Source organism: Ruegeria sp. BF10, from assembly GCF_056538725.1.
This window is the reverse complement of the sequence record NZ_JBQFTR010000001.1, coordinates 220,388-277,008: the sequence shown is the minus strand read 5'-3', so window position 1 is coordinate 277,008 and position 56,621 is coordinate 220,388. Positions and strand designations below refer to the sequence as shown.

At 56.6% G+C, this 56,621-nt stretch carries 58 protein-coding genes and 1 tRNA gene (2 of these 59 running past the window's edge); 22 read left to right on the top strand and 37 right to left on the bottom strand.

Features of this window, described 5'->3' with window-relative positions; genetic code table 11:
- Positions 1–852, bottom strand: the 5' end (the start) of a protein-coding gene (locus ACR0DJ_RS01465; RefSeq protein WP_480683639.1) for an efflux RND transporter permease subunit. The gene continues 2,277 nt to the left of window position 1, outside the view; the window shows 852 of its 3,129 coding nt (coding positions 1–852); its start codon is at positions 850–852; its stop codon lies beyond the left edge, outside the window.
- 3 nt (positions 853–855) lie between these two features.
- Positions 856–2,004, bottom strand: coding sequence for an efflux RND transporter periplasmic adaptor subunit (locus ACR0DJ_RS01460; protein ID WP_480683638.1), 1,149 nt, complete (start codon positions 2,002–2,004; stop codon positions 856–858).
- Between the two features lie 101 nt (positions 2,005–2,105).
- Here ACR0DJ_RS01460 and ACR0DJ_RS01455 point away from each other — a divergent pair, with 101 nt between their 5' ends.
- Complete coding sequence (locus ACR0DJ_RS01455; protein ID WP_170345989.1) at positions 2,106–2,723, top strand: TetR/AcrR family transcriptional regulator; 618 nt, start codon at positions 2,106–2,108, stop codon at positions 2,721–2,723.
- 672 nt (positions 2,724–3,395) lie between these two features.
- Here the strand turns inward: ACR0DJ_RS01455 and ACR0DJ_RS01450 are convergent.
- Both ACR0DJ_RS01450 and ACR0DJ_RS01445 read right to left on the bottom strand, forming a co-directional pair.
- Positions 3,396–4,094, bottom strand: coding sequence for an MOSC domain-containing protein (locus ACR0DJ_RS01450; protein ID WP_480683637.1), 699 nt, complete (start codon positions 4,092–4,094; stop codon positions 3,396–3,398).
- Positions 4,091–4,636: a MarR family winged helix-turn-helix transcriptional regulator gene (locus ACR0DJ_RS01445; RefSeq protein WP_480683636.1), complete on the bottom strand. Its 546-nt coding sequence runs from the start codon at positions 4,634–4,636 to the stop codon at positions 4,091–4,093. The genes ACR0DJ_RS01450 and ACR0DJ_RS01445 overlap by 4 nt, the downstream gene beginning before the upstream one ends.
- Positions 4,637–4,722: 86 nt before the next feature.
- On the opposite strand from ACR0DJ_RS01445, the gene ACR0DJ_RS01440 reads away from it, so the two are divergent.
- On the top strand, positions 4,723–5,472 hold the full coding sequence (locus tag ACR0DJ_RS01440) for a hypothetical protein (RefSeq protein WP_480683635.1): 750 nt from the start codon (positions 4,723–4,725) through the stop codon (positions 5,470–5,472).
- A 58-nt stretch (positions 5,473–5,530) separates the two neighbouring features.
- Positions 5,531–6,043: a redoxin domain-containing protein gene (locus ACR0DJ_RS01435; RefSeq protein WP_480683634.1), complete on the top strand. Its 513-nt coding sequence runs from the start codon at positions 5,531–5,533 to the stop codon at positions 6,041–6,043.
- 271 nt (positions 6,044–6,314) lie between these two features.
- On the opposite strand, the gene ACR0DJ_RS01430 is transcribed toward ACR0DJ_RS01435, so the two are convergent.
- From ACR0DJ_RS01430 to ACR0DJ_RS01420, 3 genes are all read right to left on the bottom strand, one after another.
- Positions 6,315–6,722: a universal stress protein gene (locus ACR0DJ_RS01430; protein ID WP_425078527.1), complete on the bottom strand. Its 408-nt coding sequence runs from the start codon at positions 6,720–6,722 to the stop codon at positions 6,315–6,317.
- A 60-nt stretch (positions 6,723–6,782) separates the two neighbouring features.
- Complete coding sequence (locus ACR0DJ_RS01425) at positions 6,783–7,232, bottom strand: phasin family protein (RefSeq protein WP_480683633.1); 450 nt, start codon at positions 7,230–7,232, stop codon at positions 6,783–6,785.
- Between the two features lie 131 nt (positions 7,233–7,363).
- The gene (locus ACR0DJ_RS01420) at positions 7,364–7,834 is read right to left on the bottom strand and encodes a c-type cytochrome (RefSeq protein ID WP_082643718.1); all 471 of its coding nucleotides are present in this window, start codon (positions 7,832–7,834) and stop codon (positions 7,364–7,366) included.
- 263 nt (positions 7,835–8,097) lie between these two features.
- Here ACR0DJ_RS01420 and ACR0DJ_RS01415 point away from each other — a divergent pair, with 263 nt between their 5' ends.
- Both ACR0DJ_RS01415 and ACR0DJ_RS01410 read left to right on the top strand, forming a co-directional pair.
- Positions 8,098–9,318: an APC family permease gene (locus ACR0DJ_RS01415; RefSeq protein ID WP_170411519.1), complete on the top strand. Its 1,221-nt coding sequence runs from the start codon at positions 8,098–8,100 to the stop codon at positions 9,316–9,318.
- 48 nt (positions 9,319–9,366) lie between these two features.
- Positions 9,367–10,983 carry an MFS transporter gene (locus ACR0DJ_RS01410; protein ID WP_480683632.1) on the top strand — a complete coding sequence of 539 codons (1,617 nt, stop codon included), beginning with the start codon at positions 9,367–9,369 and terminating at the stop codon, positions 10,981–10,983.
- A gap of 9 nt (positions 10,984–10,992) precedes the next feature.
- On the opposite strand, the gene ACR0DJ_RS01405 is transcribed toward ACR0DJ_RS01410, so the two are convergent.
- From ACR0DJ_RS01405 to ACR0DJ_RS01370, 8 genes are all read right to left on the bottom strand, one after another.
- A complete protein-coding gene (locus ACR0DJ_RS01405; protein ID WP_480683631.1) occupies positions 10,993–12,378 on the bottom strand; it encodes a trypsin-like peptidase domain-containing protein in 1,386 nt (461 codons plus the stop codon).
- A 339-nt stretch (positions 12,379–12,717) separates the two neighbouring features.
- Positions 12,718–13,218 (bottom strand): Hsp20/alpha crystallin family protein, encoded by a 501-nt coding sequence (locus tag ACR0DJ_RS01400; RefSeq protein WP_480683630.1) that lies wholly within the window; start codon positions 13,216–13,218, stop codon positions 12,718–12,720.
- Positions 13,219–13,414: 196 nt separating this feature from the next.
- Positions 13,415–14,533: an ABC transporter permease gene (locus tag ACR0DJ_RS01395; RefSeq protein ID WP_480683629.1), complete on the bottom strand. Its 1,119-nt coding sequence runs from the start codon at positions 14,531–14,533 to the stop codon at positions 13,415–13,417.
- Entirely contained in the window at positions 14,534–17,230 is a 2,697-nt protein-coding gene (gene rbbA / locus ACR0DJ_RS01390; RefSeq protein ID WP_480683628.1) for a ribosome-associated ATPase/putative transporter RbbA, read from the bottom strand.
- Positions 17,227–18,186, bottom strand: coding sequence for an HlyD family secretion protein (locus tag ACR0DJ_RS01385; protein WP_480683627.1), 960 nt, complete (start codon positions 18,184–18,186; stop codon positions 17,227–17,229). Before ACR0DJ_RS01385 ends, rbbA begins: the two co-directional genes overlap by 4 nt.
- A 383-nt stretch (positions 18,187–18,569) precedes the next feature.
- Positions 18,570–19,109: a SnoaL-like domain-containing protein gene (locus tag ACR0DJ_RS01380; protein ID WP_480683626.1), complete on the bottom strand. Its 540-nt coding sequence runs from the start codon at positions 19,107–19,109 to the stop codon at positions 18,570–18,572.
- Between the two features lie 296 nt (positions 19,110–19,405).
- Positions 19,406–20,191: a formate/nitrite transporter family protein gene (locus ACR0DJ_RS01375; RefSeq protein WP_480683625.1), complete on the bottom strand. Its 786-nt coding sequence runs from the start codon at positions 20,189–20,191 to the stop codon at positions 19,406–19,408.
- A 349-nt stretch (positions 20,192–20,540) separates the two neighbouring features.
- Entirely contained in the window at positions 20,541–20,987 is a 447-nt protein-coding gene (locus ACR0DJ_RS01370; RefSeq protein ID WP_058283451.1) for a universal stress protein, read from the bottom strand.
- 269 nt (positions 20,988–21,256) lie between these two features.
- On the opposite strand from ACR0DJ_RS01370, the gene ACR0DJ_RS01365 reads away from it, so the two are divergent.
- Both ACR0DJ_RS01365 and ACR0DJ_RS01360 read left to right on the top strand, forming a co-directional pair.
- Entirely contained in the window at positions 21,257–21,742 is a 486-nt protein-coding gene (locus ACR0DJ_RS01365) for a hypothetical protein (protein WP_480683624.1), read from the top strand.
- A 133-nt stretch (positions 21,743–21,875) separates the two neighbouring features.
- Positions 21,876–22,400 carry a flavodoxin domain-containing protein gene (locus ACR0DJ_RS01360; protein WP_480683623.1) on the top strand — a complete coding sequence of 175 codons (525 nt, stop codon included), beginning with the start codon at positions 21,876–21,878 and terminating at the stop codon, positions 22,398–22,400.
- A gap of 123 nt (positions 22,401–22,523) precedes the next feature.
- Here ACR0DJ_RS01360 and ACR0DJ_RS01355 read toward each other — a convergent pair whose 3' ends face one another.
- Complete coding sequence (locus ACR0DJ_RS01355) at positions 22,524–22,817, bottom strand: hypothetical protein (protein ID WP_480686219.1); 294 nt, start codon at positions 22,815–22,817, stop codon at positions 22,524–22,526.
- A gap of 157 nt (positions 22,818–22,974) precedes the next feature.
- Between ACR0DJ_RS01355 and ACR0DJ_RS01350 the strand changes: the two genes are divergently transcribed.
- From ACR0DJ_RS01350 to ACR0DJ_RS01340, 3 genes are all read left to right on the top strand, one after another.
- Positions 22,975–24,537 carry an arylsulfatase gene (locus ACR0DJ_RS01350; protein WP_480683622.1) on the top strand — a complete coding sequence of 521 codons (1,563 nt, stop codon included), beginning with the start codon at positions 22,975–22,977 and terminating at the stop codon, positions 24,535–24,537.
- 126 nt (positions 24,538–24,663) lie between these two features.
- Complete coding sequence (locus ACR0DJ_RS01345; RefSeq protein ID WP_109311468.1) at positions 24,664–25,038, top strand: DUF4345 domain-containing protein; 375 nt, start codon at positions 24,664–24,666, stop codon at positions 25,036–25,038.
- 16 nt (positions 25,039–25,054) lie between these two features.
- Positions 25,055–25,912: a DUF302 domain-containing protein gene (locus ACR0DJ_RS01340; RefSeq protein ID WP_480683621.1), complete on the top strand. Its 858-nt coding sequence runs from the start codon at positions 25,055–25,057 to the stop codon at positions 25,910–25,912.
- A 215-nt stretch (positions 25,913–26,127) separates the two neighbouring features.
- On the opposite strand, the gene ACR0DJ_RS01335 is transcribed toward ACR0DJ_RS01340, so the two are convergent.
- The 5 genes from ACR0DJ_RS01335 to ACR0DJ_RS01315 form a co-directional block, all read right to left on the bottom strand.
- Complete coding sequence (locus ACR0DJ_RS01335; protein ID WP_480683620.1) at positions 26,128–26,964, bottom strand: nucleotidyltransferase domain-containing protein; 837 nt, start codon at positions 26,962–26,964, stop codon at positions 26,128–26,130.
- 423 nt (positions 26,965–27,387) lie between these two features.
- A tRNA-Arg gene (locus ACR0DJ_RS01330) sits at positions 27,388–27,464 on the bottom strand.
- A gap of 64 nt (positions 27,465–27,528) precedes the next feature.
- Complete coding sequence (locus tag ACR0DJ_RS01325) at positions 27,529–28,911, bottom strand: ATP-binding protein (RefSeq protein WP_480683619.1); 1,383 nt, start codon at positions 28,909–28,911, stop codon at positions 27,529–27,531.
- 18 nt (positions 28,912–28,929) lie between these two features.
- A complete protein-coding gene (locus ACR0DJ_RS01320) occupies positions 28,930–30,348 on the bottom strand; it encodes a dihydrolipoyl dehydrogenase family protein (RefSeq protein WP_480683618.1) in 1,419 nt (472 codons plus the stop codon).
- 3 nt (positions 30,349–30,351) lie between these two features.
- Positions 30,352–31,110 (bottom strand): TVP38/TMEM64 family protein, encoded by a 759-nt coding sequence (locus tag ACR0DJ_RS01315; RefSeq protein WP_438826506.1) that lies wholly within the window; start codon positions 31,108–31,110, stop codon positions 30,352–30,354.
- 268 nt (positions 31,111–31,378) lie between these two features.
- Here ACR0DJ_RS01315 and rpmH point away from each other — a divergent pair, with 268 nt between their 5' ends.
- The 12 genes from rpmH to ACR0DJ_RS01255 all read left to right on the top strand — a co-directional run bounded on the left by rpmH (position 31,379) and on the right by ACR0DJ_RS01255 (position 41,882).
- A complete protein-coding gene (rpmH, locus tag ACR0DJ_RS01310) occupies positions 31,379–31,513 on the top strand; it encodes a 50S ribosomal protein L34 (protein ID WP_005980833.1) in 135 nt (44 codons plus the stop codon).
- 25 nt (positions 31,514–31,538) lie between these two features.
- Entirely contained in the window at positions 31,539–31,964 is a 426-nt protein-coding gene (gene rnpA / locus ACR0DJ_RS01305; RefSeq protein ID WP_480683617.1) for a ribonuclease P protein component, read from the top strand.
- Positions 31,961–32,206 (top strand): membrane protein insertion efficiency factor YidD, encoded by a 246-nt coding sequence (gene yidD, locus ACR0DJ_RS01300; RefSeq protein ID WP_152456928.1) that lies wholly within the window; start codon positions 31,961–31,963, stop codon positions 32,204–32,206. The genes rnpA and yidD overlap by 4 nt, the downstream gene beginning before the upstream one ends.
- A 64-nt stretch (positions 32,207–32,270) precedes the next feature.
- Positions 32,271–33,890 carry an acyl-CoA dehydrogenase family protein gene (locus ACR0DJ_RS01295; protein ID WP_480683616.1) on the top strand — a complete coding sequence of 540 codons (1,620 nt, stop codon included), beginning with the start codon at positions 32,271–32,273 and terminating at the stop codon, positions 33,888–33,890.
- A gap of 43 nt (positions 33,891–33,933) precedes the next feature.
- On the top strand, positions 33,934–34,827 hold the full coding sequence (gene ttcA / locus ACR0DJ_RS01290) for a tRNA 2-thiocytidine(32) synthetase TtcA (protein ID WP_480683615.1): 894 nt from the start codon (positions 33,934–33,936) through the stop codon (positions 34,825–34,827).
- Positions 34,828–34,888: 61 nt separating this feature from the next.
- Positions 34,889–36,421: a putative bifunctional diguanylate cyclase/phosphodiesterase gene (locus ACR0DJ_RS01285; RefSeq protein WP_425078884.1), complete on the top strand. Its 1,533-nt coding sequence runs from the start codon at positions 34,889–34,891 to the stop codon at positions 36,419–36,421.
- Positions 36,422–36,547: 126 nt separating this feature from the next.
- Positions 36,548–38,371 (top strand): membrane protein insertase YidC, encoded by a 1,824-nt coding sequence (yidC, locus tag ACR0DJ_RS01280; protein ID WP_480683614.1) that lies wholly within the window; start codon positions 36,548–36,550, stop codon positions 38,369–38,371.
- Positions 38,368–39,105, top strand: coding sequence for an MOSC domain-containing protein (locus ACR0DJ_RS01275; RefSeq protein WP_480683613.1), 738 nt, complete (start codon positions 38,368–38,370; stop codon positions 39,103–39,105). The genes yidC and ACR0DJ_RS01275 overlap by 4 nt, the downstream gene beginning before the upstream one ends.
- On the top strand, positions 39,102–39,755 hold the full coding sequence (gene yihA, locus ACR0DJ_RS01270; protein ID WP_170346454.1) for a ribosome biogenesis GTP-binding protein YihA/YsxC: 654 nt from the start codon (positions 39,102–39,104) through the stop codon (positions 39,753–39,755). The genes ACR0DJ_RS01275 and yihA overlap by 4 nt, the downstream gene beginning before the upstream one ends.
- Positions 39,756–39,815: 60 nt before the next feature.
- Complete coding sequence (argB, locus tag ACR0DJ_RS01265; RefSeq protein WP_425078887.1) at positions 39,816–40,679, top strand: acetylglutamate kinase; 864 nt, start codon at positions 39,816–39,818, stop codon at positions 40,677–40,679.
- A gap of 22 nt (positions 40,680–40,701) precedes the next feature.
- The gene (locus ACR0DJ_RS01260; RefSeq protein WP_425078888.1) at positions 40,702–41,388 is read left to right on the top strand and encodes a ferredoxin; all 687 of its coding nucleotides are present in this window, start codon (positions 40,702–40,704) and stop codon (positions 41,386–41,388) included.
- Positions 41,385–41,882 carry a SixA phosphatase family protein gene (locus ACR0DJ_RS01255; RefSeq protein WP_480683612.1) on the top strand — a complete coding sequence of 166 codons (498 nt, stop codon included), beginning with the start codon at positions 41,385–41,387 and terminating at the stop codon, positions 41,880–41,882. The genes ACR0DJ_RS01260 and ACR0DJ_RS01255 overlap by 4 nt, the downstream gene beginning before the upstream one ends.
- 49 nt (positions 41,883–41,931) lie before the next feature.
- Here the strand turns inward: ACR0DJ_RS01255 and ACR0DJ_RS01250 are convergent, their stop codons facing one another.
- The 16 genes from ACR0DJ_RS01250 to secY all read right to left on the bottom strand — a co-directional run.
- Complete coding sequence (locus tag ACR0DJ_RS01250; protein ID WP_170346451.1) at positions 41,932–42,723, bottom strand: amino acid ABC transporter ATP-binding protein; 792 nt, start codon at positions 42,721–42,723, stop codon at positions 41,932–41,934.
- A 12-nt stretch (positions 42,724–42,735) separates the two neighbouring features.
- Complete coding sequence (locus tag ACR0DJ_RS01245; protein ID WP_170346450.1) at positions 42,736–44,034, bottom strand: amino acid ABC transporter permease; 1,299 nt, start codon at positions 44,032–44,034, stop codon at positions 42,736–42,738.
- Positions 44,035–44,037: 3 nt separating this feature from the next.
- A complete protein-coding gene (locus tag ACR0DJ_RS01240; RefSeq protein ID WP_480683611.1) occupies positions 44,038–45,270 on the bottom strand; it encodes an amino acid ABC transporter permease in 1,233 nt (410 codons plus the stop codon).
- A 126-nt stretch (positions 45,271–45,396) separates the two neighbouring features.
- A complete protein-coding gene (locus tag ACR0DJ_RS01235) occupies positions 45,397–46,413 on the bottom strand; it encodes an amino acid ABC transporter substrate-binding protein (protein WP_170346448.1) in 1,017 nt (338 codons plus the stop codon).
- Positions 46,414–46,618: 205 nt separating this feature from the next.
- The gene (locus tag ACR0DJ_RS01230) at positions 46,619–47,326 is read right to left on the bottom strand and encodes an ATP12 family chaperone protein (protein ID WP_480683610.1); all 708 of its coding nucleotides are present in this window, start codon (positions 47,324–47,326) and stop codon (positions 46,619–46,621) included.
- A 3-nt stretch (positions 47,327–47,329) separates the two neighbouring features.
- Positions 47,330–48,001 carry an HAD-IA family hydrolase gene (locus ACR0DJ_RS01225; RefSeq protein WP_480683609.1) on the bottom strand — a complete coding sequence of 224 codons (672 nt, stop codon included), beginning with the start codon at positions 47,999–48,001 and terminating at the stop codon, positions 47,330–47,332.
- Positions 47,998–49,041 (bottom strand): RluA family pseudouridine synthase, encoded by a 1,044-nt coding sequence (locus tag ACR0DJ_RS01220; protein ID WP_480683608.1) that lies wholly within the window; start codon positions 49,039–49,041, stop codon positions 47,998–48,000. The genes ACR0DJ_RS01225 and ACR0DJ_RS01220 overlap by 4 nt, the downstream gene beginning before the upstream one ends.
- 120 nt (positions 49,042–49,161) lie before the next feature.
- A complete protein-coding gene (locus ACR0DJ_RS01215) occupies positions 49,162–49,968 on the bottom strand; it encodes a crotonase/enoyl-CoA hydratase family protein (RefSeq protein WP_425078893.1) in 807 nt (268 codons plus the stop codon).
- Positions 49,969–50,066: 98 nt separating this feature from the next.
- A complete protein-coding gene (locus ACR0DJ_RS01210) occupies positions 50,067–51,377 on the bottom strand; it encodes a replication-associated recombination protein A (RefSeq protein ID WP_480683607.1) in 1,311 nt (436 codons plus the stop codon).
- Between the two features lie 3 nt (positions 51,378–51,380).
- Complete coding sequence (locus ACR0DJ_RS01205; protein WP_480683606.1) at positions 51,381–52,766, bottom strand: trypsin-like peptidase domain-containing protein; 1,386 nt, start codon at positions 52,764–52,766, stop codon at positions 51,381–51,383.
- 159 nt (positions 52,767–52,925) lie between these two features.
- Positions 52,926–53,348, bottom strand: coding sequence for a 50S ribosomal protein L17 (gene rplQ / locus ACR0DJ_RS01200; RefSeq protein ID WP_170476977.1), 423 nt, complete (start codon positions 53,346–53,348; stop codon positions 52,926–52,928).
- Positions 53,349–53,466: 118 nt separating this feature from the next.
- Positions 53,467–54,483: a DNA-directed RNA polymerase subunit alpha gene (locus tag ACR0DJ_RS01195; RefSeq protein WP_117870179.1), complete on the bottom strand. Its 1,017-nt coding sequence runs from the start codon at positions 54,481–54,483 to the stop codon at positions 53,467–53,469.
- 114 nt (positions 54,484–54,597) lie between these two features.
- Positions 54,598–54,987 (bottom strand): 30S ribosomal protein S11, encoded by a 390-nt coding sequence (rpsK, locus tag ACR0DJ_RS01190; protein WP_093965380.1) that lies wholly within the window; start codon positions 54,985–54,987, stop codon positions 54,598–54,600.
- 15 nt (positions 54,988–55,002) lie between these two features.
- On the bottom strand, positions 55,003–55,371 hold the full coding sequence (gene rpsM / locus ACR0DJ_RS01185) for a 30S ribosomal protein S13 (protein WP_170346440.1): 369 nt from the start codon (positions 55,369–55,371) through the stop codon (positions 55,003–55,005).
- 201 nt (positions 55,372–55,572) lie between these two features.
- Positions 55,573–56,217, bottom strand: coding sequence for an adenylate kinase (locus tag ACR0DJ_RS01180; RefSeq protein WP_170346439.1), 645 nt, complete (start codon positions 56,215–56,217; stop codon positions 55,573–55,575).
- Positions 56,214–56,621 carry the 3' end of a preprotein translocase subunit SecY gene (secY, locus tag ACR0DJ_RS01175; RefSeq protein ID WP_170346438.1) on the bottom strand. It continues 957 nt past the right edge of the window, so only the last 408 of its 1,365 coding nucleotides appear in the window; its start codon lies beyond the right edge, outside the window — the gene reads right to left on this strand; it ends in the stop codon at positions 56,214–56,216. Before secY ends, ACR0DJ_RS01180 begins: the two co-directional genes overlap by 4 nt.

Genomic DNA, 56,621 nt, shown 5'->3' with positions numbered 1-56,621 from the left:
GACCAGAACCTCCATCCCGACGGTTGGTTTGCCGTTCAGCCGAAACAGATACTCGCCGTCCTGAAACCCGTCTTCGATCTTGGCGATATCACCCAAGGGCACAAAAGACCCGTCGTCACGTTCAATGATCGGCAAGGCCGCGTATTCAGGAGCGTATTTGGCGCGATCATCGGCCCGCAGATAGATCGTGCCGCCCGCGGTCCGTAAACGGCCCGCCTGAAATGTCACCGAGTTTTCTTCGATGGCGCGGGTCACATCCGCCACGGTCAGGCCATAGTGGCGCAGCAGTGCAGGGTCGATTTCGATGCGCAGTTCCCGCGGGATCAGGCCCCAGATTTGCAGCCGGGACAATTCCGGTTGCGCCAGCAGCTCTTCCTTCAGGCGCTGCGCCAGGCTCTGCAATGTGGCCGGGTCCGTTTCGCCGTAAAGGTTCAGATACAGCGCCGGAAAATCGAAACCCGACGCTTCGATCACAGGGCGGCGCGCAGTATCGGGCAGATCGGTCAACCCATCGACCCGAATGCGGACCCGATCCAGAACGGCTTGCAGTTTCTGGCCACCCGCGCGGCGGACGGTCACGACACTCAGGTCGTTTTGGGACCGCGACGTCACACTGCGCACGCCCTCCAGCCCTTCCAGCGCCTGCTCAACTTTCCGGGTCACCAATTCGTCGACCTGTTCGGCAGTGGCGTCCGGGAACTCGATCGAAATCGTAACGCTTTCCGCAGGAATGCGAGGGAAGCCCTCGATCCGAATATTCAGCAGCGTCTGCACCCCAAGAAAGAGGATCAGCGCCATCATCAGATTGGCGGCGACAGGATTGCGGATAAACCAGGATGTCAGCGCGTGCATGGCTCAACCCCCATCCGACAGCGGCGTGACACGCTGACCCGGCAGAAACGAGGCCAAAGGTGTCTTGGCCACGCGCCATGGGCCGCTCCCTTCGGGGGCCCGTATCGTGAAAGCACCTTCGCTGCGGAACAGGATGTTCGGGCTGAACCTCTGAAGGTGGTCGTTTTCATCCACAAGCCAAATGTACCCCGCACGCGTCAGGGCGCTTTCCGGCAGGGTCACGGTGTCGGCAATTTGCCGTCCGGGAATGTGCACCTTCAGAAAGTCTCCGGCGAGTATACCGTCACCGGGATTTGCGACGTCCAAGAAGACGCGCACCTGTCGTGTGTCCTGATCCAGAAACCCGCCACCACGCCGGACGCGTGCCTGCCCCAGGCTTTCGCCCGAGCGATGCGTCAGTTCAGCAGTAACCCCAGAGATCGGATGATCGAACAGCGCCCAATCCGCTTGGCTGAACCCGGCAACCAGTTCGAATTGTCGGTTGTCCGACAGGTGTATCAGGGGATCGCCCGGGTTGACCGTCTGGCCGATGCTGGCAAAGCGACGAGTGACAAAGCCTGAAAACGGAGCAACGACTTCGGCGTCCTTCAGATCATTTCTCGCCGCATTCAGGCGCGCCTGCGCCGCTGCAACGGTTTTTTCGGCAACGCGCAGTTGCGGCAGGTTCACGGCCAGTTCGTTTGGCGGTTCCACCCCATCCCGATCGAACTGCCGTTTCGCGACGGTTACGTTGTTCTGCGCGCGCAACAGTGCAAGTTCCGCTCGCTCAAGCTCCATCTCAGCGGTTGCAACGGCGCTTTGATAAGGGGCATTTTCTATTGAAAACAAAGGGGCGCCCCGTTCCACCTGTGTCCCGGCCAAAGCGCCGGCATGCACTTCGGTGATGCGCCCGGACACAGCAGATCGCAGCTCGGCATCCCAACGAGGCCGAACTTCGGCAAATGCAGAAACACGCGCCTGCACGGTTTCCGGAACAACGGTTACGACAGAGACGGTCTGTGGCAGAGGCGAGATGTTCGTTGCCTGAACATCAATTGTATCCTCCGTGTCAAACAACACGATGACGATCGCCACAAACAGCACCAGGGACAATCCAATCCAGAGCCATCGCCGAACTGGCCTTTGCTGAGCTTCCGAAGTTTTGCCTGTCATTGTCCTGTTTTTCCTGATCCGCCTGATCCATTGCGCCTTGCGGGGCTCGATTGGATGTCATATACTATGAACGATCGTTCGTTCAATATGAAAAAGCAAAAATGACCGAAAACACCAAGAAACCAGGTTCAGCCCGGGAAAAGGCAACGGCCAAGCGCCGCAACCAGATTCTGGAGGCCGCCGTTATGTGTTTTCTCGAGCGCGGCTATCATCAGACCGGCGTCCGCGACATCGCAGCGCGGGCCGGCGTCAGCCTTGGAAACCTCTACAACCACTTTCGCGGCAAGCATGACGTGCTTGTGGAAATCGCGATGCTTGAACGCCGCGAGCTGGAGCCGTTTCTGAAAGTCCTGAATTCAAATGCACCCGCACCCAAAGTGTTGAAGAAGTTCATCAAGGCCTATGCCAACTATCTGGCTGCGCCGGAAAACGTCATCCTCACCTTGGAAATTTCGAGCGAAGCCATTCGTCAACCGGATATCGCGCGACTGTTTGTCGAAAACCGAGCAAGACTGACCGAGGCGCTTGAAGAAGTTGTGAGACGCGGAGTTGACGCAAGAGACCTGCGCGCTGTTCCGGATCCACTACAGGCGTCGCAATTGGTGATAGAGGTTCTGGAAGGAAGCGCGTATCGCAGCGTACTGTCGGAAACGCCCATGAGCAAAATCGCTGGAAGCATGGAGGATTTCATTCTGAGCTCGTTGCTGGCGCGTCAATGAAGCCTGTGTCGCGCGTTTACCTGAAGTTGATGAAAGCCTGCGAACGGGAAGACGCACTGTGGCAATCGTGCGGATAGCTGAGCTCAGCTTTCCGCCCATCTTTTCGGAAAACAACGTGTTTCTGGCGCAGAAATGACCTGTGCAGCCCCAACCGCCACAATTGTAGTGGGGCCAGCGGGATTTGGACAAGCCAAACGCCCCGTCGAAGACGCATTGCCTCGCCCTTTCCGGCCTTCGCAACGTGGCAGTTCAGCAGAAACAGGCGCCTTCGGTGTCTGACTGCAAAAAACGCCGTTTTCCCAAAAAGGAGATCAGGTTCAACGAAATCAGTCTGGGTGCTGGACGAAGGAAGTGAGGCGAAAACGGCAAGGTTCTGTCGTCAGTGGCAGAACTATGTGTCGCCTTACAAGGAATGTGGAACGTCACTGATCTTTGACTCAATCGACAGCTAAAATCTCAGTAAATGAGTGAATCACGTCATTCAATTTTGACCCAAACGTCAAGCATTTCTGACCCAAGGCGATTAGTGGCATTTCATTGATGCTGGAATATATGTCTCATTTTTTGCCAGCTCCACCCAGCTGCTGACGAACGGGAATTTGACCGACATGGAGTTGAGAAGGTTACTAAGTTCGAGGAAACTAGGTCACGACAGAACGCGCATTGGGTGCCTTACCCTGAGCCTCCAAGCCTTGTCGAAGTATCCTCCGTATCATTGCCATCAGCCATTCGGCGGAAAGCTTGTCGCCAACCTTCAGCAAGTTCTTTCATCTGAGACAAAACCTCGGCATCTTCTGGCGATATGCGACGAGTCAGCCGTGCGCGTGTAACAGCCAATACAGACCAATTCGGATTTGGCCTTTCAGCCAAGGTGATCCGATCACCGGCGCCAACTTCGCCAGGTTCGAGCACACGATAGTACCATCCAGTTCGGCCCGTCTTCTGAAACTGGTAGGGCATTTCTTTGCGCCCCGTATGTAGCCCAAGTTTCCAGCACGGCTGCCGCCCCTGGCTAATTTGAACTACCGCCGTCCCGAGCGACAGGATGTCCCCAATGCAGAGGTTTTCCTCGGTCAGTCCCGTCGTTGAAATGTTTTCGCCAAACGCCGCTGGCATTGTGCCGGGTGCCATCAGGCCTTCTGCTTGCCACGCCGAATAGTGATCAAAAGCAAAATGATGGATGGCTTTGTCTTCGCCACCATGCACGGTCAGATCCGCTTGTGTGTCCCCAGAAAACCCGAACGAAGTAATGGCTTGCCGCCCGTTCACCCGGTCTTTCTGAATGGCAGACGGAGGTTTACCTTCCCAGCGATCTCTGATGGCTCCAAGGAAAATGCCGTCGATGTTTGCCGACAGGTCTGGATGTTTCATCTAGCTTCCTCGTGCTCAATACAGATTTTGTCTTTTTCGCCGAGGTCCAGCGAAACGCCCAGCAAATTGCAGAACCCGTTTTCCGTCGTGCCATCATGATGGGCGCAGGATTTGCATTGGCCGAATGATCGGCCTCCATTTGTGGCCAAGGCTAGACTGAGGCTTTGTATCAGCCCCTGCTCAAGCATCGTTTGGTCTTCAGAAGCCATGTTGCCAATTGCCCGCGCAACAGGGTTTGACTGACGTACAATCTCGTCCCCTTCCTTGGTCAGTTCGTAGGAAATCGACCGCTGATCCTGTTCTTTTCGGTGCTCTTCTACATAGCCTTTGCGCGCCAAAGCTTTGAGCGTCTGTGACATCGTTCCACGGGTTGTACCGATGTACTCTGCGACATGCGACGGCGAGCGCGAGAACATGTTCGCCTCAGCGAGGTACTCGAGCGCCATCCTCTGAGTCGGGTTCAAATCTCCCGCCCATCCTTCGGAAGCATCAATCCGGGCCAGACGGTTGATCAGTGTGCGTATGCGATGATCTGTGTTCATAACACTTTTAGTAGCGACTCGAAATTATAGTTGCAATGTATTTCTCATTATAGTAGCGACTCGCTATCTTTTAATTGGAGGCACCCATGAAACTTTCAACGCTCACTTCCACTCTGGCCTTGTTCATCGGCAGCACAGCTTTTGCTGATGAGAACCATGCCATTCATCAGGCTGGCGCGATCACATCTCCGGCAGACGCCAGCAAAGTCGCGGACTTTGACATTCTGGCCGCGCACGCTCACCGCAATGGAAACACGGTCACTTTTCACATGACAACGAATGGATCTGCTGGCACCTCGGTTCCGGCGGCAACCGGAGAGGTCGGTGGATCAGACGTCTGGTCCTATGTCTGGCCTACGTCTTTGGACCCTTCGGCCGTTGGGTTCGAAGGCGGCACAGGTATCCTTGCAATGGCCGCAACCAGTCATCCAGATTTTGATGACACACCGCTTTTTGACGAAAACGGCGACGGAGATCCGACCAATGACGGCATCGAATGGCACAGCCACTGGGTTGTGTTGACCCCGACCGAAGAATGCGGACCCGACGCGCTTGCCGTACGTGACATCCCCGAAGGTTCGTCACCCAAGTTACCTGCGACATGGCCTGGGTTTCCGATCTTTCTGGATAGCCCTGGGTTTACGCCTTTGTTCGACGGCCCTGAAATCTCGGTGAACGCAGGCTTCGCCAGCGACGTCGAACTGGAAGGTGTCGCTTACGACGGCGTCACGTCAGCCTTGAGGGTTAACGCGAATATCCATGCGCCCTTGCTGTGCGTCACTGATGTCTTCGACGTAGCATCTGGCGGCCTGAGCCTGCCGGGCAAACTTCACTAACATTCGACTACGCAGCCGCCGAGCCCAAGGCGGCTGACTGATACTGAGGACAAGGAAAATGCAAACACCAGAGTTAGACGTCTCGGAATGGTTCAACACAGACACGCCCCTAACCCTAGATAACCTAAAAGGACGGGTTGTCGTCATTGAGGCCTTTCAAATGCTTTGCCCAGGATGTGTCCTGCACGGTATTCCCTTGGCGCAGTCGATTCAGAGGACGTTTCCCGAAGAGAAGGTAGCCGTAATTGGCCTGCACACTGTGTTCGAGCATCATAACGCTATGACACCGGTGTCTCTGAAGGCTTTCCTGCATGAATATCGCATCACGTTCCCTGTCGGCGTGGACAAACAGGGCGCTGGACCGTTGCCAAACACGATGTCTCGCTTCGGCATGCGCGGTACACCCAGCCTTGTCCTTTTGGATCAGGCGGGGCAGATCGTTGCGCATCACCTTGGTCAGGTTTCGGAACTTCAATTGGGATCAGAGATTGGCAGTCTTCTGACACGGAGGGGCGTGTCGGCCAAAGGCGGTCCCGTGACTGTCGGTCAATCGCCGGATAGCAGTCATTGATCCTGTGCGCGGAGAACTTCTGTTTCGAGCCCAACCCGTGAATTTGATTTTCTCGCTGCGAGCGCTCGCAGCACGGATTTTGCCGCGAAGGCATCATCTTTAGCGCGGCAATGCTGTGTTAACAGCCGCCATTCATGTCGGGCGCAGCAAGATTTCGTCAGGCAAGGAACGAGTCGCGGGACAAAGGGTAAATTCGTCGCGTTTGCGCCAAGGTCTGCAATATCGAGTAACCGGCCGCATAATCGACGTGCGGCACTCACCAGAAACCGTTTCAGCGGATCACGTGGACAGAACAATTGGCGTGGTGAACGACCCGGTTTGCAGTTGACCCAATAAAAATGTTCTCGATCCCCGGCTTGTGTGAGGCCAGCACTATGCAATCGATGTCATTTTCATTTGCGAAGTCAACGATCGCGCGGCCAGCGCTCCCCGAGACAAGGCGCGGTTTCGCACCCGATAGCTCCGCAGCATTCAGATGTAAGCTTTCCTGAAGTTCTTTTCGCGTATTTGCCAGAACTTCCTCGGGTATCTGAGATGCCACATATGCAGGGATCGGTTCCTGCACATGAAGCACTGTGAATTCCGCATCGGCATTTGCCAGCAAACGAGCAGCTTCAAATGAGGCCTGTGTATCGTGATCTTTGTCCAGTGCGACTGGTACCAGAATGTTTTTATACATATGAGCTACCTTCCATTGCTCCAGCTGCGATCGTTCCGACCTCTGCGGTGATACGGCTCTCTATACCGGTTCTGATTTCGAAGACTTACCCGCTTTCTTTGCTGTGCTTGCAACATCATCTATTGTCTTTTCCACAGCTTCGGCTTCGGTTTCCGCTGCATATGCTGCACATCGGGCAACTGTTTCGAACCATTCCTGAGCGTCAGCCACAAGGCGTTCGGCTGAGTGCTTCTGCCACTCTGCTATGGATTGCAGCGCTTTTGCCGGATCAGTCGGGTCTGCAGCAGACGCCGAGCGCGAAGCTTCCAGCGCGGTTCGCACAGCCTCGTGACGCCTCTCAAACCAATGTTGAGCAAAGGCCTCTGCCTCTTTCAGTGACTTCTCCTGCGTGTCCCAAAATTGCTCAAGCTGAGCGCCCAGAAACGGATTGGCTGTAGTAGTCGGCTGCATCTGCTTGAAAATATCTACAAGTGTGTTGGAGTAACTTGATTTTGGCTTCTCTTCAGGCATCGGAGATTCCTCCTCATCTCTAAATGCTGAATATTAACTGAGATCGTGGAAACTTGCCTTAATGTAAATCAACCACCGCCGGCAAACGTGGTAGTGGTGTCCTGCAACCCAAGGGTGGGCTTTGTGCCAACCTATTCAGTCTGTATAGCCTCAAGATACGCAATCACATTCGCCAACGGCACACCTGCGAACATCGGTTGGCCGTCAGGCATCGTCAGCGCAACTTTTTGATCCGAATCCAAAGCTGGTCCAAAAATGGGCATTTCTCCACCATGCGCGAGCAATGGTGCGCGACCATCAATTTGACGCGCCACCGCCTCAATCGGAAAAACACCGTCGTTTTGGGCCGCGAGCCTCGTCAGATCAGGTGTCCTTATCGCCAGCATCTCCGCCATTGGACCATCTCCTGTGGCCTCGAAACCATGGCATTGCCAACAATAAGTTCTGTAGAGATCGTGCCCATTTTGAAGGTCAATATCCTGCGCCAGTGCAGCACTTGCAGCAAATATTGACAAAAGAAGTCCGCGACAAACTAGCATCTGTTCCTCCTCCGAGATCAGCATTTCGAGTTGAAAATACGCGATATCGAATGAATGCTTCATTGATCTCGCTCATATTCAACCTTTGAGTACCAGCTGGGAAAAACCATCACGAAACGACGGTCGCAACACTCGGATCCGCCTCTCCGATCAGTCTTAGCGCCTGATGATATAGATCAACGCCAAATAAAGAATTACATATCAAAGTATGAATGTTTCAGAAGAAGCTCGGCATGAGCGGTGATGAGCCCTTGGATTATCATCGGGGTGCTTGTTTGCGGCACAGCTTCGGTAACCCGGCAATTGCCCATCAAGGAGTGAGGTGAATGCATACAGTTGATCCACCGTCCCCTAAACTCCGACGTTCTCTCACCACTCCGTTGCTTACCTTATATGGGCTCGGTGTAACCGTCGGTGCGGGAATTTATGTGCTCGTCGGCGCAACCGCCGAGGCCGCGGGCCCTTATGCTGCGGTTTCGTTTCTTGTTGCAGCGCTCGTCGTTTCGCTGACGGCTTTGTCGTACGCCGAACTCGCGACACGCTATCCCGTAAGCGCGGGTGAAGCGGCATACGTTGAAGCGGGATTTCAAAGGGGCTGGATGGCGGTTCTAATCGGTCTTGCCGTTGCTGCGTCTGGGATTATTTCAGCCTCCGCTGTTGCGATTGGGGCGGCCTCATACCTTCACACCCTGACGGGGCTTGGCACCGCATTGCTTACGATCGGCGTTGTGTCGGTCATGGGGCTGATTGCAATCTGGGGCATTACACAATCGGTATTTGTGGCAGCCGTGATCACGGTCATCGAGATCGCGGGGCTTCTTTTTGTGATTGGCTGGGGCATGTCTGTGCAGGAACCGCAAGGCCATGAAATTAGTGAGATGATTCCGGGACTCGAGCTCAGTACCTGGCGTGGTATTATGGCGGCATCTCTGCTGGCATTTTTTGCCTTTGTCGGCTTTGAAGACATGGCAAACGTCGCGGAAGAGGTAAAAGACCCAACCCACACAATTCCAAAGGCTATCCTTTTGACGCTCGTTCTGGCGACGGGTTTGTATCTAGCGACCTCGATCACGGTCCTGCTCGTTGTTCCTATCGATACCTTGTCGACCTCGGCCGCCCCACTCACGCTGGTTTTCTTCGACGCACCCGAAGTAATCAAACAAGGGTTCGCCGCAGTCGCAGTCGTTGCAACAGTCAATGGCGTCTTGATCCAGATGATTATGGCGTCGCGGGTGATCTATGGTCTTGCCGACCGGGATCATCTTCCGAAAATACTGGCGACTGTCCCGCAGGTTACCCAAACACCGGTCGTCGCAACCCTGTTGGTAGTTGCTATAATTCTTCTGCTGACGCAAACTTTGCCAATCGGCATACTAGCGGAACGCACATCCCAGATCGTTTTGGGAGTGTTTGTTTTGGTCAACATCTCGCTGATATTGCTGAAGTCCCGGCCGGGGTCAACTCGGGAACATTTCCGCGTACCTCTTGTTGTACCAATCCTTGGGGTGCTGACCAGCGCTCTGCTTTTTGGTGCCGGATTTCTCTGAGAGGAAAACCGACAGCACGGGGTCACCAGAAAGGGGTCCGACTGACGCATGAACACTGACCGATCAACATTTGGAAGGCGGATTTCAGGCTGGTGGCACCGGACTTTCGTCGATCTGATCGCGCAATTGCAATGGTCTTACCTGCCACCATTGATGGTTTACTTTGCGGCCGGGGTTTCGGGGCTAACATCCGTCGTCGGTGCGTTTTTTCTTAAGGACTATCTGAATCTATCCGCCGCTTTTGTTGCGGGATTGGCATTCTGGGCCGGGTTGCCATGGATTCTAAAAATGCCGCTGGGTCATCTGGTTGATCTGTTCTGGCGCTGGAAATCCCTGCTGATTGTTGTTGGCGCATCCCTTATCACGGCGTCATTGCTCATCATGTACAGGCTTGTGGCTGCGCCTGACCGAATGGCCGGCATTATGCCACTTGAGGATTGGTACGTCGTTGCCTTGATGTTGGCTCCTTCAGGTTATGCCATTCAGGATGTCGTTGCTGACGCCATGACAGTCGAAGCAGTGCCGCAATCGGACCGAGACGGACGCGCGTTTATTCAGGACGAAGTTCGTGCCCGACACACCACCATGCAGACCCTCGGCAGGATTGCGATCATATCCGGGTTTGCAGGGGTCGCCGCGGTTAACATCTGGATTTTTTCGGGGGCGGAAAATCTGGAGAAAGCCGATCGTTTGGTTCTCTACGGTCGGGTCTATCTCATTGCCCTGGCTATCCCACTGTTGTCTGTCAGTGGAGTGGTTCTTCACGCTCTGATACAGCGTCGCCTCGTTCGTCGAGAACACCTTCTGCACAGACCAGATCAAACCACCGAAGTCAGGTGGCCGATACTGCTGGGCGGACTTGCGTTTGTTGTTCTCAGCATAGTGTTGGGAACCGCAAATTTTGCCTTCGCGCAAGAGACCGTTTTTGCGGTGTCGCTCACGGTCATTCTCTACCTCATGTCGCGTTTGCTGAGAGAGCTGGAGTCGAAACAGGCCAAAGTTCTGATCGGGACAGCAACTATCATTTTCGTTTTTCGAGCAGTTCCCTTGCCAGGACCGGGCCTGACCTGGTTCGAGATCGACGAGCTTGGGTTTGACGAACAGTTCCTGGCCATTCTAGCGCTTCTGACCTCACTACTTGCTTTGCTTGGCCTGATTATCCTCAGGCCGTTTATGGCAAGTCGTTCGATTGCGCAGGTTGTAGTGTTACTCACGATTGCCGCCGGAGTGCTGTCCCTGCCAAACCTTGCCTTGTACTACGGGGTGCATGAATGGACGGCCGCGCGCACAGGTGGGGTCGTGGATGCAAGGTTTATCGCCATTCTTGACACAGCCGTTGAGTCACCGCTGGGTCAGATCGCGATGGTCCCAATGTTGGCTTGGATCGCGCGCAACGCCCCAACACATCTGAAGGCTACCTTTTTTGCGGTCATGGCGTCTTTCACCAACATGGCATTGTCAGCAAGCAGTCTCGGTACAAAATACCTGAATCAGATCTTTACCGTTACCCGCGCGGTTACCGATCCCAGAACGGGTACTGTTGCCTCCGTCGCTGACTATAGCCACTTGGGGAACTTGCTGATTACCGTGGGCTTGATCTCTGTCATCATCCCACTGGCTGTGGTTTTTCTGGTGCAAAACTCGCCTTATCAGACGCGCGATTGAATATGGGGATCAATCGCTTTCATCGAGAAGTATCTTGAGGTGTGACACCGGAACGCCAATATTCGAGCCGCCAAATTCGGGTAAGATCGCGGCATTGATAGCAACCACCTCGCCGTTTCGGTTAAGGGCAGGTCCGCCGCTTCCGCCGGTTGTGGTTTCAGCATCATAAACGACTGCACCGGGGCTGGTCTGGGCGACGATCCCCCGGCTGGCCAGAGGCCTGATTTTGTTCTGCTCTGAAAGGTGTTTTGCAATAGTCCAGAAATCGACGGCGCCGTCTCTCTCAAGCGTTTTCAGAAAATCCGGCCCAGCCTGCACAATCAAGGCCTTAAGGCCAGTCGGAAATCCAAGCAAGAAAACTTCTTCACCTGCTCGCGTCGGTTGAGGTGCCAGTGAGAGTCCAAGCCCTTGAACACGGTTCGCATCAACGGACAGAAGCGCCAGATCGGCCGTTTTGCTTGCCCTAAGCAATACCGCTTCCATTGGCTTGGATTGTTCTGGAAGATAAGCCAGCAGGCTAAGTATCTCGGCTTCAAGCCCTGCTGCCTTCAGGGCCTGCGCCCGATCCCCGGTCGTCCAGGGCAAGGCGACATGACGGTTGGTCACCAAAAGAGAGGTGTCCTGCAATAGAAACCCGGTTCCGGTGAACTGAAATTCTGCCGGCGCGCCTTCCGCATCTGGCTCAATCCATGGTTTTCCGAATGGAGTTTTTAGTTTCTCCCCGTCCGGTCCAAGCACATGCCGCAGCAATTTGCCGCTTTCGGTCTGTCGCAATCCGTAAGCACCCTGGATAAAGGCAATAGATCGCGTCGAGGCTGTGATAACTCGCCTTGACGCACCAGCGCGTTCTTCCAAAGTGCCAAGGCGCTGCTCGGTGGAAATCACCTGGTTGTCAAACGCTTCTCTGAGCGCGACCAGATCATCCGCCGTCAGTGCATCTTCTCGCGTCTGCGTAAGCATGACAGCAACCGCCTCGATCTTGAGAGACTCCTGTTTAAGGCTGTCCGCCAGCTTCCGATCGTTCTGAAAAAGCAAATAGCCAAAGGCAAAGATCAGAAGAAGCACACCGATAACGGTAACCCTGAACAAAACCGTGGTTTGTGATGTCAGCCGACGCCCGCCTTCGCGCAGCGCACCGGACATTTTTCTGGCGAAGGGTCGTCGGCTGGAGCGCGCATACACATAAGCGTCACTTATTATGTCTTCGACCGTGTGATGTGCCGGGAATGAGTGGTCACACACCCTGTAGCGCGACATGGGCCCCTCTGCACCGAACTCAATCATGTCGCCATGCCCAAGAACTGCCGAAGCAGTTTTTTGACCATTGACCCAGATATCCCGGCCAGGCAAAGCGTTTAGCGCGTAACCGCCTTGCGACCACTGAATCGTTGCCACGTCTTCGTCATGCGGGGGCAAATCCTCTTTTCGCCTGAACTTCAGGATACGATCAGGACCCACCGAAGCAGCCAAAGCGTTGCCGACAAGCCAGGTAACGGTTCCGCGGGACGGCCCCGTCAAGCTCTCCAGAAATGCACGGACATCGCCCGTTTCAGTTTCCACATCGCTTTTGTCCGGCGTCCGCATTGTCCATCTCAGTACTCTAGCCCTATTGGCACATTATCATGCGCAGCAGTGAAACCGCTATGGTGGGCAATAGTGTGCTCGTTTTAAGAACACCAAGGGTCCGCGCATGCTGCCTGGACCATGAAGGTTGCGTGTGCGCCTCCATTGCGCCTATTTCGATGAGACCTTGATCTTCCGGCTGGGATCCTGAGGTTCGGTTTTCGGCATCGTGACGTGCAGGACACCTTTGTCGAACGCAGCGGAAATCTCCTCGATATCGACTGCATCAGGCAGCGTCATTGTCCGAGTGAAACTGCCATAGCTTCTCTCGCTAACGCGCAGATCGCCTGTGTCATCATGCGTAACATTCTTCTGGCCCCGCAGCGTCAATCTACGGTCTTTGATTTCGACTTCGACGTCGTCTTCTTCGAGACCCGGCAATTCAGCCGTGAGAACGATCGCTGTATCCGTTTCGTGGATGTCAATCGCCGGCGAAATCGCACCCGTCATGTCCAACGACGGGAAGCCCGTGCGTTGCGCGGCTGTTTCCAGCGGCAGGAATGGCGCTGCGCCCCCGAAAAAGCGCGACATCATGGATTCCATTTCGCGTCGAAAATTATCAGAGAGCGGATGTGTTCCAGCAAACAGTTCTGGTTTTTTGTCTTCAAGCATTTTCTGATCCTCCTCCTTCGGTGCGATTGGGGGGAGGCTGCATTATGGCAAAAAACTCGTCTAATTACCTTGATCTTGCGCAAGCAAGCGTCCTCGGTAACGCGCCAAAAGGACATCCCGGCCGTATCGGCATTCCGAATGAAACAAGGCGCATTACCGGTCATACGTCCAGGCCAAGGGGTAAACTGATCTGACTCTATTGCGCCAACGAGCGTCTGAAAAGCATCAGGCTGGACGCCAGAAGGATTGCGCCTAGTAACGCCATCCATAAGAACTCTGGCCAGACCGTCTCAAACCTCGCCCCCTTGAAGATGATGGATTGGCTGGCGGACATGTAATGGCGGGACGGAAGGATCGATGTTCCGACCTGAAGCCAGTCGGGCTGCCCCTCGATCGGTGTCTCACCTCCCGACAGCATCAGCATCGGAAGGACTGTCAGCATTACCAAAAGTGCGAATTGCGCCATTGAGCGTGCAATCGTTGCAAGAAATACCCCAAGTGCGGTTGCTGTGAAAAGAAACAGCGCGGTGCCAAAAAGAAACAACACCTTCGACCCCGCGATGTTGATCCCCAGGAAACCTTGCATAACAAAGGTCAGCGATAAGGCGGCCGCGACAAGAACCACCGCTGCGTTTGCCCAAATCTTGGCCATCGCAATGTCAAACGGGGTAAGCGGCATCGCAAGCAGATGTTCGATTGTGCCATGTTCACGCTCGCGGATCATCGCGGCACCGGTGAGGATCGTGGTCAGCCACATGATCTGGCCGATGAGCGCCACGATGCCGGCAAAACGAACAGTATCACGGTTGGGATTGAACGCACTGCGCATGATGATATCGACGGGCAATGACTCAGCCAGGTCCGCACCAATGGCAAAGCGACGGATCTCGGCGCTGAGGATATTGACGATATAGTTTGCGCCAATCCCGGCCTGTTCCATCGCCGTCGCATCAATCAGAACCTGAATTTCCGGCGAGCGCCCGGCGCGAACATCTTTCTCGAACCCTGGTGGCACCGCGACCACAAACAGGAAATGCCCGGCATCCATCTTTTCGGCTCCGGTACCCGGTGCGATCTGGACAACGGGTTGAAACTCCGGAGGGAAGAACGCCGTGGCAAGAGACCGTGAAAGGGGCGAGCCATCCTCATCGGCAAATGCAATGGAGGCATTGTTGACCGAGTTCGAAACCCCCGTCGCCTCCATCACGGGTGCCAGCGTGAATGACCAGACCAGCAGCGCCATCATCACCCAATCACGCCGAAGGCTCATCATTTCTTTCAAGCCAAGCCAGAAGATGCAGGACAACCGTTGCATTTATTTCTCCTGCGCTCGAAGTAAAAGGGCAGCGATCAACGTCAGCACCGGCCCGAAACAGGCTAGTGCGAGAAGATCGGGGGCAAGCGCATCCCAGCCCAGCCCTTTGGTGAAGGCACCGACATTCAGGTGCAGGAAATAGGATGACGGCCAGAGCGATCCGATTGTCTGCGCACCGCCTTCAAGCGTTGAAACCGGCTGCAGCAGGCCCGAGAACTGAATGGTCGGTACGACCGAGGCGATCGCGGTGGCGAAGGTAGCGGCCACCTGGCTTGAGGTCATGGTCGCAATGAGCAGCCCATAAGATGTGGTCGCCCAGACATACAGCAACGCGCCAATCGCCAGGGGAACCGGGTTGCCTTTGAGCGGTACATCAAAAACAAGGACCGTCATTCCGGCCAAGAGCAGGAAATTGGCGAACGCGATTGCGATATAAGGGATTTGCTTGCCAACCAGAAACTCAAGCCGCGTCGTTGGCGTTGCATAGAAATTGGTGATTGTTCCCAACTCTTTTTCACGTGCGACGCTAACCGCCATCAGAACTGCCGGTAACATTATCAAAAGGATCGCAGGCATGGCCGGGGCCATTGCGGCAATACTCTCGAAACTCTGATTGTACCTGAAGCGTGGCTCGATACGGGCGATCTCGACCGGATGCACACCGTTTTGGCGGGCCATTGCCGCCAAAAAGGTATTGTGGAGCCCCGCCACATAGCCTTCTACAGTCTCGCCTTTGAACGGAATTGCGCCGTCCACAATTGCAAGCACGTCCGTTGCTTCAACAGAGCGGATCTTGCGCCCAAAGTCAGGTGGGAGTTCGACAACCAGCGAGGCATCTCCTCGGGCCAGCCGTTCATGGCCCTCATCGATACTCGTCAGTGGCTGCGTTGGGTTGAAGTAGCGCGATCCTGAAATCTCTGCAATGTAGGCGCGGCTTTCTGGCCCCTGTGACAAATCCAGTACCGCGAAATCCAGTTCTTCGATGTCCAGCGTAATCCCGTAGCAAAAGACCAGCATCAGGATCACCGAGCCCAGGAACGCAAACGCCAAACGCACGCGGTCGCGCAAAATCTCGATGGTTTCACGCTTCGTGTATGCCAGTGTGCGCCTGATACCCCCGCCAGCGCTGTCATCAAGGGCATGAACCAATGCCTCAGGAGCTTTTACCGGTGCCGGAGGGTCAGCTGCCTTCAATACCGTGACAAATGCTTCTTCCAGACTGTCTACCTGTGCCCCGGCGATCAACTCATCCGGTGTTCCCTCAGCCAGAACACGGCCCGCGTGCATGAACGACACCCGATCACAGCGCTCTGCTTCGGCCATGAAATGGGTCGAGACGAAAATCGTCACTTCTTCATCTCTCGAAAGCTCAATCAGCAACGCCCAAAACGAGTCGCGCGCCTCAGGGTCCACCCCCGAGGTTGGCTCATCCAGGATCAGTACGCGAGGTCGGTGGATCACAGCGACGGCCAGGGAAAGACGTTGCTTGATGCCAAGTGGCAACGCCGTGGCCAGCATGTCCATTTGTGCAATCAGGCCAAAGCGTTCCGCCAGTTCATCGATACGCCTATCGCGGTCCGTGATTGCAAAGATCCGGGCATGTAGCTGGAGATTCTGCCGAACGGTCAACTCGCCATAAAGCGAGAATGCCTGACTCATATAGCCAATCTCGCGACGCATCCTCAGGTCGCGTGCATCAACCGGTCTTCCGAACAGTAACGCCTCACCGTCACTCGCGGGCAGAAGGCCTGTCAGCATTTTCATGGTGGTCGACTTGCCGCAGCCGTTCGACCCGAGGAAGCCGAAAATCTCACCACGGTTAATCGAGAATTCGACGTTATTGACTGCCGTGAAATCGCCAAAGCGCCGCGTCAATCCACGTGCCGTGATCACTGGGTCTGCCTCACGGTGATGTGTGGGCGCTTTCCTTGGTGCGATCAGGGGATCTCCGTGCGCCTGCAACCGCCGGTAGGACGTTTCAAGATCGCTGGCTTCCCCCTTCAATTCTGCCGGAGAACCATGGAAAAGCACGCGCCCGGCATCCATCGCGACGATAAAGTCGAATTGTTCGGCTTCTTCCATATAAGCTGTCGAAACCAGTATGGAGAGGTTGGGTGTAGCCTCTCGGACCGCGTCGATCAGCGCCCAGAACTGACGCCGCGACAGTGGGTCGATGCCGGTGGTCGGCTCATCCAGAACCAAAAGCTTAGGGTCATGGATCAGTGCACAACACAGCCCAAGCTTCTGTTTCATGCCGCCCGAGAGTTTTCCCATCAGTCGATCAGAGAAAGGCGCAAGCCCGGTTGCCGACAGCAATGTTGCGATCCGGATGTCACGCTCCTGCTGCCCCTGTCCGAACAAACGCGAAAAGAACTCAAGGTTCTCGCGCACCGACAATTCTGCATAGAGATTACGGCCCAATCCCTGCGGCATAAATGCGATCGCAGGGCAGATATGGTGACGATGGGCGCGGTCGTCGATTGGGCCTCCGAGAACATTGATTGTGCCGGATTGAAGCTTCTTCGCGCCGGTGATCAATCCCAAAAGCGTTGATTTGCCAACCCCGTCAGGCCCGATCAGCCCAATAAGCTGACCTACCGGCAGGTTAAGCGACAGGTTATCGAGTGCTGTCCGCTGGCGGTACTTATGCGTGACACCACTGACGCAGAAATCAGATGGGCCCGCCTGGGAATTCATTCGAACAATTCGGGTGGAATCCGCCTTTCCAGATATTCCGGCCATACACTGTCAGAAGAAAGCCTGATCACAGCGATACCGCGAAGGCCGGTTTTCACATGTTCGATCCGTTCTGTGATCAGATCCTCAGGAATGCGAACCCGAACGCGAAAGACCAACTGTTCACGCTCGCTCAATGTCTCTACCTGCTTCGGAGTGAACTGGGCTTCGGGGGATACAAAAGTGACGGTTGCAGGAACGGCAAAATCCGGCAAGGCATCAAGTACGATGCGCGCCTCAGCCCCGATGGGCAGCAACCCCGCTTCGCGTGCGGGCAGGTACACGTCCATATAGACGTTCTCTAAGCTGAGAAGTGTAAAGATCGGCTCCCCTGCGCCAACAACTTCACCGGGCTCAGCCAGTCTGTAAAGAATGCGCCCTGGCATAGGGGCAACAAGCGAAGCATCCTCGATCTGGGCGGCGATCCGGCGCACTTCGGCTTCGGCAGCCGCGATCTGGCTGTCCGAGGTTGCAACCCGGGCCTTGGCGGCACCCAGAACGGCGTCGGCAACCTGAAATGCGGTTTCGCGATCTTCAAAGACTGTCATCGAAATGTTTTGACCGGCCAACAGTGCCTTTGCCCGTTCCAGTTCCTGCGCCGCGCGACGCTGTTGGCTTTCTCGTTGGACAACAACAGCCTCGGCTTCGGCCTTGGCTTGACGCGCCAATGCTACTTCGGCTTTGGCGCGATCAAGCGCTGCAGACAGTTCATCGGTGTCCATCTCGACCAACAGTTCACCCACAACAACCAAGTTTCCTTCTGCCGACAAAACCTGTGCAACCCGCCCTGCGAAGGTGGGGGCAATTTCCACTTGTTCGGCCTCTAACCGTCCATTGCCCTGTACAAATCCAATTGGCAATTCACTGCTGTCTTCTGAAACGAATATGTACAACGCCGCACCTGCGAGAAGGAGCATTACGACGATCAGTATTGCGCGCACATTCTTTTTCATGATCTGGCGTACCGCGGTTAAAGCTACTAGGTGACGTTATCTCAAACCCCGCATAACGCTTTGTTTTGGATCAAACAGAGCCCTTTAGAGGGTTGTTCAGGCCAAACTCGGGTAGAAAACCGGCGCAGCAGTCTGATTGTTAACCCGCATCAATAGCTCAATGCGGATTCCACGGCGTGACTTTAGATTTCGGTTGCGCCGAACTGACGGAATTGTTGCGCATGCGCAAGCATCACGCGATCGAAACAAATGCCCAATTGTCCATCCATCGTGTCAAAGCACTTACAAGTCACACTTCCAGCGTGCGGATGAAACCAACACTGCGTCAGTATTGCGGGTTGCCGCTCCTACTTCGGCAACATGAAGAACTCTTCCAGTACAATCTTTCCGTCTGCTACTGAATAAACTGCAATCTCACTCAAGGTGATACGTTGCCCAGTTTCCTTCTGCTTTACGTCAGCCTTATATCGCACACTGAAGCGGTTTGGGGGATGAACATAGGGGCCATCGACGTCAAATTCGATGATTTCATGAGCTGCCAGCCAATCCTCTCTTTTCCCTTTGATAGCATCACGGCCTTTGGTGATGCGAAACTGTCGAACCGGAGGCACAACCGCTTCTATGGATTGAGCGTTCTCGGCATACATTTCATCAACATTTGCAAGGCCCCTGCGATCACGCATCGCCTGAACAAATGTTCTTCCAATCTCGACTAATTCTTCCATGATAGCCCTCATTTTAGGCACCAACTGTATCACATCTTGCTTTTTCCAATCTTGACGAGGATCAATGAATTTAGATGTTGGCGAAGAATCCAGCACGGGAATGAGAGGGCAACTAGTGCAGTGACAAAGAACGGCCCAATTCCCGGCACCGTCATCAGCCAATGCGCCATCTCCTTGCCTCGTGGCCGGTGAGTCACCTCCGCATCCAACTCTCATATCTGACTGATCAACCGACTCGCATCCCGATCAGCGGACTTAGGCAAGCCTGTGCCGCTTACCCTTGTGTTGCACCATCATGCGGCAACCGATATCGACCACGAAGACAACCATGCTCCTGGCATCTAGACTATTGAGTGCAGGAAAAGCTTGTTCTGGGCTGCACAATTAGACAACGCCTTCAAAACCAACTGAATCCGATCGTTTTGCTCTGGCAGGCGCTGTGATCGAAGAAGTGGGTCTTACCGTTTAGTAGCGCCAAGATAAGCAAACCAGTAGGCCAAGGCGACTCCTCCCGCCCCGCCGACAATGTTGCCCAGAGTAACCCACAATAGATTGGTCGCCGCTGAGATAACCGGCACAGTTGCCCCCGCTGCCCAACCCTGCGGGAAGAAAAACATGTTCGCAATCGAATGCTCGAGCCCCAGTAACACAAAAGCAGTGACGGGCCACAAAACGGCCAGAACCTTGCCGGCGACGCTACGGGCGGCAAAGGACAGCCAAACAGCAAGGCATACCAACCCGTTGCACAGTGCGCCACGGGCGAAGGCCTCCATCGGTTCCAACCCTGCTTTGGCATCGGCTATCACCACGGCGGTATTGCCCATCGGCCCCTCGAGCAGGCCGGTCAGAGAGAAGGCAAATGCAAGCCCGAGGGCGCCCACGAAGTTTCCGGCGTAGACGATACCCCAGCTTCGAAACAGCAGTCGCAGTGGTATCTTGCGGTCGACCGCTGCGATCACCATCAAAACATTGCCGGTGAATAATTCTGCACCACCTGCGATCACCAGGATAAGGCCCAGGGAAAACACCGCGCCACCCAGAACGCGGATCGGCCCCGCAGCGCTGTCTGCGCCAGTAACCGCCATCGTATAGGCCGCTGCGCCAAACCCTATGAATGCCCCGGCCAGCATCGCAAGAACGAACATGGGTGCCATTCGCAACTTTGCCTTTGTGACCCCAGCAGTCTCAACTAATGTCGCAATTTCAGAGGGTTTATGAGCGTCGAACAGGGACGGGGTGTTCATGTCGGGCTCCAAAGTTACCACGGATCTACGTATCAGGGATTGTACAGCCTATCTTCTGACCTTGAACCAAAGCACAAATAAAAAGGGGAAGTTTATCTATTCCACCACAGTTCGGGTCGTTTCGCCTAACACAGTTTGGTCGCCGGTCATCGCCACACGCACCCATGACCTCGGTTTCAGCATCCGTTTTCGTGTCACCGTCATGAAGCAGTGGATGTCAGACTCCGTTTTCACGGCCGGGAGTTCAGCATCACGTAGTAGCCATCGAACCTTAGTTTTGTCACGAGGCTTCAATGCTGAGCTTATTGATCGTCATCGTTTTTGTGCCGATTGGGACCAAGTTTGAAATTTAGGCAACGGTCAAAACCGCACAAGTGGCATTCCGACTGATGCCTTGAGAGGTGCTCCCTTGAATCAGGCTACCAATGCTTCCCAATCCGCGGCGGCCCGTCACAATTAGGTCAGCTTTGCATTGCTCGGCGCATGCGATGATCTCGTCGACCGGATCACCGCGTTGGGTATGTGTTTGCGAAACTGTCTGATTGTATTCTTTGGCAATCTCTTTACCCGCGGAAATGATCTTGTCTGCTGCCTGCTGAACCTCTTCGTCTGAAGGCATTGTCGTGACGGCGTGATAGCCAGCAACCGCGCCCATTGCGAAAGCCACGGTTTGCGGCTGAGGTGTATGGACAAGGTGAATTTGGGAGCCATATTTGCTTGAGATATCACAGGCAACGCGTAGAGCTGCTTCTGACGCCTCTGATCCATCCAAGCCAACCACAATTATTTTGAACATGTCGCACTCCCTCCTTTGTGAGGGGTCAGTATGGGTGAACTTGCAGCAACTAGCATTGACTCAAATCAACACTTTTCGCTGCAAATTCGAGCGTTGTCGTCCGTTCGTTTCCAGAAGATTCACGGTAACCGAACCAACTTTAAAAATCGTTGGAATTGCAAACGGTTCATCCCAAAGAGGAAACAGCACATATTTATTGCGAAATACCTCCTGCAAACGCTGCTTTTTCAATGGGTATCAATTTAGCCCAACGATAAAGATCAAGGGTAATGGCGAGAAAAATTGCTACTATGGACGTGCGTATCAGTTCGTTTGGCGAAGACGGCGGATTGCTTACGACACGAAATTCAATCTTATTCCAGAGGAAAACAACGATGCCTTCCTCTTCGCCTTGGGTTCGCCCAGTTGCAATAGCCGCAGCACTCTTTGGTCTTCTTACTATTTTCTCCGGCGGAACGGCACTGTTCGGGGGTGCTGCTGCCAGAGATGCAGTCGGAGATGCAGTTCCATTCGTGCTTTGGTTCAATTTCCTGGCTGGATTTGTCTATTTGCTTGGTGCAATCGCGCTCTTTAAATCAACAACCTGGGCAACTCGAATTGCCTGGGTGATGGGCTTATCTACACTACTTATGTTCGCTGTTCTGATATTAGTGGCACTGTTTGGAACGCCGTTTGAATGGCGAACCGTCGGTGCAATGACCATACGCACTGGATTTTGGCTGGCGATAGCCGTAGCGCTTTCCAGAACCGCATGAGCCGACCAAACGACGCCGCACCCGCGTCCAAAAAACTTGGCAAGACAGTCACTTTTGATTGAGATCAAGGGCTGAAGCGAACGGTTTCGGCATAGTTGGCGCGCTTTTCGGATCGATTTACGGGAGGATCGAAATGACAGTGCTGATTGCCTACGGCACCGTTGAAGGTCAGACTGCCAAGATTGCTCGTTTTATCAACGATGTCACAAGAAAAGCCGGCTACGATACAATACTGATAAACACCGGAGACCAGATACGGCACGTGTCCCTTACAGGTGTGGACAGGGTCATTCTTGCGGCTCCTGTCCATGAACGCCGGCACCCTAAGCTATTCGAAGCGTTTGTTGAAACGCACAGACACGCGCTTGCGTCCCGGAAGTCGCTAGTGCTTTCGGTAGGCCTAAAGGCGGCTTTTGCAAGAGGCCAGGAAGACGCCTGGGACTATCTCACCGAAATGCTGATGCGTACGCATTTTGAACCTGACCTAACGGCTTTGGTTGCGGGCGCTGTGCAGCCTGACAACTATGGGTATTTTGAAGAAGAGATCGTTCAGCATGTTGTCTTAAAGGATCAAAAGATCGATCCAAGGGACGGTGCTCGGGAGTTCACCGATTGGGACGCTTTAACGGAAACCGTGGTAACATTCTTGGACAATTGATCCATCCCGTGGCTTAACTGCTGCCTTTCTTCAGTTGTCTTACCTGTAAATTTCGCCGCCACATTCCGCCTACGCCAGTTTTAACAGGCGTTCGAATTCACTGAATTCCATTCGCATGTCGGTTCAGGTTGCAGCAAAAAAGGCAGTTTGGAATTCGGCAAAATTGTTCTTAGTGAATGACTGTTTCGGAGAGTTGTGCTGCATCGCAAGGATAGGCGTGCCGCAGGAGCGAAGACCTTCTGCACGAGCAATAGCCGCGGCTGCGAAAGGCGGGTTTGTCCCGCATAACGGCTGCCACAGAACCAAACCTCGAATGGCAGGCTTCGCAACCGCTGGGTGATTGGTGGTGTAGTAACGAAGCGCGAACATCCTTGAAGCGGTTTTATGTGAAGCGATCTCTGGTTGAGTAGTGGCCATTCAGTGGAACGAGTACGAAAGGCTGCCTCGCGGACTTTGCGGCCGAAGAAATTTCTTGCACCAAGGTGCTGTGCCCCAAAAGTTAACAAAATAGACTGTTCCTCCAAGCCGATGTTTTTCCTATCGTTGGTGAGAAATTGCATGTCGGGAGGTCTTAATGAACAAGCTTATCTCAGTAGCGGGTGCGGTCTGCTTTGCTTTCACTGGAGCTTGGGCCGGCGAGCATGCCCCGCCCAACATTCTTGTCATCATGGCAGACGACGTGGGTTGGGCGAGCGTCGGCGTTTACCATGGGGGTGTCAAAAGCATCGAGACGCCGAACTTGGATCGCCTCTCATCTGAAGGTGCTCGTCTCACGGATTATTATGCCGAGCCAAGTTGTACTGCCGGTCGATCAGCTTTCATGACCGGACAGTTACCTATTCGGACTGGCATGCACACGGTAGGGTTGCCGGGGGATCCGATAGGGTTAAACCCAGATGATCCGACGCTTCCGATGTTCTTGAAAAAGTTGGGATACACGACGGGCCAGTTCGGTAAAAACCACTTGGGCGATCTCAACGAGTTCCTACCGACTACAAAAGGTTTCGACGAGTATTGGGGTTGGCTTTATCACTTGAATGCCATGGAATATACGTCTGATCCGGATTGGCCAGACGACCCAGAATTCAACGCGCAATTTGCGCCTCGAAACATCATCCATTCTTTTGCTACAGACGAGGAGGACGAAACAGTCGATCCGCGTTTTGGAAAAGTCGGGAAGCAGCGCATCATTGATGACGGACCTGCACCTCCTGAGCGCCAAAAGACTTTGGATGACGAAGTGACATCTTACACGAAGGACTTCATTTCTCGTGCAGTTGAGTCGGACACTCCGTTTTTTGTCTGGATGGCTCCAGCCCGTGCACACGTCTGGACCCACCTCAGCCCCGAATACGAAGCTATGTTGGGCAATGGGCGCGGACTTCAGGATGTTGTCATGGAGGAGTTGGACAACAACGTTGGTAACGTTCTCAGCCACCTTGAGGATCTGGGAGTCGCCGATAATACCATTGTGATGTTCACTGCCGACAATGGCCCGGAAACACTGACGTGGCCTGATGGTGGTACGACACCGTTTCATGGGGAAAAGGGTACTACTTGGGAAGGTGGCTTTAGAGTTCCTGCGATTATTCGCTGGCCGGGCAAAATTCCTGAAGGTCAAGTCTTGAATGGCATCTTCAGCGGAATGGACTGGATGCCAACATTTGTAGCTGCGGCTGGAGGTCCGACAGATCTAAGAGAAAAACTCCTAGAGGGTTATGAAGGGTACAAAGTACACCTCGATGGCTACAACCAGCTATCTTACTTGACCGGTGAGGACGAAAAGAGCAGCCGCCGCGAGCTGATTTACTATCAGGGTACGGATCTCCAAGCAGTACGTTACAACGATTGGAAGGCGCATTTTGTCGTTCAAAACCACGGCTGGTCAGGCCCGAAGGAAGAGTTGGTCGCCCCGTTGCTTTTCAACCTTCGCCGCGATCCTTACGAGAAAGCTGCGGAGGAAAGCGGGATGTACGTCCGCTGGATGGGCGAGAAAATGTGGGCATTCGGCCCAGCCGCCCGATTGGTACAGGCACATCTCGCTACTTTCGAGGAGTTCCCTCCGCGCGGGAAGCCGGTCGCCAATCAAGACCATGTTGAAGAACAGACATCAACCGAAGGCGGCATCTCTCAGTAGAGGAAGCGAGGCAACCAACACGCCATTCTCACCGAAGCGTGGGCATCCGGCTCCGATCATCGGATGCCCCAAAAACCGATTAGGAATTTCGCAAAAAAGCGAAACCTCTACGAAAAGGAGTCCTCCATGAGTGCTAGATTAGTACTTTTGCTGGCTGCCGTCGGTCTTGTGCCAATTGCGTTATCATACGGTCTGATGCCCGGCAGTTCGATCCCAGTTTTGCTGGGATTTCCGGTGGAAGGGACGAACCAGACGCATGTCTTCCGAGCAATTATGGGTCTTTATCTGGCAAACGCTTTGTTTTGGTTGGCGGCCGCTTCGAAACCAGAATTACAACGCCCCGCGCTGTGGGTTCTATTTTTGTTTATGTCGGGACTGGCCGTTGGACGCATTCTAAGCATTCTTATCGATGGAGTTCCGAACGGGATACTTCTCTTTTATCTTGCGGCCGAGATAGCGTTTGCGGCTCTGGCGGCGGTTTCACTGAAAAAAGTACGATGAAATAGGAAGTGGTAAAATGGTGAGGTTTGGCTTTGTTTTCTCGATGATTGCAACTTTATCAGTTTCGGCATCCGCTTTTGCACAATCTTCATCTGTCCAGATCGCGGTGGACGAAAACTTCTTAGAGCTTGAGACTGCCGTTGCCGAAGCGGGAGTTGCTCCAATAGCATCGATAGATCACTCGCGTCTGGCCAAAGCCGAAGGTGTAGAAATGCCAGCGTCTCGTGTATTCATTTTCTCTGATCCTGAGATAAACACGCCCATACTGAAAGAGAACGTGCGAGCAGGTTTGGACCTTCCTTTTCGCATTCTTTCCTTCGATCAGGATGGTCGCCCACAGATCGCCTACACAGACTCTCAGTTTCTCAAAGTCCGGCATGGGCTCACTCACGCCTCTTCGTTGCGCGCATTTCAGATCAAGTTGCTCGAAGTTTTAAACGACTTGGATGCAACACCAGCACCGTCCAGCGGATTGACTGCCGACTATGGGGTCATCGAACTGCGATCTCAGCTCAGCGTATCAGAGGCAGTTGAACGTCTCAGTTCAGCTGTGATGGGGCAGGACGATACAGTCTGGTTTGGGGAAATCGATTTTGCGGCCGAAGCGTCCCAACTGGGGGTGGAACTACCGGATGCAGTTCTCTTACTATTTGGCGGACCAGCACCCGGTGGCGTGGCAATGGCGGATTTTCCGGCAATTGGTTTGGATGCCTTTTGCCAAAAACTATTGGTTTACGCGCATGAAGAAGGCGGCTCCGTAGTTATTTTCAATGACATCGCTGCTTTGGCGGAGCTGCACTACGGTATTTCAGCCGAACCTCATCACGGTTTGAACACACGGCTGACCGAGACATTTCGGACGGCAATTGAGTAGCCACTGTTTGGGAAACGCAAAAAACCTTTGCCGATTGGCCATCTTTTCGTCGTCCGCTTTGGGCTCTTTTGAGACATTCGCTGCGTCTCGCATAAGTGTCAGGTTTTAAGTTCTCGGAGGAAAGGCCTTAGATAAAAGCCATTGGACATTGCTGAACAGGTGATATGTACAGTGGTCTCTCGTTGAATGCTTCATCTGCCGTCATGACTACTAGCTCATGTATCTTTGACAGTGGTGTATTGGCGTCTGGCATTTTCTTTCACGATGTGCCGCAGCAAGTTATCGCCCTCGGACCTGAGGTCTTGGCGATCTTCGTTCTTTATCACCACGGCTGCCCACGCCATCTGATCGTGTATGAAACCATCAATTATCGCTATGCGTTGTCCACGGCCCATTTCCTTGGTTTTGCTTTTAAGCACCAAAAGCCTGTCTATATGCCCGATAAGTTCGGGTGACAGGTCCTGATCTTTAATGAGATCATGCAGGTTCATCGGCGGCGGTGTGTCTGATATCTGCCTGATCCAGGAGATCGCCAAGGCGGGTCTCAGTATGTAGAAATACGCCTTGAAGCTCACCTCTTGGCTCTCACCAACGTGCTTGTCCCACTGCTTCTGTGCCAAGTTACGATAGTGGTGCAGGCAGGATTCACCGAAGGTCGTCTTGGCTGCGAAGGCAATCAGCCGTTCACAGACCGCGTCATTCCATCTGTACCTGATCGGACTGGACAACCATTCCAACATCACTGGGTTAGGTTTGACTAACAAACCAAGCGCTTTACGAATATCCCATCCGTTTATGTCCCAATCGCCCTCAATGGGCAGTTCGATGACATCGCGACCGGGCTCAATACTCAGATACCAATCTGGCCGATGTACATAGATGAAGCGTACATCGTAATCGCTGTCGGGAGACGGGAATCCCCATGCACGGCTACCGCTTTCAATGGCGAACAGCACTCGGACATCATGATCCGCTTCTAAAGCGGTAAGCTTAGATTGGATGACCTGCTCGATCTCAGGCGAAACGCTGGACGCGAAAGTTAGACGGTTCATTGGGTTTCTCGCAGTATCAAGACGGCCATCTGGAACGGTACATCATGGTTTTATTAACAAGACCTGGGGGAGCAACCGCGGCGCTGTGGCTACTGAGACCGTCGGATCAGATTAACTGATTACTCTGTTCGCCAGTTCACGAACTACACCCTGTGTCTCTTTGGGATATGCCTGCGGGCCGCACCACCCCTGTCGAATAGCGTTGCCTCGCCCCCTCCCGCGTTCGCCACGTGGCAGATTAGCAGGAACAGGCAGCTTCGCTGTCTGATCTGCAAATCAGCTCTGATTTTCCGAAAGGGAAGTCAGATCAAATTCAACTGATGTCCAACTTTGGGGGCGCCTTCTGATGTCGAACATTCACTGTTTTTCTGGTCCAACTATGACGGTTGGGTCAGGTTCGTGTGACGTTCAACAGGAAACCAGTGGCGGACCGAGGAGGATTCGAACCCCCGACCCCTTGATTCGTAGTCAAGTACTCTATCCAGCTGAGCTATCGGTCCGCGTTGGTGAGGCGCTGTTTAGACCTGCCGCCCAAGACGTGCAAGCCGATTCTTTAAAAAAAAATCAAAAAGTCATGTCCCCACGCGGAAGGCTGATTTCAAAGACAGTTCCCTCGGGGCCCGTCTCTTTCAAGATCAGATCCCCGCCATGGCCGCGCACCAGCTCCTGCGAGATTGCCAGCCCCAGACCAGAGCCGCCCTTTCGGACCCCCCCCTGGAAAGGCGTGAACAGGTTTTCGCGTGCTTTGGGGGGAAGGCCCGGCCCCGTGTCGCGGATTTCGATGCACCAAGTGTCGTCGTATTCACACCCGGCAATGGTAACCCGGCCAGGTTTTCCGGAAGCAACCAGAGCCTGTCTTGCGTTGCGCACGAGGTTCATGATGACGCGGTACAATTGTTCGGGATCGGCGCGGGCCACAAGCGCGTCCGGCACTTCGTTCACGATCTCGACGCAACCATCGGCGACAGCGAGTTGTTCGCTGGCCGCGACATCCGCCGCGATTGCACGGATCGGAACCATAGTCAGGGTGGGCGCGGGCTCTTCCGCGCGGCCAAAGGCCAATGTGCTTTCACAAAGGGACACAGCCCGGGTGATGGAATTCACCAGTTTCGGTGCCATCCGCCGCACCAGTGGATCGTCGCTGGCCTCGATCCGGTCGGTAAACAGCTGCGCCGACGTCAGGATATTGCGCAGGTCATGGCTGACTTTGGCAACAGCCCCCCCAAGCTGGGCCAGCCTTTCGCGCTGTTTGAGCGCCTGGGTCAGGTCCGTTTGCAGCATCTTCAGCGCCTCCTCGGCCTCGCGCAGCTCCGTCACCTTCGAATTCGGTGTGATTACGCCACGCGCGTCCTCTGGCGCACTGGCATAGCGCTGCATGTAGCCGACAACGCTTTTGATGGGGCGCACAAGTACAACGCGCACGGCGAGAAACAGAAAAAACGCCGTGATGATGGAAATGACGAAGGACAGACCGAGAATACGCAACCCATAGTCAACCATCGCCGTTCGCAAGGGCATGCTATCCGTGGTGACTTCGATCAGAAGGCCTGCCCCCTTGACCGGTTCTCCGATGACCCGGATGACTTCGTTTTCGGCCTTGAAAAAACGGCTGATCGCATCCCGGATCAGAACCCAGGGGCTTGCATCCCGCAAATCGAACGTGTCGGCGACTGGGCCCGGAATAGGCGACGACAACATCAGCTGCCGAACCTCATCCCGTCGCAATACGACGTTATAGACGCCTGCGTTTGCCAGCAGTTCCGCCTCAAGATCTTCCGCCAGCATATCGTCCGCCAGCAAAGCCAGCGAGGCGATCTGCGCGCGTTCGAGCCTGTTCAGCAGAAAATCCTCGCGGAATCGGGCGATCGACGGGACAAAGATCAGGACTTCGGCCAACATGACGAAGACCGTCGTCAGGATCAGAAATCGGCCCGACAGCGAGTTCAATTTGCGCCCCTCCTCAGGTCAGGGAATCCAGCGCTGGACGAACCTGACAACTCGTTTAACTGTCTGATTCTCAAACAGCCTTGGCGAGAAATAGGCACCCGCCACACGTTTGTTAAGCTCTCCGATCGTCGGATAGGGTGAAACCATGGCGGCGATCTGCCCCATCTTCAGGTTATTGGCCAAAGCCAACGACCACAAGTTGATCAACTCGCCTGCCTGATGCCCGACGATTGTGGCGCCGACGGGTCGGCCTTTCACGACCATGACCTTGACGAAACCTTCGGTTTTGCGCTCGGCAATCGCCCGGTCATTGTGGTGATAGTCAAAGCGGGCGATTTCGAGATTTTCTCCATGCGCTTTGCGCGCCTGAACTTCGGTCAGTCCGACCTGGGCCAGCTCCGGGTCCGTATAGGTGGCCCAAGGGATATGTGCCGTTTTCGCCCTCGACGGCAGACCGAACAGGGCCGACCGTATGATGACGCCCGCATGATACCCGGCAACATGGGTGAATTGCAGGCCACCTGCCACATCTCCGATCGCATAGACGCGGCGATTGGTCGTGCGCAGCGCGTCATCCGTCCTGAGGCCGGTTCTCGTGCGCTCAATTCCGGCCACGTCCAAGTTCAGACGCTCAATATTGGCTTTGCGTCCGGCAGCGATCAAAAGGTGGGAGCCACGATGAATATCACCGTTTTCGGCAACGACTTCCACAGCACCTTCTGTTCCGCGAACCTGCGCGACCAAGGCGTTTTCCTGGATATCCACACCTTCACTGCGCAGGGTATCCAGCACCACGGACGCTGCCTCGGGGTCGTCTTTGCCCAAGGCTTTGAGCCCTTCGACAACCGTCACCTTGCTGCCGAGGCGTATATGGGCCTGCGCCATCTCCATCCCGATCGGGCCGCCCCCGATGATCAGCAGGTGATTTGGCCGCTCTTTCAAGTCAAAGATGGTTTCGTTCGTATAATAGGGCACCGTGTCCAACCCCGGAATCGGCGGCACCAGCGGCGACGAACCGGTCGCAATGACGATGCGACGCGCAGAGATGACATGATCCCCGGCCTGCACCTTTTCTGGGGATATGAACGCGCCGTATTCGCGAATGACCTTCACGCCAAAGCCTTCGAACCGCTCCTGGCTGTCCATCGGTTCGATCTGAGCGATCACATCATGAACATGATCTTTTACGGCGGCATAGTCGACCTGCGGGCTGGTATTCGCGACGCCAAAAAGTGCGGAATGCGCCTGACCATAGGCCACCTTGCCGCTGGCAATCAGGGCCTTCGACGGGACGCAGCCGAAATTCAGGCAATCACCGCCCATCTTGTGCCCTTCCAGCAGGACTACATCCGCACCCATCTGGCTGGCACCTGCGGCGACAGACAATCCTCCGGACCCGGCACCAATGACCAGGAGATCGGTTTTCAGCTCTTTCATGGCTCAGGTGCCCCTTTTCGCGCGCAGTGCTTTGAAAACGATGGGCAAGGCGGCCAATACACACAACCCGATAATCGGCCCGATCACGAACGGTTCCCACAGCAATGAAACATCAGGCGTTTCCCCGCGGTCGAACACACCGCCCAAACCGACTCCGATCCACGTGTACACGATACCTCCGGGGATGATGCCCAGCGCGGTCGTCAAAAGGAAATTACGGAACTTTACACCGACCAAAGCCGGCACGAGATTGGCAACAAAGAACGGCACGACCGGCACCAGACGCAGCAGAAACAACACCGAGATTTCGTTTTCCCGCAGACCGTCTTTCAGCCTCTTGACCGTCCCCTCTGAAGATTCCAGCCGCGACGTCAGGGCTTCGCCCAAGCCCCAGCGCGCCGCCAGAAAGATCGCCGACGCGCCGATGGTGGCCGACACGACATTGAAAACGGTTCCCGCAAAAAGACCGAAAAGAAAGCCGCCCGTCATCGAAGCCACCGCAGCACCCGGCAGGGAAAAGGCCACTATGGCGATGTAAATGGCCACAAAAGCGGCAGCCATGATCCAATAGTGACCGTCCCGCCACGCCAGAAGCGCCTCGCGATTGTCCCGCAAGGTCTCGAAAGTCAGGTAATCCCCAAGTGTGAAAAAGCCGACAACGGCAACGCTCAGGATTACAAGCAACGGAATGTGGCGCGCGAAACCGTTGCGCGGCGCATGGCTTGTGTCGGACATCAGGTTTTCCGGTTCATTCTGCTTCATCTTGTGCCCAAGATGCGCTGCTTGGCGGGCCAGCAACAGGGGGATCACGGGGCCTTGATCTTTGTGGCACCGAATGTGAGGGATTTCGGTGATAAACGGGCATTTTGAAACCTTTTGCCGTTGCCGGTTACAGAATTGTTGCAAAAGCCGCGAAAACCTGGCTGTTGGGGTTTGACTTACTCACCGCTTGGCAGTAGAGGACGGGCTTCGAACACCACGGGCAGGCGAATCCGCGCCGCACCCGACCGCATAGATTGGAGACGGAGCGATGAAACGCACCTATCAGCCTTCGAACCTGGTTCGCAAACGCCGCCACGGTTTCCGCGCGCGCATGGCCACAAAGGCCGGCCGCAAGATCCTGAATGCACGTCGCGCACGCGGCCGCAAATCGCTGAGCGCGTAAACCGCTCACCGATCAGGTTATGAACATGACGCCGCCGGAGGCCCCTGAGGTTGGTAGGAACCACCCCGGGAATACGCCCCCGGCGGCGTCCGTTTGTGCGCCTGCACCCCTGACCGTTCTCAGGAAACGGTCCGACTTTCTGAAAGCCGCGCGTGCCCGCCGACAAGGCACGTCCTCGATGATGGTACAGGCCCGCAAGCGTGCCCCCGGCGAGGCCGACGGGATTCGCGTGGGGTTCACCTGCTCGAAGAAAGTGGGCAATGCCGTGGCCCGCAACCGCGCAAAGCGCCGTCTGCGCGAAGCCGCACGGGCCGTGTTGCCCGAAGCCGGCCGCGACGGGTGGGATTACGTGTTGATCGGCCGTGCCGAAGTCACCGCCAACCGCCCCTATGACGCACTGTTGGACGACCTGCGCTATGCGCTCCGCAAGGTGCATGCGGCCGAAAAATGACCTTCCTGTCCCATATCGTCGCCCTGCCTGTTCGGGCGTATCGGCTGATCTTCAGCCCATGGGTCGGTTTCAACTGTCGCTACCAACCCACGTGTTCCGCCTATGCGCTTGAGGCGCTGGAAAAACACGGGGCAGTCAAAGGCTCTTACCTGGCTGCTCACCGGATTTGCCGCTGCCACCCCTGGGGCGGCGACGGATATGATCCGGTGCCCGATGACAAGCATAACGACCCTTCGTCCTGACCCCCCGTCAGACTTGACCGGTATACGCAGCGCCTGAACAGTTGGACCAGTCCAACCCGAGGTCATGATGAAATCCCCAGCGCGTGACACCCTGCCGACCCACGATGTCCTGAACCAACCGCCCGTGCGCGGCGACACCGATCTCTGGCTGTCCGATCCGGTCCTGCAAGACGCAGCAAGAACAGCGGGCGCGCGCGCTTTGGAACTGGCGGCATATGGCAAGAGGCTAGGAACCGAAGAAACCCGGGAGCTGGGACGGGACGCCAACCGGCATCCGCCAGAGTTGCGTCTGTTCGACCCGGGTGGCAGACGTCTGGACGAGGTGCGCTTTCACCCGGCCTATCATCAGATGATGCAGATCAGCCAATCGGCCGGCTATGCCGCACTGGCCTGGGATGGACAGCCCGGCGGACATGCGACCCATGCGGCGATGGTTTACTTGGCCGGGCAGGTCGAGCCCGGGCATTGCTGTCCGATGACCATGACCTATGCAGCAATCCCTGCACTGGCCGCCAATGACCACATTGCCTCACTCTGGCAGCCAAAACTCATGGCCCGGCACTATGATCCTTCGGAGGAACCGATCGGTCAAAAGACCAGCGCGACGCTGGGGATGGCCATGACCGAGAAACAGGGCGGCTCGGACATACGTGCCAACACGACCGTTGCCGCACGCGACGGGGATCACTGGCGCCTGCGTGGGCACAAGTGGTTCTGTTCCGCGCCAATGTCGGATGGGTTCCTGACGCTGGCGCAGGCGCCCGGTGGGTTGACCTGCTTTCTGGTGCCCCGCTGGCTGGAGGGCGAGCGCAATGCGATCCACCTGATGCGCCTGAAAGACAAGCTGGGCAACAAATCCAACGCATCCTCGGAAATCGAGTATCATGACGCGCTGGCCTATCAGTTGGGCAAAGAAGGCGCGGGCGTGCGCACCATACTGGAAATGGTGCATCACACGCGGCTCGATACCGCCATGGCGCCGGCCGGGCTGATGCGTGCCGCGCTCAGCGAAGCACATCATTGGGTGACCCATCGCAACGCATTTCAGCGCCGATTGATCGATCAACCGCTGATGCGAGCGGTCCTGTCCGACCTTGTTCTGGACTGGGAAGGCGCAGTGACCCTGGGAATGCGTGTCGCGCAGGCATTTGACGGTCAAACGCCCGAAGACAAGGCCTTTGCCCGGATCAGCGTCGCATTGGCCAAGTTCCTGAACAACAAGCACTGCCCGGTCGTCGTCGTCGAAGCGATGGAAATACTGGGCGGCATGGGGTATGTCGAAGACACGCCCCTGCCCCTGATCTATCGTGAAGCGCCCCTGAACAGCATCTGGGAGGGGTCAGGCAACGTGATCTGCCTCGATATCCTGCGCACTCTGGCCCGTGAGCCGCTGGCTGCCGAGGTTCTGGAGGCCGAGTTGGATACGGTGAGAGGCACGGACAGAAGGTATGACACAGCTCTGACCGCGCATCGCAGCCGCTGGCCCGGTCTGCCGCCCGAGGCCGAAGCGCGCTGGTACGCCGAACGCACGGCACTGCTGCTGACGGCCTCGCAACTGCTGCGTCACGCGCCGGGCGCTGTGGCTGACGGCTTTGTTGCCACACGTCTTTCCGGCGATGGCGGCCGCATTCCCGGTTCGGTGGCCGGGTTGGATACCGACGCCCTGCTGGCGCGGCTTGGCTGACCCGCCACTTGCCCGGTTGCGCCATCTGCTGTAGGGGCTGCGCATGTTTGATGATGCAGATGATATCCACCCGCTCTTTGCCGGCGCGCCCTCGACCACCGAGTTCAAGAAACTGCGCAAACGCATCGTGCGCCAGACCCGCGAAGCGATCGAGCAATACGGGATGGTGGACCCGTCCGCCCACGACAAGGACGGCAAACCGCCACGCTGGCTTGTCTGCCTTTCGGGCGGCAAGGACAGTTATACGCTGCTGGCCGTCCTCTACGAACTCAAATGGCGCGGATTGCTGCCTGTCGATCTTCTGGCTTGCAATCTGGATCAGGGGCAACCCGGATTTCCGGCCACGGTCCTGCCAGAGTTTCTGGACCGCATGGGTGTGCCACACAGGATCGAGTATCAGGACACTTATTCTGTAGTGATGGACAAGGTTCCGCAGGGCCGAACCTATTGCGCCCTGTGTTCGCGGCTGCGCCGCGGCAACCTGTATCGCATTGCCAGGGAAGAAGGCTGTTCCGCCGTCGTGCTGGGTCATCACCGCGACGATATTCTCGAGACATTTTTCATGAACCTCTTCCACGGAGGCCGTCTGGCCACCATGCCACCAAAACTGGTGAATGAAGAGGGCGATCTTTTTGTCTTCCGCCCACTTGCCCACGTCGCCGAAGCTGATTGCGAGAAATTCGCCAAGGCAATGCAGTATCCGATCATCCCCTGCGATTTGTGCGGCAGTCAGGACGGGCTGCAACGGCAGCAGGTCAAACAGATTCTCGATCAGTGGGAAAAGAACAGCCCAGGTCGGCGTCAGGTTATGTTCCGCGCGTTAACAAATGCGCGCCCGTCGCACCTTCTGGATGCGAAACTCTTTGATTTTATTAACCTTTCCGTAAACTCTGGCGAAAAAACGGAAAATTTGGAAGAAATACCTCTGCTGCGTTAACGACTGACTCAGACTGGTTTCCTAGGCTCGGCATACAATTCATGCCCAAGGTCAGGACCCGATGCGGAACCATCCTTTCGTCGACCGTATTATTGAAGCTTTGAGAAACGTGGCATACGGACCAGCCGTTCTTGCCTTTGTTCCGGCAACAAGCCTGGGGGCGTTCTGGCTTGGCGGTGAACCCGCGTTGATCGCAGTGGCCCTGGGTTTGCCCCTGATGATTGCCGGCATAGAGGCAATGACCCCCAACCCGGCAAACAGGAAACGGCAACAGGGCGGTCTGCTGCCGAATGACCGGTTCGAAACCGTTCTGGCAGAGGTGCTCTCGGATAGCCGTCGCAGGGGTGAAACATCAGCCTGTTTCGCTGTGATCCTGGACGACTATCTGCAAATGCTCGATCTGCATGGCCAAGCAGCAGCGAACCATGTGGCACAGCAATTCTGCTCTCGTGTCATATCCATGATCCGCGCCAATGATTCCGCAACCCGAATCGATGGAAACAAGATGATGGTTGTTCTGCACCCGGCGCAACAGCTTGATCTGGAAACCTGCATTCAGATGTCGGGACGAATGCAATCCGCAGTCGAAGACCCCATAATGCTGAACGGAACCGGAGTTTACATGTCCTGCTCCATCGGTTTCTGCCTCAGCAGCAATGTCCCCGACGGCACCGCGACAGACTGGTACAATGCTGCAAACAACGCGCTGCAAGAAGCACAGCAAAACGGGCCATCGACGATTCGTGCCTTTTCGTCCGAAACGCGTCGCCGGGCTCAGGTCAGAACCAATCTGCGCAAGGAATTTGATGCGGCGTTGGAAAGCGGTGAGATTCGACCATGGTTTCAACCGCAGATCTCGACGGATACCGGCCGCGTGTCCGGGTTCGAGGCTCTGGCCCGCTGGGAACACCCGAAAAAAGGAGTGCTGGGCCCCAATGTCTTTCTACCCTTTGCCGAACAGGCAGAGTTGATGGGCAAACTGGGACAGGCGATGCGGCATCACGCCTTTTGCGCAATGCGCGAATGGGATCGCGCCGGTCTGACTGTACCGCGCATCGGCATCAACTTCTCGTCGGACGAATTGCGCGACCCGGGGCTGATCGACCGCCTGAAATGGGAATTGGATCAATTCGACCTGACGCCGGACAGATTGGCGGTCGAAGTATTGGAGACCGTGTTTTCCAGAGGGCCGGATGACGTAATCACCCGCAATGTCACGGGCTTGGCCGCAATGGGGTGCTGTATCGATCTGGACGATTTCGGCACCGGGCATGCCTCGATCGCGTCAATCAAGCGGTTCAACGTGTCCCGGATCAAAATCGACCGCTCTTTCGTGACAAAGGCGGACCAGGACCCAAGCCAGCAGCAGTTGGCCAGCGCAATTCTGACCATGGCAGAACGGCTGAATCTGGAAACGCTTGCTGAAGGGGTCGAGACGCCCGGGGAACACGCCTTGATGGCGCAATTGGGATGTGACCATGTTCAGGGGTTTGGCATTGGCAAGCCCATGCCTTTCGAAAAAACCGAGGGCTGGATCACGTCTCATCGCAACAAGATCGACGGAATGCCCAAAATCGGGCGGCAAACCGGCTGAAGAACCGGAAACTGCACCACAGAAGACCAATCCGTGACGAAATGACGAGCGATTCCGCTTGACCTTTGGGCCTGCACTCTGTTGAACCCTGCGGGTGTCTTTCACTGCTCAAGGTGGCTGTCCCAGATGGACGATCAGAACAAGAATCTCATCCTCGCAACCGCGCTCAGCTTTCTCGTGATCCTGGTCTGGTTCGTGCTGTTCCCTCCACCGGAACCGACGCCAACCACGGAACAGGCTGAAATCGCCAGCATCGAAGGGAATGAGGTTCAGACGCCCAGCGCCGCCGACACCGGTACGGTCGGCGAAGCAACTGCAACCGCCACCGAAGCCGAAACCGAGGCGCCCCGCGTCAGCATCGACACGCCCCGCCTGACGGGTAGCCTGTCGCTTGCCGGTGGCCGAATTGATGAGCTGTCGCTGAAGGATTACAAGGTTTCACTGGACGAGGATTCTCCGATCGTCGAACTTCTGTCCCCGGTTGGAAGTGACTCTGCATATTATGCCCTTTACGGCTGGGCCCCCGGCGCGGGCCTGTCGGTCACGGACGTTCCCGGCCCGAACACTCTTTGGACGCTTGAGCAGGGCGAAACTCTGGGTGTTGATACTCCGATCACGCTGGCCTGGGACAATGGAAACGGCCTCACCTTCCGCCGCACCATTGCCGTGGATGAAAACTACATGTTCTCGGTCACCCAGTCGGTCGAGAACACCACGGACGCCGAGGTCGGCATGGCCCCCTACGGCATTCTGGCACGCCACGGCATGGGCGAAGACGGTGACCTGCCCGGCCTGAAGAATTTCTTCATTCTGCACGAAGGCGTCATGGTCATGGCTGACGGCGTTCTGGATGAGATCGACTATGGTGATGTGCGCGATTTCGATATCGACCCCAATGAACGCGCGCAGGCCGAGGTCTTTCAGGTCAAAGAAGGCGGCTGGATCGGGTTCACGGATCACTACTGGATGACCACCCTGATCCCGGCCGAGGGTTCAGCGTTCAAGGCCGCTGCCAAATACGATTCACGTCGCAAGATTTACCAGACGGAAACGGTTCTGCCGACCCTTACAGTCGCGCCCGGCGCCACGGAAGAGGTCACAACCAGGCTTTTCGCCGGCGCCAAGGAATGGGAAACCATCCGAGAGTATCAGGCGGAAGGTGTTCAGAAGTTCATCGACAGCATCGACTGGGGGTGGTTCTACTTCCTGACCAAGCCGATCTTCTGGCTGCTGCACAACATCAATGCCCTGATCGGAAACATGGGCTGGTCGATCATCGGACTGACGCTGATCATCAAGGCCATCCTGTTCCCGCTTGCCTTCAAATCCTACGTCTCGATGGCGAAGATGAAGGAATTGCAGCCGCAGATGGAAGCCCTGAAAGAAGCCGCCGGCGACGACCGTCAGAAGATGCAGCAGGGCATGATGGAGCTGTACAAAAAGGAAAAGGTGAACCCTGCCGCAGGCTGCTTGCCAATTCTGTTGCAGATTCCAATCTTCTTCTCGCTGTACAAGGTTATTTTCGTGACGATCGAACTGCGTCAGGCCCCTTGGTTCGGCCCGTTCCAGGACCTGAGCGCGCCGGATCCGACTTCGATCATGAATCTCTTTGGCTTGCTGCCTTGGGCCGGCCCGCAGCCTGACAGCCTGATGGCGTTGATCTTCATCGGCATTCTGCCGCTGCTGCTGGGTATTTCGATGTGGTTGCAGCAGAAACTGAACCCGGCACCAACCGATCCGACGCAGGCAATGATCTTTGCCTGGATGCCTTGGGTCTTCATGTTCATGCTGGGTGGTTTCGCCAGTGGCCTGGTCGTATACTGGATCGCGAACAACACGATCACGTTCACACAGCAATATCTGATCATGCGCAGCCAGGGCTACAAGCCGGACGTGTTCGGAAACATCAAGTCCGGTTTCAAGCGGACGCCGAATACGGACAACAAATGAGCGGAACGGTTTCAGGCCTTTGGCGCCACCCGATCAAAAGCCACGGGCGTGAAGCCCTGAGCCAAGTCACACTCATCCCCGGGCAGACCATGCCCGGGGATCGCGTTTGGGCGGTCGCTCATGAGGCCGCCAAAACCGATGGTTCTGAATGGGCCCCCTGTTTCAATTTCAGCCGCGGTTCAAAAGCGCCTCAGTTGATGGCCATTTCGGCCGAATTGCAGGGCGAAAGGGTTACACTGCGCCACCCGCAGCGACCGGAATTGACTTTTGAACCTGATACGGAACAGGAAGTCTTTCTGGACTGGGTAAAGCCACTTATGCCTGCGGATCGCGCTGCATCAGCCCGGATTATTCGGGTTCCCGGGCGCGGCATGACCGACAGCGATTTTCCGTCGATCAGCCTGTGCAACATGGCATCGCATCGCGCAGTCGAACAGAAGCTGGGCCAGACTCTGTCCATTGTTCGGTGGCGCGGCAATATCTGGTTCGAAGGTCTGCCGTTGTGGGATGAGTTTGACTGGCTGGGCCGTGACGTGCGCATAGGCGAGGCCGTGCTTCGCGTACGCGAACGGATCACGCGGTGTATGGCCACCACTGCCAATCCCGAAACCGGTGAGAGGGACGCAGACACGCTGCGCGCCCTGAACAGCTGGGATCATCAAGATTTCGGCGTTTACGCCGAGGTCCTTCAGGGCGGCGAAATCCGCGTCAACGATGAGGTGCAGGTGCTATGACCACGCTTCCCTTCCCCCTGGCCGAAGACCCGGATGAATTCGCCCTGGAGCGAGGCCGCAAACTATTTGCAGGCCCGTCCGAGTTCGTCAAAGGCGTTGTCGCCATGAACGGCTTGCCTGCCCCGGACCGGTTGGAAGTCTGTTTTGCGGGGCGTTCGAACGTGGGCAAGTCCAGCCTGATCAATGCCTTGACCGGCACGAAGGGTCTGGCCCGCGCATCCAACACACCCGGCCGCACGCAAGAGATCAACTTTTTCACCCAAGGCCCGGAACTCTATCTCGTGGACCTGCCGGGCTATGGCTATGCAAACGCCCCGGTGAAAGTGGTCGAGAAGTGGCAGAAGCTGCTGAAACAATATCTCAGCGGGCGCCAGACACTGCGCCGTGCCTTTGTCCTGATAGACTCGCGCCACGGGGTAAAACCGGTCGATGACGAAATCATGAAGTTGCTGGACACCAGCGCCGTGACGTTTCAATGCGTACTGACCAAGGCAGACAAGGTCAAAGCCAACGAACGCGAGAAGGTGTTGGAACAAACCCGGGCTGCGTTGTCCAAACATCCCGCAGCTTTTCCGGAGATTGTGCTCACGTCTTCCGAAAAGGGTGATGGCATCGCGACCCTGCGGTCCATCATTGCGCATCTGGAATAGCTTCGCCCTTGGCAGCGTGGGGCAAAGGTCCTAACACGGTTTTCCAGAAGGACTTTAGCTATGAAGACACGAGATATGAACCGGGACTGGATCGCCACCGCAGCCACACTCAACAGCGCCCTGCCTTATTTGCAGCGCTATGATGGAGCCATTGTCGTCATCAAACTTGGCGGGCACGCCATGGGCAGCGACGAGGCGATGGAAAGCTTTGCCCGGGACGTGGTTCTGATGCGCCAGGTGGGTGTGAACCCGGTGGTCGTCCACGGCGGTGGCCCGATGATCAATGCAATGCTGGGCAAGCTGAACATTCAATCCGATTTCGTGAACGGCAAGCGAGTGACCGACAAGGCCACGGTTGAAGTGGTCGAAATGGTTCTGTCCGGCCTCGTGAACAAACGCATCGTACAGGCGATCAATGATCAGGGGGGCTCGGCCGTGGGCTTGTCTGGCAAGGACGCAAGCCTGATGGTCTGCGATCAGACAGATGCGTCGCTGGGCTTTGTCGGCACTCCGGCCGAGATGAATCCGAAGATCCTGCACGATCTGTTTTCCCATGACGTAATCCCGGTCATTGCGCCGCTTGGTGCAGGCCGCGACGGTGAGACATTCAACGTCAATGGTGACACGGCAGCCGGGGCAATCGCATCTGCGCTCAAGGCAGACCGTCTGTTGCTGCTGACGGATGTTTCCGGTGTCAAGAACGCGGCGGGTGATGTCGTGACCGAACTCAAGGCCGGTCAGATAAGGGAAATGACCCGCGAAGGCACCATTGCAGGCGGTATGATACCCAAGACGGAAACCGCGCTGGACGCCCTGCACAGCGGCGTGCGGGCCGTCGTCATACTTGACGGGCGTGCACCGAATGCCGTGCTGCTGGAGCTGTTCACCGAACACGGGGCCGGGTCACTGATACGCCCGGACTGACCCCCGCACGAGAGGAGGAGACATGACACATCTTGCACAGCCTTCCTCTGATCGTGACGCGACGCCTTATGAACAGGTTGAAAACGCCGCCCGTCATACTGGTTTGTTGGTCATGGGCGCACTGCATCCTCGCCACGTTGCAGCCAAGGAACTCGACACCGGTACGCTGATCCTGCTGGGGGCCGGGCCGGACTTCTGGCCCGCACTGAAAGCCTCACCAGAATGGCACCAGGCCGACCCCGTTGACCGATGGTCGAAAAGGGTGGTCAGTCAGATGGCTGAGGCGCTCGGCGCCCGGGCGTATTTTCCGTTTGGCGGCCCCCCTTACACGCCATTCATCGACTGGGCGCTCAAATCTGGACGGACGTTCAGCAGCCCGGTCGGGGCATTGGTGCATGATACCGTTGGCATGATGATTTCCTATCGGGGCGCACTACATTTTGCCGAAGAGTTCGCCATCCCAGCCCCTGCCGGCGTGTCGCCTTGCGAAACCTGCGCCGCGCCTTGCACGACGACCTGTCCGGTCAGCGCGCTGAACGCGCAGGATTTCTATGACGTCGCTGCATGCCACGACCATCTTGGCACCGCTGAAGGTCAGACCTGCATGTCTGGTGGGTGTCTGGCCCGCCTTGCCTGCCCCCTGAGCGCGGGCGCGGGGCGCGACCCCGAACAATCGGCCCATCACATGAGAGCCTTTCATCCGTCATGACCCGAATTCTGATCCTGACACGTCATGCGAAATCCAGCTGGGATAGCCCGGGGCTTGGCGATCATGACCGCCCGCTGAACAAGCGTGGACGAAAGTCAGCCCCGGCCATCGCTGCTTGGTTGCGTCACCACGGATGGCTACCGGATGAGGTTCTCAGCTCCACATCAACCCGCACCCGCGAGACATGGGATCGCATGGGTTTGCAGGCCAAAAAAATCAGTTTTCTCAGCGCCCTCTACCACGCTGATTCAAAGGTCATGCTGCGAGAGCTTTCGGGCGCTACGGAACCGGCTGTATTGATGCTGGGTCACAATCCCGGGATCGCCGATTTCGCCAACCGTCTGGTGCGACAACCGCCAAGTCATGCTCGCTTTTTCGATTATCCAACCTGTGCAACAACGGTCATGTCATTCGACATCAACAGCTGGGCCGAGGTTCGATGGCAAACCGGAACAGTGCTGGGGTTCACCATCCCACGCGAGTTGATCGAATAAAAAAAGGCGGGGCAATACCCCGCCTTCGCTCTTTCCGCCCTTGTGAGGGTCAGTGACCCAGAATCTGGCTCAGGAACAGTTTGGTCCGCTCGCTTTGCGGGTTGTTGAAGAACTCTTCTGGTTCGTTCTGTTCCACGATCTGCCCGGCATCCATGAAGATCACGCGGTTGGCGACCTGACGGGCAAAACCCATCTCGTGGGTCACGCACAGCATGGTCATGCCTTCCTCGGCCAGTTCGATCATGGTGTCGAGCACCTCTTTGATCATCTCGGGGTCCAGCGCCGATGTCGGTTCATCGAACAACATGATCCGCGGCATCATGCAGAGCGAGCGGGCAATCGCCACACGCTGCTGCTGACCACCCGAAAGCTGACCGGGATACTTGTCGGCCTGTTCGGGAATTTTCACCTTTTCCAGGAAGTGCATCGCGCGCTCTTCGGCCTCTTTCTTGGGCGTCTTGCGCACCCAGATCGGGGCCAGCGTACAGTTTTCCAGAATGGTCAGATGCGGGAACAGGTTGAAGTGCTGGAACACCATCCCAACCTCGGACCGGATCTTGTCGATGTTCTTCAGGTCATTCGACAGCTCGATCCCGTCCACCACGATCGTGCCCTGCTGGTGTTCCTCCAGCGCGTTCAGACAGCGGATCAGCGTGGATTTGCCCGATCCCGACGGGCCCGCGATCACGATCCGCTCGCCCTGATTGACGGTCAGATTGATGTCGCGCAGCACGTGGAAGGACCCGTACCACTTGTTCATTTGGTTGATTTCGATGGCGACCTCGTCGCTCACCTGCATCTTGGAGCGGTCGATTTCGCGGTCGATTGCAAGTTCAGACATGTGTTGAACTCCTTAACGATGATCTGTGGCAAGGCGACGCTCGAGCCACTGAGAATATTGAGAGATGCCGTAACAGACGACGAAGAACAGAAGCGCGGCAAAGCCCAGAAGCTCCCAGTAGACGCCGTTCCATTCGGTCGACGCCAGGATGGGACCCCGGATCATGCCCACCAGATCGAACATCGAAATGACCGAAACCAGTGTCGTATCCTTGAACAGGCCCACGGCCACGTTCACGATCCCGGGGATCGAGATCTTCAGCGCCTGTGGCAGGATGATAAGCCGCATCGCCTGCGGATAATCCAGCCCAAGACTGTCTGCGGCCTCGTACTGCCCGCGCGGAAGCGCTGCCAGACCGCCGCGGATCACCTCGGCGATATAGGCGGACGAGAACATGGTGATCATGATCACAACGCGCAGGAACAGGTCGACCGTGCTGTCAGGCGGGAAGAAATAGGCCAGCATCACCGAAGCCACGAACAGCAGCGTGATCAGAGGCACGCCGCGTATGAACTCGATGAAGATGACACAGACCCACTTGATCAGCGGCATGTTCGACTGTCGCCCCAAGGCCAATGCGATCCCGAGTGGTACCGACAGCGACACACAGGTCACGCCCAGCATCATGTTCAGCATGAAGCCACCCAGGTCACGGCTGGGAACGGCCGACAGCCACGCGTTTTCTGATGCGCCTTCCGGGATCAGGGCCCCTCCGACGTTCCAGATGACCAGTGCGGTCACGATTGCTCCGAAGAACCCGGCGGCGAAGCTGTTGTTGCCCAGCTTCTGGAAGACACCACCGGCGGCTATGCAGCCAACAAGTGCAACCAGAGGCACAAGGATCGTGCCACCCCAGATCAGCCAGAAAGCCAGGAAGGGATAGACCGCAGTGAACAACAGCATCTTGCGGGGCAGGTCAAAGAACAGCACCGGCGCAATCGCCACCAGCATCAGCACAAAGGCCAGGTTCGGCCGCCAATAGGCATCGACGGGGTATTTGAACCCATAGATCAGCTGCGGCCAGCGTTCCGTCAGAACCGCGAAACAGGCTCCGGTCTTGTCCCCCAGAATTTCGCGGCATTCCGCCAGCGAGTTGGCATTCCACACTCCGTTCAGAATCCATGGCAGGGTATTCTTGAGAAGAATGTAGATCAGGATCAGCGACAGAACTGTCAGGATCGAATTGACGACCCCGGAAAACAGATTCTCGCGCAGCCATTTGATGACGCCGGTCTCATTCGCCGGCGGCGGTGAGGGCGGGATGGTGCCTTCGGCCACGAAGGCGATCGGGTTTGTTGCTTGATCACTCATGGCTCAGCGCTCCTTCAGCTTGACGGAAGCGTTGTAGATGTTCATCCCGGTCGAAATCAGCAGCGAGGCCGTGAGGTAGAACAACATCAGCAGCAGAACGCATTCAATCGCCCGGCCGGTCTGGTTCAGGGTAATACCACCCAGTGTTGCGGTGATATCCGCATAGCCCACGGCAATCGCAAGAGACGAGTTCTTGGTGATGTTCAGATACTGCGAGATCAGCGGCGGGATGATGACCCGCAATGCCTGGGGCAGGATGACCAGTTTCATGATCCGTCCCTGACGCAGGCCCAGTGCGGCGGCAGCCTCGGTCTGACCTTTGCTGATCGCCTGAATACCCGCACGCACGTTTTCCGCGATAAAGGCACCGGTATAGATCGACAGGGCGAACCACAGTGCAATCAGAGGACCGCCGGCATTCAGTCCGCCGCTGAAGTTAAAGCGCTTCAGCTCGGGGACATCCCAGGTCAAGCCCATGATGATCATCAACAGCACAAAAGGCACCAGCCAGATTGCCAGTTTCGGCAACAGCGTCGCGGGACGCTCGCCGGTTTCTTCCTGCTTCTTGGTTGCGCGCTTTTCGACTTCGCCGCTGACGAACCACGATCCGATCAGGACGGCGATGACCAGCAACCAGTTCAGGGCTGCCGATGCAAACAGGCCATTGGCGAATTCAGGACGCGGGAAATAGATGCCCCGGTTGGTAAAGGCAAAAGACCCAAACAGCATCGATGACGTCGGGTTTTCCCCACGGAACTCGCTTGGCGGCGGCAGCACGGCCGTCATGATCGTGAAGATGATGATGATCCAGATCAGCACCGGTATGTTCCGGAAGATCTCGACATATACTGCCATCAGCTTCGATACGAGCCAGTTGTTCGACAGTCTCAGAACACCCGCGATCACACCGAAAACAGTTGCAGTGATACAGGCCAGAAAGGCCACGAGCAATGTGTTCAGCAAACCGACAAGTGCCGCGCGTGCATGTGATGACTGACTGTCATATTCGACAAGACGCTGGTTGATGTCATACCCGGCGGAATCGCCGAGGAAAGAATAGGAAATATTGAGCCCTGCGGCCCTGAGGTTCTGGATCAGGTTGTTGCCCAGATACCAGATCGAAAGCGCAATGACGATGGCCGCAATCACCTGAAATGTAAGAGAGCGATAGCGGGTATCGTTTATGAGCATAGACAACCGAAAATCAGCTTTCGGTGGGTCAGTCATAGTCGACATATTTTGGGATCCCCGTGGCTTGCGAGCTGTTAAATATCGGCGAGGTTTTCCCCGCTCTGCATCTGCCCGCAGCAATTTATTGTAGAAGAGGGCGCAGGTTGCCCTGCGCCCTCCTCCATTGATGCCTTAACGGAACGGCGGCGAGTACAGCAGACCACCTTCGGTCCACTGTGCGTTCAGGCCGCGCGCCAGACCGATCGGTGTTTCTTCACCGATGTTCTTGGCGAAGATTTCACCATAGTTGCCGCCAGCTTTGATCGCTTTGGCAGCCCAGTCGGCGTCCAGACCCAGCATTTCACCCAGAGTGCCTTCTGTACCCAGCAGGCGGTTGATTTCCGGGTTGTCGGTGCCGGCGCTCAGTTCGTCGATGTTTGCCGATGTCACGCCCAGCTCTTCAGCCGAAATCAGTGCGTTCAGAGTCCAGCGCACGACGTCGCCCCACTCGTGGTCGCCATGACGGACTAGCGGGCCCAGCGGCTCTTTCGAGATGATTTCGGGCAGCAGGATGTGCTCGTCCGGCGCTTCGAAGGTGGCGCGGGTTGCAGCCAGACCCGATGCGTCGGTGGTGTAAACGTCACATGCACCAGCCAGGTACTGCTGCTGCGCTTCGGCGTTGGTTTCGATCGGAACCGGCTCGTAGCTGATGTTGTTGGCACGGAAGAAATCGGCCAGGTTCAGCTCGGTGGTGGTACCGGTCTGGATGCAGACACGGGCGCCGTCCAGTTCCTTGGCCGAGCTGACGCCCAGCGCCTTGGGAACCATGAAGCCCTGACCGTCATAGTAGTTCACGCCGGTGAATTCGAACTTCAGGTCGACGTCGCGGCTGAAGGTCCAGGTGGTGTTCCGTGCCAGCATGTCGATCTCGCCCGAGGCCAGAGCGGTAAAGCGTGTCTTACCGGTGGTCGGAACGAATTCAACGGCGTTGGCGTCGCCCAGAACGGCAGCAGCAACAGCGCGGCACAGCGATACATCAAAGCCCTGCCATTCGCCATTGGCGTCGGGCGCAGCAAAACCAACCAGACCGGTGGTCACACCACAATTCAGCTTGCCGCGTGCTTTAACGTCGTCAACGGTCCCTGCCATGGCTGCGCCAGCAGCAAGACCGGCAATCGTTGCCGCGCCCAAGAATACGGATTTTTTCATTTTTACCTCTTCCTGATTTTCCGCCCCGTCCGAGACGGCTCTGCCCGGCAAGTGGATGCCGGATAGGTTACCCCAAAGGTGTCTCCCCTTTAGTGGCACCGAGTTTGGGCGTATTCATAAACAAACGTCAAGGGCCGGATCATCGAAAACGATGGATCAGGCCCCAAGCTGTTTACAGATTTGCTCAAAAAACCGGAATTTAGGATCAAACCGATATGTCAAAGAAGCGTTTGGCATGCATGAATGCCGCTTTCTTGGTCTCGGCAACCTGATGGGCTTCTTCGTCATGGCCCCATTGTTCAATCTGCCAGGTTTCATCCAATCTTGAAATGCGCCATATTTCGTCCGGATTGCGCCAATTCATGGCGGCCGCAAAGCCAAGAATCAATGACCCCGACAGGCTGACCAGATCGTGAAAAGCGGCCAGTTGGAACGCATCCAGCCCGTGCACCCGAGATCGCAATGTCGCCAGGGCGGATTCCGACTGCGGTTGATGCAGAACCCCGGCAATCGGAACCAGACGGGCGGACAGTGCGGTCTCGGCCCAATCCAGGGCGGGATCCCATTCGGCGCTCTGACGTTCATGCAACTCCTGCGGGTGAGTTGCGCGATAGCACAACAAATCAGAATCGCCATAATCGGCCAGCATGTCGGCAACTTCGCCGTGCTGGATGCGGACTTTGTCAATCGCTGCATTTGCAGAACGGGTGAAAGGCATCGCGGCAGGATCAACCTCTTTTTCCTGGGCGTCCCATTCCCCTGCCACCGCTTCGGCCATGAGGCGGGTTGGCAGGATCAGGTCTGCCTTGGCTGGTGTTTTGACCCTGCGGCCATCCAGTTCGACGGTAAACCCGCCATCAACCTCGACAACGGCACTGTCCTTCCAGAAGCGTTTCGGTTTCCAGTCACTCATCTTTCAATCCCACATCCCAGCCAGCGCATTGGGCAACTGGTCAAAGGTTTCGATAATGCAAGAAGCTGCGGTCAGAGCCGATCGGTGATGATAGCCCCAGGTTACGCCGATGCCGCGAACACCGGCAGCCGCGGCCATATCCATGTCAAAGCTCGTGTCGCCGATCATCACTGCACAGCCGGGTTCGACCCCGGTTTCCGCCAATGCGGTCTGCACCATGGACGGATGCGGCTTTGAAGGGTGGTGATCCGCGACCTGCCGGGTCACGAAATACGGTTCCAGCCCGTGGGCTTCGATCAGCGCGTCCAACCCGCGCTGCGACTTGCCGGTTGCCACGCCAAGCAGCACTTCGGGCAGGGCATGCAATGCTTCAATCACCTCGCGCGCACCGGGGTACAACGGAGAACTGGCAGCCCCCAATTCAAGACGATGGGCGTGATAGGCCTCTTTATAACCGTCGACCAGATCGTTCTGGACCGAGAGAGGCTGTTCCGGCACCAACCGGGCGATGGCATGGGGCAGCGACAAGCCGACAATGGACAGGATCGCCTTTCGCGTTGGAACCGGCACGGAAGCGGCCTGAAAGCTGGTGGTCATGGAGTGAACAATGCTGCCCTGACTGTCGACCAGGGTACCATCGACGTCGAACAGGACCAGTCGCAAGGGTGCGCTCATTGCAGCTTCTCAAACGGGTCGTCAGCCGCCAGATCCTCGCTCCATCCGAACGTGTCCCAGCTGTGTTTCATGTGCTCGGGCAGGGGCGCCGTCACCGTCACCGGTTTCCGCGTCATCGGATGCAGAAAGGACAGCCGCCGTGCGTGCAAATGCAGCTTTTTGCTTATGACTCCGCCCAGTTGCGCGCCCCATCCGTCGCCAAGGTTTTCCTGACCCGAACCGCCGTATTTTCCGTCGCCGATGATCGGGTGCCCGATTGCGGCCATATGAGCCCGCAATTGGTGCGTCCGTCCGGTGATCGGCTCCATCGCCACCCATGCAGCGCGGCTGGCAACCCGATAGAGGGTTGCGTAATGCGTATGCGCGCGTTTCGCGCCCGGAGTGCTGTCAATTTCGTTCATATGCACGGGGATCATCTTTTCGCCCTCACCGTGCTTGCCATGACCCGGCGCTTTGACAAGGCCGGTTTTGATCTCACCAAGGTACGGTGTCGGAACACCGGCAACCAGCGCCCAGTAGATCTTGCGCGTATCACGATGACGGAAGGCGGCCGTCAAACCCTTGGCGGCCTCCCGCGTGCGGGCCAGCAGCAGAACACCTGACGTATCCTTGTCCAGTCTATGGACCAGCCGAGGGTTCTCGTCATAGCCGAACCGCAATGCTTCGGACAGGCTGTCAACATGCCGGGTCTGCCCGCTGCCGCCTTGCACCGGCAGGCCATGCGGCTTGTTCAGGGCCAGAATGTGATCGTCGCGGTAGATCACGCAGGACTGGATCATCCTGGCATCCGCATCCGAGATACGATGCTTGACCTCGGCCGGTTTGTGATCGGCATCCGGAAGGGGCGGCACGCGAACCACCTGCCCTGCCTCCAACCGGGTCGAGGCTTTGGCGCGGCTTCCGTCAACACGCAATTCTCCCTTGCGGCACATCTTTTCAATGCGGCCCTGGCTGACATGCGGAAACAGGCGGCGCAGCCAACGATCCACGCGCTGGTCCCCATCCCCTTCAGCGACTGTAATCATCTGTACGCCACTCATGCCATTACCCCTTGTTCCGCGCGGGTGATCCGCCCGGATTGCGTGTTTACCCGTGTCCCAGAAATCATGGGCGTCTGTCGCGCGCAACGCGGCAAGAGTCAAGCTATCTGGCTATGGTTCTCAGATGTTCGAGAAGTCGCCGTGCCGCCCTGCTCCATCCCGGAAACGGGCAGCCCCAGCTGTACCTTCACGGCGAATGGCGTCCAACCCGTTGGCCCATTCGACCTTGAGCGCGTCACGTACCGGCATTCCACGCGTTTCTATGATCGATCGGCGGTCTGCCCGAACGGCCTCTTGCGGGAAACGGGCGATAACATGAGCCATGTCTTCAGCCGCACTGCGTGCTGTGCCTTGTGGGACGACCTTTTCCGCCAACCCAATCCTGTAACACTCTTCAGCTTCGACCTTGCGACCGGTCAGAGCGATTTCCAACGCCTTGCCCTGCCCCACCAGACGCGGCAACCTGACCGAGCCACCATCCATCAGGGTAATCCCCCAACGTCGGCAAAAAACACCCATGTAAGCCGTTTCCGCCATGACCCGGATATCGCACCACAAGGCAAGCTCCATTCCTCCGGCCACTGCCGCGCCTTCAACCGCAGCAATGACGGGTTTCGAAAGCTCCAGCCGCGACGGTCCCATCGGCCCAAGCGTTGAGGGGGCTGACCCGATAGGAAAAGCAAGTTTATCAAAGTAAGCCTCACGCCGTTCCGGATCGGCCAGCGATGCGGCAAGTTTCAGATCCCACCCTGCACAGAAATTGCCACCCTGGCCCCAAAACACCGCAGCCTTGGCCGAACTGGCCTCAAAACTCAGAAATGCCTCTGCCAAAGCCTCGGCATGTTCCGTATCAACAGCGTTCCGCGCATCCGGCCTGTCGTGAATGACGGTCCAGACATCTTCGGATTTTTCGATAGAAACCGACATATCAAGTCCTCCCCTGCAAGCGTTGACCCAAGGGAAGCGTCCAATTTCAATCCTGTCGCCTGTGACGCCGCGGAACGCCCACGACTGACCCTGCGTAACTAGCTGTTACGCTGCGCCCGCAGCTTGGCAAAGTAATCGAGGCGTTTCTTCAGCTCACGCTCAAACCCGCGCTCGACCGGTTGATACAGAACCGGGCGTTTCATCGTCTCGGGGAAGTAGTCCTGACCGGAAAACCCGTCCTCGGCATCATGGTCATAGGCATAGCCCGCGCCGTAACCCTGATCCTTCATCAAAGAGGTCGGCGCGTTCAGGATATGCTTGGGCGGTGGCTCGCTGCCCGACTGCTTGGCCAATCGCATTGCCGCCTTGTAGCCGACATAGGTGCCGTTGGATTTTGGCGCCAGCGCTAGATAGACCAGCGCCTGAGCAAGCGCCAACTCTCCTTCCGGGGAACCCAGACGTTCGTAGGTTTCCCACGATTGCAAGCAAATGGCCTGCGCCTGTGGATCGGCCAAGCCTATATCCTCGACCGCCATGCGTGTGATCCTGCGTGCAAGATACCTTGGGTCCTCGCCCCCGGTCAGCATGCGCGCAAACCAATACAAAGCCGCATCCGGGTCAGAGCCGCGCACCGATTTGTGCAGGGCCGAGATCAGGTTGTAATGCTCATCACCGGACTTGTCGTATTTTGCGGCCCGCCGCATCAATCGCGTCGACAGCGCATCAGGGCCCAGCGGCGCATCCACCTTCCACGCCGAAGCCTGTTCGATCAGGTTCAGCAAAGCCCGACCGTCGCCATCGGCCATCTCCTGCAACGCATCGCGTGCGGCAGGCGTCAATGGCAACGCACGGTTCAGCTCTTTTTCGGCCCGTTGGGTCAGACGCTCCAGATCGGCAAGGCTGAGCCGTTCCAGCACCAGCACCTGCGACCGGCTGAGCACAGCGGCATTCAGCTCGAATGACGGGTTCTCGGTCGTTGCGCCGACCAACAGAATGGTGCCGTCTTCCATATGGGGCAGAAACCCGTCTTGCTGAGCCTTGTTGAAACGGTGGATCTCGTCCACGAACAACAAGGTGCCCTGCCCGTTCTGGCGGCGTATTTTCGCGGCCTCGAAAACTTTCTTCAGATCCGGCACACCGGTAAAGATCGCACTGATCTGAACGAAATGCAGATCGGTTTCCTGCGCCAACAGCCGTGCAATCGTCGTCTTTCCAACTCCGGGTGGACCCCAGAAGATCAGGCTGGACAAACTACCTGCCGCCAGCATGACACCCAGCGGGGCCTCGGGGCCCAGCACTTGTTCCTGCCCGATCACCTCGGCCAGGGATCGAGGCCGCAACCGGTCAGCCAAAGGCCGGTGAGGAGAAGCGGCGGGTTCTGCCGCCCCGGTATCGAACAGATCACTCACAGGTCACAACCGGAACCGCAAAGAAACGGACCGCCCCCCGCGCAGCAAACCTATCTGCACGTAACGGCCCGGGTCGGTCAGCGCGGTCTCAACGTCCCGTGGGCGCTGAATTTCTTCGGCATTGATGCTTTCAAGAATATCACCGGTTCGCAAACCCGCCCTTCCACCATACGGGCCGGGATCCACCACGACGACACCGGTCTGCGACAGCGACAAACCCATCTTGGTGATCACGACAGGATTGACCCGAGATACCACCAAGCCCGGAAGAACGGTTCTGTCATTCAACGTCGTTTCTTCGGCGGCCGGAACGTCAGGGGCTTTGATAAGGACCACCTCGACATCTTCACTTTGCGCACCGCGCAAACGGGTCAGAACCGAGGTTCCACCAACCCCGGCGACCGACATCCGAAACTTCATCTCGGCGGGCGAGTTTACCTCATCCCCGTCCACATGGGTTACCACGTCTCCCACTCTGAACCCTGCGTCGCGCAAAGGGCTGAGTTCATGCAGGTCAGAGATCACTACGCCCAACGGGATAGCCAGACCGAGGGATTCCGCGATATCCGCGCTCATGTGTTGACCCGACATACCCGCCCACGGGCTGACGAAACTGTCATTTCCCTGCTGCGCCTGCTTGAGGAATTGCGCCACCAGATTGGCAGGGATGGCAAAGCCGATGCCATTTGATCCACCCGATCGGGTCAGAATCGAGGTATTGATCCCGATAAGTTGGCCATTCACGTCGATCAGCGCCCCACCGGAGTTGCCGGGGTTGATTGCAGCATCTGTCTGAATGAAATACCCGCGGCCATTCCCGGTTGCCGTGCCCGTGCGCGCCAGCCCCGAGATGATGCCGGACGACACCGTCTGCCCCACCCCGAATGGGTTTCCGATGGCCAGGGCCAGCTCTCCGACTTCGACCTGATCTGAATCGCGAAGGGTCAGGAAAGGCAGGTCTTCGGCCCCTTCCAGACGCAGGATCGCGATATCGCTTTCCTCATGGCCCAGCACAACCTCAGCCGAAAACTCGCGCCGGTCCGTCGTGACAACCCGGATCTCGGTCGCGGACCCGACCACGTGATAGTTGGAAACGACGTACCCATCGTCAGACAGAATAACCCCGGAACCCAGCGAGTTTTGTACACGCTGACGGGGTTCGCCAAATCCCCGGCCAAAGAAATCCTGAAAGAACGGGTCCGAGAAAAACGGGCTAGCCCGGCCCTGCCGGACGATCTTGGCATAGATATTCACAACCGCCGGCGCAGCCTGTTTTACGACCGGGGCAAATCCCAACGAAATCTCGGCCTGTGACTGCGGAACTTTCGTTTCGGCCATTCCTTGCGTCGCGCAGGTCAAGGCAACAAGGGTCAGCATTACGCGGATCATGGTGGCTCCGTTTTTGTGATTGGCCCAGATATGCTGACACAAAATCTGAATTGCAAGTCAGCGGTCGGGTATGCCCCGCAACATGCCCGGCATGCCATAACGAAAAAACCTCCGTCCGGTTTCCCGAACGGAGGTTCGATCGTGACCTTGGGTCAGGTCTTACTCTTCGTCTGCTGCCTCTTCGGCGGCGACGCGGGCTTTGTCGGCCGCGCCTTTGGCGTCCAGATCGCGGTCAACGAATTCGATGATCGCCATCGGAGCCATGTCGCCATAGCGGAAGCCAGCTTTCAGGATGCGGACATAACCGCCCTGACGCTCGGCGTAGCGGGGGCCCAGAACTTCGAACAGCTTGGCGACGTCCTTGTCTTCTTTCAGCTGCGATGCGGCCTGACGGCGGGCGTGCAGGTCGCCGCGCTTGCCCAGAGTGATCAGTTTTTCAACGATCGGGCGCAGTTCTTTTGCCTTGGGCAGAGTTGTTTTGATCTGCTCATGTTCAATGAGCGAGCCGGCCATGTTCGCAAACAGCGCCTTGCGGTGCTCATGAGTACGGTTCAGGCGGCGGTAACCACGTGCGTGACGCATTTTCTAGTTCCTTCTTTCGCGTTTTGCTTTGTCTGGCCGGCGATGCGTGTCACCGGCTCTCCTTGGGGCGGATATGCCCATTTTGTCCCCGGCAGCCCGGGCATTGGAGAAGACGCGCTTAGAACGCGTCTTCGAATTTCTTCGCCAGATCTTCGATGTTGTCCGGCGGCCAGTCCTCGACATCCATGCCCAGGTGCAGACCCATGCCGGACAGCACTTCCTTGATCTCGTTCAGCGACTTGCGGCCGAAGTTCGGGGTGCGCAGCATCTCGGCTTCGGTTTTCTGGATCAGATCGCCGATGTAAACGATGTTGTCGTTCTTCAGGCAGTTTGCCGAACGGACCGACAGTTCCAGCTCGTCCACCTTCTTCAGCAGCAGCGGGTTGAACTCCAGACCATCGTCCTCGTCCTGACGACTTGCCGATTCCGGCTCGTCGAAGTTGACGAAGATCGACAGCTGATCCTGAAGGATACGAGCGGCAAAGGCCAGCGCGTCTTCCGGCGTGATCGAACCGTCAGTTTCGATCTTCAGGGTCAGTTTGTCATAGTCCAGAACCTGACCTTCACGGGTCGGCTGAACGTCATAGGCGACCTTTTTGACCGGCGAATAGATCGCGTCGATCGGGATCAGGCCGATGGGTGCGTCTTCGGGCTTGTTCTTCTCGGCCGAGACATAGCCCTTGCCGGTGTTGACGGTCAGTTCCATGAAAAGGTCTGCGCCATCGTCGAGGTGGCAGATGACGTGATCACGGTTCAGAACCTCGATACCGGCGCTTTCGCTGATGTCGCCAGCGGTGACGACGGCCGGACCCTTGGCGTTGATCGACAGGCGCTTGGGGCCTTCGACCTCCATGCGCAGGGCAACCTGCTTGAGGTTCAGGATGATGTCGGTGACGTCTTCACGAACGCCTGCCACGCTCGAAAACTCGTGCAGGACGTTGTCGATCTGGACGCTGGTGATGGCCGCACCTTGCAGCGAGCTCATCAGAACGCGACGCAGGGCGTTGCCCAGGGTCAGACCAAAGCCACGCTCCAGCGGTTCGGCAACCAGGGTGGCCTGACGTGCAGGATCATTGCCCGGCTTGGCTTCCAGCTGGGTCGGCTTGATCAATTCGGCCCAATTCTTGTGGATCATGTAATCCCTCCATTCCTGTCCGCGCCCCATGACCAACAAGGTGCAGACGCCCGAGGTTCAAAATGACGTGCTGGGGCCGTGCAGAAACACAGCCCCAGCTCAATTCAAAATCGCTTAGACGCGACGACGCTTCGGCGGGCGGCAGCCGTTGTGGGCAATCGGCGTCACGTCGCGGATAGACGTGATGTTGAAGCCCACGGCAGCCAGCGCGCGCAGTGCCGATTCACGGCCCGAACCGGGGCCCTGAACTTCGACTTCCAGCGTCTTGACGCCATGTTCCTGCGCCTTCTTGCCTGCGTCTTCGGCAGCCATCTGAGCGGCGTAGGGTGTCGATTTACGCGACCCTTTGAAACCCATGGTCCCGGCAGAGGACCATGCAATGGCGTTGCCCTGCACGTCCGAAATCAGGATCTTGGTGTTGTTGAAGGTCGAATTCACATGGGCAACGCCCGATGCGATGTTCTTGCGCTCTTTGCGCTTAACGCGAGTCTTGTCACGTGCCATCGGTCAGACCCTCCCTTATTTCTTCTTACCAGCGATGGCCTTTGCGGGGCCTTTGCGGGTACGAGCATTGGTGTGGGTACGCTGACCGCGAACCGGCAGGTTGCGGCGATGGCGCAGACCGCGATAGCAGCCCAGATCCATCAGGCGCTTGACGTTCATCTGAACTTCACGACGCAGGTCACCTTCGACGGTGAAGTTTGCGTCGATGTGCTCGCGGATGGCCAGAACTTCGGCGTCGGACAGTTCGTTGACACGACGCGATGCGTCGATGCCTACGGCTTCGCAAATTGCGTTGGCCGAAGTGTTTCCGATACCGGTGATATATGTGAGGGCGATAGGTACCCGCTTTGCAGTCGGGATGTTTACGCCGGCAATACGTGCCACGTGTCACTTTCCTTTTTTGTTGCGGTTCCGTAACTCCGGAACCTTTTTTCACAACACCTGACCGTGGCAGTGACGCCAGAGGGTCCAGTATTATTCGAGGTGGTCGGGGCGCAAGCGACGAATCCCTCACGCGATCTTGATTCCCTTTAGGGATGGGGGTCGATATGGGCTTTTGGCGGTGCCGTCAAGCCCATATTGAACTCAACCGAGAATGGCTTCGATCGACGCCGTGACTTCCTTGATGTCCGCCAGCCCGTTCACCGGGCGCAGATCACCCTTGGCGTAGTAATAGCCAATCAGCGGCGACGTCTTCTTGTAGTATTCCATCAGACGCGTGCGAAGGCTTTCCTCGTTGTCGTCAGCGCGACGCACGAAGTCGTTTTCCTTGCCGCAATTGGTGCACTTTCCATCAGCCGGGATCGGCTTGGTCTTGTCGTTGTAGACCTCACCACATCCGCCGCAGGTTGACCGCGCGGTAATCCGTTCCACCAGCGCATCATCATCCACACGCATCTCGATCACGGTGTGCAGAGACTGACCCAGCTTGGTCAGCAGAGCCGACAGCGCGTCGGCCTGTGCCAGCGTGCGCGGGAAGCCGTCAAAGATGAAACCGGCGCCCTTTTCGGTGGTCAGTTTCTCTTCGATCAGGCCGATCACGATCTCATCGGTGACAAGCTTGCCCGCGTCCATGATCGCTGCAACCTTCTTGCCCATCTCTGTGCCGCTGGTCCGCGCCTCGCGCAGCATGTCACCCGTGCTCAGCTGGATCATACCGCGGGTTTCAACCAGGTGACGCGCCTGCGTTCCCTTGCCTGCCCCCGGGGGGCCCAGAAGAATGATGTTCATCGACGAGCAGCTCCCTTTCTGCCGCGTTTCTTGCCTTTGCCACGCAGTTGGGACTTTTCGATAAGCCCTTCATATTGATGCGCCAGCAGATGGCTCTGAACCTGCTGGATCGTGTCCATGGTCACAGAGACGATAATCAGAACCGAGGTGCCGCCGAAATAGAACGGAATGGCAAACTGGCCCCGCAGGATTTCGGGCAGCAGGCAGACCGCCGCCAGATAGCCCGAACCCAGCACCAGCACGCGGTTGACCACGTATTCCAGATACTCGGCGGTTTTCTTGCCGGGGCGGATGCCGGGCACGAAACCGTTCTGCTTTTTCAGGTTGTCCGCCACATCGTCCGGTTTGAACGACACGTTGAACGTATAGAAATAGGCGAAGAACACGATCATCGAGGCAAAGAA

Coding starts and splice junctions, on each gene's coding strand:
- ACR0DJ_RS01335 (WP_480683620.1), bottom strand. CDS start 26,964: ATGAACCGTCTAACTTTCGCGTCCAGCGTTTCGCCTGAGATCGAGCAG.
- ACR0DJ_RS01250 (WP_170346451.1), bottom strand. CDS start 42,723: ATGTCTGAACTTGCAATCGACCGCGAAATCGACCGCTCCAAGATGCAG.
- ACR0DJ_RS01260 (WP_425078888.1), top strand. CDS start 40,702: ATGACACATCTTGCACAGCCTTCCTCTGATCGTGACGCGACGCCTTAT.
- ACR0DJ_RS01245 (WP_170346450.1), bottom strand. CDS start 44,034: ATGAGTGATCAAGCAACAAACCCGATCGCCTTCGTGGCCGAAGGCACC.
- ACR0DJ_RS01430 (WP_425078527.1), bottom strand. CDS start 6,722: ATGTATAAAAACATTCTGGTACCAGTCGCACTGGACAAAGATCACGAT.
- ACR0DJ_RS01205 (WP_480683606.1), bottom strand. CDS start 52,766: ATGATCCGCGTAATGCTGACCCTTGTTGCCTTGACCTGCGCGACGCAA.
- yidD (WP_152456928.1), top strand. CDS start 31,961: ATGACCTTCCTGTCCCATATCGTCGCCCTGCCTGTTCGGGCGTATCGG.
- ttcA (WP_480683615.1), top strand. CDS start 33,934: ATGTTTGATGATGCAGATGATATCCACCCGCTCTTTGCCGGCGCGCCC.
- ACR0DJ_RS01450 (WP_480683637.1), bottom strand. CDS start 4,094: ATGAAACATCCAGACCTGTCGGCAAACATCGACGGCATTTTCCTTGGA.
- ACR0DJ_RS01340 (WP_480683621.1), top strand. CDS start 25,055: ATGGTGAGGTTTGGCTTTGTTTTCTCGATGATTGCAACTTTATCAGTT.
- ACR0DJ_RS01350 (WP_480683622.1), top strand. CDS start 22,975: ATGAACAAGCTTATCTCAGTAGCGGGTGCGGTCTGCTTTGCTTTCACT.
- ACR0DJ_RS01435 (WP_480683634.1), top strand. CDS start 5,531: ATGCAAACACCAGAGTTAGACGTCTCGGAATGGTTCAACACAGACACG.
- ACR0DJ_RS01455 (WP_170345989.1), top strand. CDS start 2,106: ATGACCGAAAACACCAAGAAACCAGGTTCAGCCCGGGAAAAGGCAACG.
- ACR0DJ_RS01315 (WP_438826506.1), bottom strand. CDS start 31,110: ATGAAGCAGAATGAACCGGAAAACCTGATGTCCGACACAAGCCATGCG.
- ACR0DJ_RS01230 (WP_480683610.1), bottom strand. CDS start 47,326: ATGAGTGACTGGAAACCGAAACGCTTCTGGAAGGACAGTGCCGTTGTC.
- yidC (WP_480683614.1), top strand. CDS start 36,548: ATGGACGATCAGAACAAGAATCTCATCCTCGCAACCGCGCTCAGCTTT.
- argB (WP_425078887.1), top strand. CDS start 39,816: ATGAAGACACGAGATATGAACCGGGACTGGATCGCCACCGCAGCCACA.
- ACR0DJ_RS01410 (WP_480683632.1), top strand. CDS start 9,367: ATGAACACTGACCGATCAACATTTGGAAGGCGGATTTCAGGCTGGTGG.
- ACR0DJ_RS01415 (WP_170411519.1), top strand. CDS start 8,098: ATGCATACAGTTGATCCACCGTCCCCTAAACTCCGACGTTCTCTCACC.
- ACR0DJ_RS01395 (WP_480683629.1), bottom strand. CDS start 14,533: ATGCAACGGTTGTCCTGCATCTTCTGGCTTGGCTTGAAAGAAATGATG.
- ACR0DJ_RS01215 (WP_425078893.1), bottom strand. CDS start 49,968: ATGTCGGTTTCTATCGAAAAATCCGAAGATGTCTGGACCGTCATTCAC.
- ACR0DJ_RS01375 (WP_480683625.1), bottom strand. CDS start 20,191: ATGAACACCCCGTCCCTGTTCGACGCTCATAAACCCTCTGAAATTGCG.
- ACR0DJ_RS01285 (WP_425078884.1), top strand. CDS start 34,889: ATGCGGAACCATCCTTTCGTCGACCGTATTATTGAAGCTTTGAGAAAC.
- rplQ (WP_170476977.1), bottom strand. CDS start 53,348: ATGCGTCACGCACGTGGTTACCGCCGCCTGAACCGTACTCATGAGCAC.
- ACR0DJ_RS01400 (WP_480683630.1), bottom strand. CDS start 13,218: ATGCTTGAAGACAAAAAACCAGAACTGTTTGCTGGAACACATCCGCTC.
- ACR0DJ_RS01195 (WP_117870179.1), bottom strand. CDS start 54,483: ATGATCCACAAGAATTGGGCCGAATTGATCAAGCCGACCCAGCTGGAA.
- ACR0DJ_RS01355 (WP_480686219.1), bottom strand. CDS start 22,817: ATGGCCACTACTCAACCAGAGATCGCTTCACATAAAACCGCTTCAAGG.
- ACR0DJ_RS01295 (WP_480683616.1), top strand. CDS start 32,271: ATGATGAAATCCCCAGCGCGTGACACCCTGCCGACCCACGATGTCCTG.
- rpmH (WP_005980833.1), top strand. CDS start 31,379: ATGAAACGCACCTATCAGCCTTCGAACCTGGTTCGCAAACGCCGCCAC.
- ACR0DJ_RS01365 (WP_480683624.1), top strand. CDS start 21,257: ATGGCGAGAAAAATTGCTACTATGGACGTGCGTATCAGTTCGTTTGGC.
- ACR0DJ_RS01225 (WP_480683609.1), bottom strand. CDS start 48,001: ATGAGCGCACCCTTGCGACTGGTCCTGTTCGACGTCGATGGTACCCTG.
- ACR0DJ_RS01370 (WP_058283451.1), bottom strand. CDS start 20,987: ATGTTCAAAATAATTGTGGTTGGCTTGGATGGATCAGAGGCGTCAGAA.
- rpsK (WP_093965380.1), bottom strand. CDS start 54,987: ATGGCACGTGACAAGACTCGCGTTAAGCGCAAAGAGCGCAAGAACATC.
- ACR0DJ_RS01360 (WP_480683623.1), top strand. CDS start 21,876: ATGACAGTGCTGATTGCCTACGGCACCGTTGAAGGTCAGACTGCCAAG.
- ACR0DJ_RS01180 (WP_170346439.1), bottom strand. CDS start 56,217: ATGAACATCATTCTTCTGGGCCCCCCGGGGGCAGGCAAGGGAACGCAG.
- ACR0DJ_RS01385 (WP_480683627.1), bottom strand. CDS start 18,186: ATGCTCCTTCTCGCAGGTGCGGCGTTGTACATATTCGTTTCAGAAGAC.
- ACR0DJ_RS01240 (WP_480683611.1), bottom strand. CDS start 45,270: ATGTCGACTATGACTGACCCACCGAAAGCTGATTTTCGGTTGTCTATG.
- ACR0DJ_RS01275 (WP_480683613.1), top strand. CDS start 38,368: ATGAGCGGAACGGTTTCAGGCCTTTGGCGCCACCCGATCAAAAGCCAC.
- ACR0DJ_RS01320 (WP_480683618.1), bottom strand. CDS start 30,348: ATGAAAGAGCTGAAAACCGATCTCCTGGTCATTGGTGCCGGGTCCGGA.
- ACR0DJ_RS01445 (WP_480683636.1), bottom strand. CDS start 4,636: ATGAACACAGATCATCGCATACGCACACTGATCAACCGTCTGGCCCGG.
- ACR0DJ_RS01235 (WP_170346448.1), bottom strand. CDS start 46,413: ATGAAAAAATCCGTATTCTTGGGCGCGGCAACGATTGCCGGTCTTGCT.
- ACR0DJ_RS01440 (WP_480683635.1), top strand. CDS start 4,723: ATGAAACTTTCAACGCTCACTTCCACTCTGGCCTTGTTCATCGGCAGC.
- ACR0DJ_RS01420 (WP_082643718.1), bottom strand. CDS start 7,834: ATGAAGCATTCATTCGATATCGCGTATTTTCAACTCGAAATGCTGATC.
- ACR0DJ_RS01460 (WP_480683638.1), bottom strand. CDS start 2,004: ATGACAGGCAAAACTTCGGAAGCTCAGCAAAGGCCAGTTCGGCGATGG.
- ACR0DJ_RS01220 (WP_480683608.1), bottom strand. CDS start 49,041: ATGAGTGGCGTACAGATGATTACAGTCGCTGAAGGGGATGGGGACCAG.
- rnpA (WP_480683617.1), top strand. CDS start 31,539: ATGACGCCGCCGGAGGCCCCTGAGGTTGGTAGGAACCACCCCGGGAAT.
- ACR0DJ_RS01425 (WP_480683633.1), bottom strand. CDS start 7,232: ATGCCTGAAGAGAAGCCAAAATCAAGTTACTCCAACACACTTGTAGAT.
- yihA (WP_170346454.1), top strand. CDS start 39,102: ATGACCACGCTTCCCTTCCCCCTGGCCGAAGACCCGGATGAATTCGCC.
- ACR0DJ_RS01255 (WP_480683612.1), top strand. CDS start 41,385: ATGACCCGAATTCTGATCCTGACACGTCATGCGAAATCCAGCTGGGAT.
- ACR0DJ_RS01345 (WP_109311468.1), top strand. CDS start 24,664: ATGAGTGCTAGATTAGTACTTTTGCTGGCTGCCGTCGGTCTTGTGCCA.
- rbbA (WP_480683628.1), bottom strand. CDS start 17,230: ATGAATTCCCAGGCGGGCCCATCTGATTTCTGCGTCAGTGGTGTCACG.